This window comes from Actinoplanes sp. NPDC051475, assembly GCF_040689425.1.
Classification (GTDB): domain Bacteria; phylum Actinomycetota; class Actinomycetes; order Mycobacteriales; family Micromonosporaceae; genus Actinoplanes.
The window spans coordinates 456,754-513,694 of sequence record NZ_JBFAZZ010000002.1; the positions used below are offsets into that span (position 1 = coordinate 456,754).

Below are 56,941 nucleotides of genomic sequence, written 5' to 3' on the forward strand. Positions count from 1 at the left end.
GAGGCTGTCCTTGATCAGCTCCACGAACCCGGTGTCGGTGATGACCGCAAGTGCCGTCTGTGACTTGTCGGTCGAAGCTCGTTTCAGCATGCCGCGAAGGGGTGAGCGCTCGTCGGTGTTGATGACGTCGCACAACTCCGACGGCGCTCGACGGATGGCCAGGCGCGGTGGCAGGGGGCTGTCTACGGCGGGGAGTAGTTCCGTGACCAGACCGCGGGGCAGCGGCCGGGTGTTGTTGATGCGCAGGAACTGGTCGCGTTGGACCTTGACGGTGTCGGCGACGAACGCAGTGACCGGGACTGGGAAGTCCCTGCGACGCATGCGGGACAGCGCCAGTGCCCGTTGCTGCCCGTCGACGATCCAGGCCGGTTTGGGTCGCCCGTTCTCCGCCATAGGGATGGTGAGGGTGCCAGTGATGCCGAGTTCGTCTCCGGGTAGCCGGTCGCCGCGGATCTTCTTGAAGTGCACTCGGGACGACAAGGCCATGATGATCGGGTTGGGAAAGACAGCGGCGTCGGTGTTGAGGTACTCAACGATTTCCTGGATGTGTTTGCGCACCTCAGGCCGTTGGTAGCCGATGAGCTTGCCGGTCTGGTCGCGACTGACGCGGGAGATGTCCCCGACGTTCAGGATCTCCTCTGCCTTGAGGGTGAAGACGTAGAGGGGGTATTCGCTCGTCTGTGCGATGCACAGTGCCCGTCGGACGAGGCTGGTGGGGGGTGCCGAGGCGGGCATCAGCGGCCTGCCGCGGTTGCGGCGATCTCGGCGAACATTTGGCCGAAGCGGCCTTGTTCGCAGGAGCGCCCGGACTGGCGTAGACGCCGCAGCAGGCTTGTGGCGCTGACTCCGGGCTCCTCGACGTGGGCGCCGATGAAGGCCCGGACTTCTTCGTCGGTCATGCGCTGCCCGGCTGCACGTACGGCCCGCGCCGGCGCTGAGACCGTCGATTGTTCGACGCGGGCACGCAGCCGCTGACGGCGCAAGTCTTGATCGTCCTCGGCAGAGGACAGCAGCAGCGCCGCAACACGCGCGTTGAGCGCCAGCAGACTCCCGCCCAGCAGCGGCTGCAGGCGGGCAGTGACCGGCACGATGACGTCCGCAAGCTCTGTGGTGGCGGGCCCGATCACGGACATCTGCTCGCCGTCGCCAAGCAACTGGGTCGCGGCCATGATGTCGGCTGCGCAGGCCCGCTGGTATGCCTCGGAGAGTACGGCGATGATTGTGGCGTTCGGGTCACGTCGAGCGAGGTCGACAAACGACCGTGGTTCTCCCCTGGCCGGCCCTGGCCACTGCGTCAGCCTGGTCCACCATTCTCTCGCCGAGGTTCTGTCCTCGCCCACGGAGTCGAGTCCTCCGCCGGCGAATGTCGCGGCGTAGGGCTGGATCGGTGTGTGGGCAGCAATGAGTCCGTAGCCGGCTGAGCAGACCCACAACGTGGCGGGTCGAGGGGCGATCTGGAGGGGCAGCGTTCGGGCGATCTGCCAGTGTTCGCCGGCGTAGAGGTCGATGGCCGGACGATCGGGGTCGGTGCTCGTGGACAGCCGCTGCGTCCAGTCCGTGAACCGTCGCCCCGTGGTGTGGCCCCGCAGGTCGGCCATCCTCAGACGGTCAGGCACGACGTCACTTTTTCGATTGCTGCAGGTGACGATGATGTGGACCGGTGACTGGGCGGCGGGATCCAGCTTAGTCATCGCCGGCTTCCGCAACCGTTGCGGCGGCGGCTGTCCACGGGATCTGGGCGTAAGCGGCGTGGTTGTGAATGCTTTCGTCGTTGACCACGCGGACCCGGTAGGCGGCGATGCGCGGGTCGCCGTGCAGCGCTCCAGCCACCGTGCGGATCATGTCTTCGACGAAGACGGGATTGTCGTATCCGGCCATGGTCACGTGCCGCTCGTCGGGCCGCTTGAGCAGTGCGTATACCGGCGAAGAGCCGGCGGATTCGGCGACGTCGATGAGGTCGTCGAACCACAAGCCCGTAGCAGGGGTGCGAGGCTTAGCGTCGATGGTGATCCAGCCGCGTTGATTATGCGCGCCGCGGTCGCTGATGGCCTTGCTGCACGGGCACACGCTGGTGACTGGCACCTTGACCCCCAGGTTCAACTCCTCGCCGAGGTCGTTGGCGGCTGCGGTCAGGGTGCAGGTGTAGTCCATGAATGAGGCGATGCCGGTGACTGGTGCGTGGCGTTCCAGAAAGTACGGGAACGTCAACGTGACACGAGCTGTCGCGCTGCCCATGCGCTGGCGCAGGTCATCAGCCATCAAGGTGACGGCCTGACTGCCGAGTTGATCTCGCCAGGCGTGCAGTACGTCGATGAACCGGCTGAGGTGAGCCCCTTTGACGTGATCGGCCAAGCTGACCGACATGGTCACCGTGGCGACAGTTTCACGCTTGTTGCCCAACGCGTCGGAGATGAGGAGGGGGTAACGCACGCCTTCGACGCCGACCTCGTCGAGAGCGATTCCCCGGGTGTCGGGCAGTCCCTGGACGTCCTGCAGGGTGTCTCGGCTGATCTCACTGATTGTCATGCTTCGCCCCGATAGATGCAGCCCGAGGTGCAGGTCTCACGGACCGCGATCTCCGACAGCGGTAGTTGGTCGATCAATCGGTCCCAGATCCAGCGGGCCAGGTTCTCGCTCGTGGGGTTGTCCAGGCCAGCCACGTCGTTGAGGTAGTAGTGATCCAGTTGGTCGTTCAAGGGGCGGAACGCCTTCTTGATCTCCGCGAAGTCCATGACCATTCCAGTGGTCGGGTCGACGTCGCCGCGAACCTGGACCTGCACCCGGTAGGAGTGGCCGTGAAGCCGGGCGCACTTGTGTCCCTCGGGCACTCGAGGTAGCCGGTGGGCGGCCTCGAAAGTGAACTCGCGGTAGATCTCCATCAGGCGATTCCTAGGTACTTGTGGGTCTGCAGGCTGAGTTGCCACTGCGGGTGAGCGAGACAGTAGGCCACCGCCGCGCGAGTGTTGGACTCCTGGTCCGGGCCGTCCATCGGTTGCAGCCGCATGGAGGTGAACGCCATGTCCTCAAAAAGTTCAGGCGGTGCGTCTGGTTGGGGAAACACGAGTTTGAGCTCGTCGCCAGAGGTCAGGACGAGTTCCGCCCCGGCCTTGGGGCTCACGCAGATCCAGTCGAGGCCCGCTGGTGCTGGACGGGTGCCGTTGGTCTCGACAGCTACTTCGAAGCCTTCGGCATGTAGCGCCATGACGGCCGCGTGGTCGAGTTGCAGCAACGGTTCGCCGCCGGTGCACACCACGTATGGCCGACTGCGAGAGTGCGGGAGTCCCTGCCATGCCTTGGCAACGGCCGCTGCCAGGTCCGCGGCGGTGGCGAAGCGGCCGCCACCGGGGCCGTCGGTGCCGACGAAATCTGTGTCACAGAATTGGCAGATCGCGCGGTGCCGATCAGTCTCTCGTCCGGTCCAGAGATTGCATGAGGCGAACCTGCAGAAGACCGCGGGGCGGCCGGCATAAGTGCCCTCACCCTGCAGGGTGTAGAAAATTTCCTTCACCTTGTACATGCGGCTGTCAGCCTCGTGTAGCGCTCAGAGCCGGATCGGTCATCCCCAGCTCCGCGAAGCCGCGGTTGCGGAGCAGGCACGAGTCACAGGTGCCGCATGCCTTACCGTCAACCGGGTCGTAGCAGCTGTGGGTGAGTGAGTAGTCCACGCCCAACTCGAGCCCGCGCCGAATGGTGTCCGCCTTGCTCAGCTGAATCAGTGGAGTATGGATTTTCAACCGCTGACGACCCTCCACGCCCGCTTTGGTGGCAAGGTTCGCCATCGCCTCGTATGCCTGGATGTACTCCGGGCGGCAGTCTGGGTAGCCGCTGTAATCCAAGGCGCTGACGCCGATGAACACATCCGAGGCATCCAGCGTCTCGGCCCACGCCAGCGCGAACGACAAGAAGATCGTGTTGCGGGCGGGCACGTAGGTGACCGGGATGTTCGGGACCAGCTCATCCGCGCTGTCGTGATGAGGCACCGCGATACTGTCGTCGGTCAGCGCAGACCCCCCGAAGACGCGAAGGTCGATGTCGGCTACGACATGCCGCACTGCCCCCAAGGCGCCAGCGACTCGATCGGCAGCTTGCAACTCCACTGTGTGGCGCTGTCCGTACCGAAAGCTCAGCGCGTAGGGCGCGTACCCCTCGTGCCGGGCGATCGCCAGCACCGTCGCAGAGTCCAATCCCCCGCTCAGCAGGACTACCGCCTTGCGCTGCGCCATGTTGCGACCCCCGACCTTCCACTCTTCGAAACTGCAGTTCGGAGTCGAACCACATACGTGTAGTTTCCGCCGCCTACGTTACCGAACTAATGGCAATTGATCGAGTCCGCACGCCGAGGGGCATCCAAACCGCCTGGATGTCTACGCGGAGCGACGTATCGACCACAGACGGCTAGCCATCAGCGGAACCGGGACCGGGCGTGCAAAGTGGAGAAACTGCTAATGGCCACTCGAGCATGAAGGCGTAGTTCCGGTCGGAGCCATGCGATCGCGCTGGTCATGACGATGCTGCTAGCGGCAGAGGCCGTCCAAGGAGAAGCTGCGACTGACTCCCCGTCCGCACCGAGCCGGCCAACCGTTGATGCACCTGGCAGGCCTCCACCAATGAGGCGAGGCGAGGATTCCTCGCTTGGCAGCAGCAACCACGCTTGGATGCGAGGTGCTAGCAGGCTCGAGTCGCTGTGGCGGTTGTTGCCGCGGGAGCCACAACGGTGAGCAGCGACGCGGAGCCGACCGCATCGATCGCGACAACGCTCCGGCCACGTCTTACGCAGCGACCAGCGGTGCACCGCAGGATTCGACCAGGACCGTACATCGCGACTGCTCATCCACTAGCGTCTGACCGGTGGTGCGGGAAAGTGGATTGCGTGGATACCTTCTTGAAGAGGCCCTGGCCTGGCTGATGCGGCACAGCGGCTACGAGTTGCTCGTTGCTGCCGAGCAGGACCCGGACGAACTCGTGTCCCACGGTGGTGACCTACGGGTTCGCGGTCGAGGGACCAGCCACCAGGTCGACGTGCTGGGTGAGTTCGCGTTCACCCCGGCGTTCTCCCTGCCCGTCCGGCTCTTCCTGGAGGCCAAGTTCTACAGGACCAAATGCAAACTTCAGGTAGTCCGAAACGCCCACGGCACCCTCGCCGACGTGAACCAGAACTTCGTGGCCCGGCCCGGATCGCGCCCACGCCGCCGGTTCCAGTACTGCTACGCCCTCTTCTCCGCCAACGGCTTCTCCGCCGAGGCGGAGGCATACGCGCTCGCCCATCAAATATCTCTGATTGATCTCTCCATCCCCGGCTTCGCGTGGCTGCTGAAAGTCGTGGCCGACGGCGCCCGGCGTCTCCACGCCGCCGCAACCCTGCACGGCGTCACCACGTTCCCAGTCGGCGTGATGCGCTCACGGCTGCGCCTGCTGCTTGGGACCGCATCGACACCACCGCCCCTTCAACCAGAGGTCCAGCCGCCTCAGTTCGCGCAAGACTTTGATGCGAGCATCGATGGGTTTGTAGCTCGGCTGCAACAACATGCCGACGCTGAACTGCTACTCGGATTCCCGCCAGCCCCGTTCGTTCTGCCCCTCGCCATCGAGCACCGCGACACCTTCATCAGTTACGCCCTCGCCCATCCCTCGCACTCCGTATTGCTGAAGCCCGCGCGGAGCATGAGTGCCGAATGGGAAGCGCGGCCAACCGGGGAGCCCGACCGCTATCGGCTCACGTTCAGCCTGCCTCGAGGCATCGAGACCTGGATCATGGAGAACGAGGACCGCAGACGCGGACGTGTTCGCTCGGTCAAGAACAACTTTCTTTCCACGATCACGGTCTACTACGAGTACGACAGCGACTTGCGCGTCTGTCACCTCCGCTATCAGCCCGGAGAGTTGGCCCGTTGAGCCCCAAAGGCTCAGGGCCCTGGTATCTCGGCAACCTCCTCCCAACTGGCGACCACCGGGAACGCAGCCGCTAGCTACTTCGACCTGAAGAAGTAGTGGCGGCCGTGCTGGGTGGATTCGGGTGGTGGGGTCCAGAGGCGCGACGGTGCCTTGCGGTGGTGGTTATCCGCTGAGGGCGCTGATCTTGGTGAGGTTGTGAGCGAAGACGCCGTGTCCGCACCAGATCCGGGCGCCGGTGAGCCCGTCGAGCATGGTGCGGTCCCAGCCGGATCGGCGTTTGAGGTGGGCGATGCGGCCTTCGCATCCGGTGCGCCATTTCACCAGGTCACGGAAGGGCCGGCGGTGTTCGGTAGCGCGGCGGGCCGGGCCTGGTGACCCCTTTCGGGGGATCGCGACGGTGCGGACGCCGAGTTCATGCAGCGCGGCCTCGACGCGGGCTTCACCGTAGCCGCGGTCGGCGGTCACGGCGCGAGGTGGCCGGCCGGCCCGGCGGGTGATGCGGGCGATCGCCGGGGCGAGTTGCGGCGCGTCGGCGGGGTTACCTGCCTCGATGGTGTGGTCGACGATCACGCCGTCGTCGTTATCGACGACCTGGGCTTTGTAGCCGAACTCGGTGGGGTGCCCGAGCCGGCCTCGGCGGATCGGCCTGGCGTCGGGGTCGTGCAGACTGACCACGCGAGTGGCGGAATCGGGCATGACCCCCGCCAGCCGCGACCGGGTCTGGGCGATCACGGTGGTAGTGCACTGCAGTGTGATGGCGAGTTCGTTGACGGCGCGGCGCAGCTGCCCGGCGCGGCGACCGGTGGTCTTCGCCAAGGCCCGCCGGGCGTTGCGCAGCACCGGGATGGCGTCACGGGCGGCTTGCGCGGCCAGGTCAGCCAACTCGCCGGTGATCCGGAGCACGGCCGCCTGGTTCTCTTCGCGGTTCTGCGCCTGACGTAGCCGCAGCCGGGAATTGATCTGCCGGGCCCGGCGACCGGCCGCTCTGGTGCGGTCACGCCACGGGGTGCGCGCAGCCGCACCAGCCGTCTTGATCCGGCCGATCTGCCGGTTCATGGCGCCGATCGCCTTCGCCAGCAGGCCGGAGTCGGTCGGGCGTTGCACATCGGCCGCCACCACAGTGGTGTCAGCGCGGACCCGTCCGGTGCGCAGCACCTTGTCTTCGGCCGCCTTGGCCAGCAACGCCTCGTTGAGTTGATCGATCACTTCGCTACCGCACCGAGTTGTGATCTTCATCAGGGTGCTCGGATGCGGAACCCGTCCGTCGATCCCGATCCGGCAGAACAACCGCCACCCGATCGAGTTGGTCACCTCCGCGCACAGCGATTCATAACCCAGCCGGTAACGGACCTTCAAGGACATCAGCCGCAGATACGTCTCCACCGGGATCGACAGCCGCCCGAACCTCGCGTCGAAGTAAGCCCGGAACGGAGCGAAGAACCGCTCGTCATCCAGCAAGGCATCCACCCGGGCCAGCTCCGCCGGCATCCGAAGAACCTCGGGCGGCAAGACCGACTCCCACAACGTCAGCTGGTCATTGCGTGTGCGCAGCATCCGGGCACCAATCCCTTACAGGGCAGCGATTCCCGTCGATTCTCCCAGGTCAGTCCGACCACAGGCAGCAGCCACGCCGATTGATACGACCTCCCCGGATCCCGCCAGTTGATCTTAGTTTTTCAGGTCAAAGTAGCTAGCCACCAGTGCCGGAGTCGAGGCCATCAATCGAAACGCGTACAGCTTCCGATCGTCCCGAGATAAGGCAGCGGCGGTGGCCCGCGACCCCACCTACCGGGCGTGCGCGGCCAGCGGCTTCGGCACCACGCCAATCCGCCGCCGCTTCCGGCCTGGTTGACGATCTATTCCCGACTCGAGCGTTCTCGGCACCAGTCCATACCGGCTCCTTGAGGACATCAGCACTCGGGCGGAAGCCGGCGCGTCGACAACTGGCGACTTGGCGTATATAGACGTTTTTCGATGATCGTGACGAGGCTCACGCTCTGTTACCGGCCGGACAGTGATAGGTCCGTCTACACCGAGTGATGTCACGGCCAGAGAAGGCCCAACCGCTGTGACCCCTGAGGCGGACGTCCGGTTCCTGCCGATCATCCGACGCGTACTCCTCCGTTTGTCCGACCGTCATGTTGAACACTCTCCGTAAGGCTTGTGGTGGTCCATTTGTGGACAAAGTCGCTTGTCTAGAGTTATGGACGGTACTGATCGTGAGGACGAAGATCTCGGCGCTTGCCGTTGGCGTGATGGCGACGGTCGCGTTGCCGTTGCTCGGTGCGTGCGCGGACGGCTCCGACGAGCAGGCTTTCACGCCGGTTGCGTCGTCACCGAGTGTGTCGGCGAGCGGTTCATCGGGAGCGGCTGAGACGCCGCAAGCGCGGGCGGGCAGCGAGGCAGTCGCGGCGTACCGGCAGTTCATGGCGGCCTGGGTGGACGCGGCGAAGGTCGCGGATCCGGACGCGAAGGCGTTGCGTACCTACGGCCAGGGCGATGCCTTGAAGACGGTCGTGTCGGCGATGTTCGCCAACCGGATGGAGAAGAAGGTCGTTCTGGGCGAGCCGGTTCTCGACCCCAAGCCGGTAAAGGTCGAGCCGACACGGGCACCGACGCGGGTGACGCTGTTGGACTGCATGGACGACACCAAGTGGCTGGAGTACAAGGCTTCGGGTGAGTTGTGGGACGACGTGCCGGGAGGCCGGCGCAAGGTCTACATCATGGTGGTGAAGTCCGGTGACGGCTGGAAGGTCGACATCCTGGGCGCCGATGTGATGGGTTCATGCTGATGCCCCGCTGGATCCTCGTCGGCGCCGTCATCACCTGCGCCGTGCTGGGAACGGCGAACACCGCAGTCGCCGGTTCGGGAAGCAACTCGACGAAAGCCTGCCCCGGCGGGGTGTGCGTGGAGGTCGGCACCCCGAGCAGGCCCGGCAGCTCGGGCAACGGTGAGCCCGGGGGAAATAACGGCGGCAGTAACGACCCCGGCAGCAGTGATCCGGATACGACGGTGTGCTCGTACACGCCGGTGACGCCGTCGGCGGACACGCTCGCTGGAATGGGCGGTCAGCCCGAGGGTGAGGGTGGCTGGTACTTCAAGGCGTGCTCCTACGGCGACGGGTCGACGGGTTTCAACACCGGCGGTCTGGTGTGGTTGGGGCAGCCGCCGCCACCGCCGGATCCGGCGGTGCTGGCACGCCAGGCCCGGTCGAGGTTGACGTTCCCGCCGGTGGTGATCGCGGTGAACCCGCAGACGGAGACGTGGGTGCATCTTCCGGTGTGGCTGGCCATTCCCAACGGGTGGCAGCCGCAGTCGGCGACCGCGAGTGTGCCGGGCATGTCGGTGACCGCGACCGCGCGGCCGGAGAAGGTCACGTTCGACATGGGTGACGGCACCAGCGTGGTGTGTACCGGGCCGGGCACGGTGTATCGGCCGGGAGTGCACGACCCCGAGTCGTCGTCACCGGACTGCGGTACGACGTACCGCACCCCGGCGGAGAGCTACCGGATCACGGCGACGGTGTCGTGGTCGGTGACCTGGGCCGGTGGAGGCGAGTCCGGCACCCTCGAAGGTCTGAGCAGTTCCGGCTCGACCACGATGCGCGTCGCCGAATCTCAGGCCGTCATCACCGGCTGACCGCAGCTCGGCAATTCACCCGCTGGCCCACAGGTCGGCAGTCTCACGCTGACCGCAGGTCGGCCTCATATGCAGCTTCTTTGTGTTCTACGAAGGGATCACGGACTCATGTCACCACGGGGGCTCGCGGCAGTGACGCCTGCGCCGAGTAAGGCCGGCAAGGTGCGACTGCCGATGGCAGGGGCGCGTAAGCGCAGCACGTTGCCGCTTTTGGGCGTCGGGGTGTTGCTGATCTTGTTGTCGGTGGCCGTGTACGGCGTGATCACCAGCCGCCTCGACAAGCGCGACCCGGTGCTGGTGCTGCGCCAGCGCGTCGAGGCCGGTCAGGTCATCGACGCGGCGGACGTGCAGGCCGTGCCGATGTCCGGAGTCGCCGGGATGGGCGTGTTCGCGGCCGCGGACAGCGCCCGGGTGATCGGGCAGACCGTCGTGGCGCCACTGCCGGCAGGCACGCTGCTGACCGAGTCGATGCTGGGCGCGCAGGCGGCGTTCCCGCCTGCCGGCCAGCGCCTGGTGTCGCTGAGCTTGAAGGCCGGCCAGTACCCGCAGCGGCTGATGGCCGGCGCCAAGGTCGAGGTCTACCTCGGTGTGGCCGCACCCGCGACCGGCCAGGGCGGTAAGGACGGTCAGCCTGCCCCGGACGCGTCGGGCGTGCCGGTCAAGATCACCGCGTCGGTGCATGAGGTGGACACGGCAGCAGTAGCCGCGGACGGGCAGTCCGGCGCGATCGTCAGCCTGCTGCTCGACGACGACGCGGCAGCCCGGCTGGCCGCCTCGGCGGACGCGGTGCTGTTGATGCAGATGCCGGTGGGTGCCTGATGGGGACCATCGTCTACATGCGTGTGGGCAGCGGCGCCTGGGCCACCACGACAACTGCTGCGATCGCGGCGCTGTGGCCCGAGACCGACCCCCGGACCCCGATGCTGGTGGAGGCCGACGCGAGCGGCGGTGACCTGGCGGCGCGGCTGCGGCTGCCGGTCGACCCCGGCCTGGTGCAGGTCGCGGCGGACGCCCGCCACGGCGCCCCGGCAGATGTGTTGCACCGCCACGCCCAGCAGGCACAGGTCGCGGGTCGGCAACTGCCGGTCGTGGTGGCCCCGCCCGGCCCCGCGCAGGCCCGGGTGGCACTGCCCACCCTGGTACGCAGCGGCGCCCTGCGCGGTCCGGCCGACACCGTGCTGCACATCGACGCGGGACGCATCGCCCCGCACGACCCGGCGTGGCCGCTTCTCGCCCAGGCCGACGCCGTCGTGGCCGTGGTCCGCGCGCACACCGACGCCCTGGCACACCTGGCCGCGATCAACACCGACCTGCAACGCGCCGCCGGGCCCCGGCTCGTGATCCTGCTGGCCGACGGGGTGTACCCGCCGCAAGAAGTCGCGACCGCCTTCGACGTGGCGGTGCTCCCGATGAGCGTGCCCACCGACGCGCAGGCCGCAGCGATCCTGTCCGGGCAGCTCGACGCCGGACGCCGGTGGCGACGGCTGCCACTGTTCTGCGCCGCCGCTGATATCGCGGCCAGCCTGAGCGAGGGCATCGATGTGTCCTTGAGCGACGAACAGAGTGTGGAGGTGACGGTATGAGCGCGCCCGTGATCACGGCGACGACCGAAGACGGCGACGACCGCGCCGGCCTGGCCGAACTCATCGACCGGTTGCGCGAGCAGGTCGGGCAGCGCCTGGCTGCTGAGACCCGCCGCCTGGAGGAGGTCGACGGTGTTCCTCTGTCGCCGCAGGACCAGCAGGTGTTGGTGCAGCGGCTGGTCCGCGAGGCGCTGGACGCGCACGCCACTGCGTGTCTGCACGCCGGTGTGGAACTGCTGCTGCCGCAGCAGGAGAGCGAGGTGGCTCGGGCGGTCCGCGACGCGGTCACCGGCTTCGGGGCTCTTGAGCCGTTGATGCGTGACGGCGACGGCCACCCCAAGGGCCAGCCGGAGGACATCGCTTACGTCAACGGTCTCACCTTCTGCAAGTGGGAGGGTGACACGGACTGGACGCAGGTGCAGACGATCGCGCGTTCCGACGCCGAGGCGATCGACATCGTGCGCCGCATCGCGACCAGCGGCATGGAGGAACGTCGCTTCGACCGCTCGTCGCCGGTGTTGTCGTGCGAGCTGCCCGACGGCTCCCGGCTGCACGCCACGCAGTCGGTGTCCGACGGTGTCACGCTGACGATCCGGATCAACCGGTTCCCGGACGTCACCCTCGACGACCTGGTCGCTTTCGGGATGCTCGACACCGGCTTGCGGGAGTTCTTCACCAGCGCGATCCGCTCCTCCCGCAACATCGTGATCACCGCGGAGACCGGTGGCGGCAAGACCACGATGCTGCGCGCCCTGTGCTCCCTGCTGCCGCCCACCGAACGACTGATCACCCTGGAAGACACCCGCGAGCTCGGCCTGCACCGCATCGGACGGCACCCGAACACGGTGTCGATGCAGGCCCGCGACGCCAACCTCGAGGGTCAGGGTCGGATGACGGTGGCCGACCTGTTCCCCAGCGCGCTGCGCATGCGCCCGGACCGGGTGATCGTCGGTGAGGTCCGCGGCCAGGAGATCATCACCATGCTCAACGCGATGAACAACGGCAACGACGGCTCGCTGTCGACCATTCACGCCAGCTCCACCTCCCAGGCGTTCGAGAAGATGGCCACCTACGCCCTGCAGGCACAAGAGCGGCTGCCCGTCGAGGTGACCGCCCGGCTGGTCGCCTCCGCCGTGCACCTGGTGGTGCACCTGGGCCGCGACGTAAGCGGCAAGCGGGTGGTGTCGTCGGTCCGCGAGGTCACCGGCTGCGACGGCATGCAGGTCGCCTCCAACGAGATCTTCGCCCCCGACGAGAACGGCCGCGCCGTGCCGGCCTCACCCATGAGCCACGCCCTCGCGTCACGGCTGGAGGCACACGGTTTCGACCGGTACCTGCTGCAGCGCCCGCAGGGCTGGTGGGAGGCCACCCCATGACCTCTGAACAACTGCTGCTGGCCTGCGCCGCACTGGGAATCACCACCGGCGCGGGCCTGCTCCTGATCGCCACCGCCGTCTTCGGCCGGCCCGGCACCACCGACCCCGACACCGACGCACCGCCGTCCTCCTCGCCGTCGAGCCTGACGACGCGACTCGCGGTGTGGCGCCAGCCCGGCGGCGGACGGCGCCTCGCGGCGGCCATCGCCGCGGCCCTGGCCGTCGGCGGGCTCACCGGCTGGCCGGTCGGCGGCATCCTCGCCGCCGTCCTCGCCTGGTGGCTGCCGCAGCTCGTGGGCCCCGATCATGCGCACACCCGCGAACTGGCGCGCATCGAGGCGATCGCGACGTGGACCGAGTCGCTGCGCGACACCCTGTCCGGCGCCGCCGGCCTCGAGCAGGCAGTGCTGGCCACCGCCCGCCGCGCCCCGGCCGCGATCCGCGATGAGGTCACCCGCCTCGCCACCCGCATCGAACGCGGCACCAGGCTGCCCGACGCCCTGACGGCGTTCGCCCGCGATCTGGAAGACCCGACCGGTGACCTGGTCGTCGCCGCCCTGGTGATGGCCGCCGAGCGCAGCGCCCGCCAACTCACCGACCTGCTCGGTCTGCTGTCGGCCACCGCCCGCGAGCAGGCGTCGCTGCGGCTACGCGTCGCCGCCGGCCGCGCCCGGGTCCGCACCGCCGTGCGGGTCATCGTCACCGTCACCATGGCCATGGCGGCCGGCCTGGCCTACCTCAACCGCGACTACCTCACCCCATACGACAGCATGCTCGGCCAGCTGATGCTGCTGGTCGTCGGCGGTGTGTTCGCCGGCTCGTTCGCGTGGCTGCGCCGCATGTCAGCCATCGAGTCCGCCCCGAGAGTGCTGTCCGGACTGGACGTCCTGACCATGCGCCGGGCGGGGGTGCAGCCGTGATCATCCTGTCGTGGACGGTGATCGCCGTCGGTGTCCTCGCCGGCGCCGGAATATGGCTACTGCTGCTGGCTCTGTTCCCGCCCCGGCCCCGCCTGCAGGACGAGCTGGCGGCGCTGCGACCGCGCCCGGTCGACGAGTTCGCCGTCGACTACCCCGCCGCCGAGGCGCTCGACACTGCGCCCGGCTGGGTGACCCGACTAGGCCGGCCCGCCGTGCGGTGGTTGAGCAGCGCCGGGCTGCCCCCGAAGTCGGTGCGTACCGACCTGGCCGTGCTGGGCCGCTCGGCCGAAGCGCTGCTGGCCGAGTCGGCGGCGGCCGGGCTGATCGGCCTGCTGCTGCCCTTCGCCGTGACCCTGGTGTTCGCCGCCGTCGGGATCGGCGTCAACCTCACCGTGCCGGTCCTGGCCGCCCTCGCGATGGCCGGGGTCATGTTCGCCGCGCCGATGCTGTCGGTGCGCACCGCCGCGGCCAAACACCGCGCCGAGTTCCGCCAAGCCCTGTCCGCGTTCTTCGACCTGGTCGTCGTGGCGCTGGCCGGTGGCTCCGGGGTGGAAGAGGCGATGAACGACGCCGCCGCTGTCGGGACGGGCGCCGCGTTCGCCGACCTGCGCCACGCCCTGGCCGAGGCGTACCTGACCGGCACACCGCCGTGGACCGCCCTGGGGCGCCTCGGTCGCCGTGCCGGCATCGACGAGCTGGAGGAACTGGCCAACGCCATCGGCCTGGCCGGCACCGAAGGCGCCCGCGTCCGCGCTTCCCTGCAGAGCCGCGCCATGGCCTTGCGGGGCAAGCAACTGGCCGAGGCCGAAGCCGCCGCCTCGTCGGCCACCGAACGTATGGGCATCCCGATCGTGGCCATGTCGACCGGATTCCTCATGTTCATCGGATTCCCCGCCGCGTACGGCGTCATGGCCACCCTCTGACCACCCCAGGACCGATGCAAGGAGCACGCCCCTCATGGAACGCCTGCTGACCAAATACCCGATTTTGATCAAGTATCCGCTGCTGCCGTTGTGGCCCATCACGGCCATTTGGCTCGCCATCGAAATCAGGGGCGTCTTCAGCTAACCCCCACCCTCGTCCGTCATCTGGTCCGGGTGCGCCCTGCCGCGCGCCCTATCGGTGGCGATCCACACCTTTCCGGCATCTCTGCCGGGCACTGCACACCACCCCCTCTGAAGGAGATTCGTCATGCCCGAGTTCACCGTGCTGCACCAGATGCTGTCCGCCATGGTCCGCGACCGCATCGAACGATTCCGTGCCTCCGGCGACGAGGGCAACGTGGAGAACATCATCTGGATAGCGCTCGGTGCCGCCCTGGCGGTAGCAGTGCTCGGCATCATCACCGCGAAGGTGATGGCCAAGGCCAACTCCATCGAGCTCGGCTGACATGCACGTCGCCACTGCCCGCCCCGCACCCGGCGATGAAGGGGGCCCTGCCGCTGACGTGACACTGCGCTCCGGGCGTCACCGGCGTCTCCGGCGTCTCCGGCGGCATGACGATGTCGGGTCCGCCGCGGTCGAGCAGGTCCTGTCTTTGACCGGCCTGCTTCTGATCCTCGGGCTCATCGTCGCGGGTGGGCAGTACTGGCACGCCCGCCACATCGCCCAAAGCGCCGCGAGCCGGGCGCTGGAAGCCGCCCGCGCCGATCAGGCCACCACCGCCGACGGCGAGCGGCAAGGCCAGGCCAGCCTCGATGCGCTCGGCGGTCGGCTGCTGACCGACCGCCGGGTACAGGTCACCCGCACCGGCACCGAGGTGCGGGTCCAGATCACCGCCACCGCGGCCGGGCTCATCCCGCTGCCGGTCAGCGTCGTGCGGACCGGGCCGGTGGACCGATGGGTGACGGGCACCCGATGAGACTCACCGCAGCCCCACGCCGCGCCTGGCGCCGCCGCAGCACCTTGGCTCCGGGCGACGACGCCGGGGCGTCCACGGTCGAGCTGGTCCTCAGCGTCCCGGCGCTGCTCCTCATCGCCTTGTTCCTGATGATGTGCGGGCGACTGGTCAGCATCCAGCTAGATGTGGACGCCGCCGTGCACGCCGCAGCCCGCGCCGCCACCCTCGCGCGGACTCCCGCCCTCGCCCGACAGGACGCTCTGGCCGCGGCGCAGACCACCCTCGCGGGCAGAACCTCCTGCCCGCAGCCCGCCGTCACCGTGGACACCAGCGCGTTTCGCCCCGGCGGCACCGTCACCGTCGTCGTGACCTGCCAGGTGCCGCTGCGCGACCTGGCAGGTGTCGGGGTGGGCGGCAGCAAACGCGTCACCGCCCGCACCACCTCCCCCCTGGACGTCTACCGCGGAGCCTCCTGACATGCCCACCCGCCGCGCACACAAGCGCACCGAACCCTCCACCGGCAAACCCTCCACCGGCGACGAAGGACAGATCAGCCTGTTCACCGTGCTGATCACCGCCGCGCTGATGCTGGTCACCGGCCTCGTCCTCGACGCCGGCCTGGCGCTGTCGTCCAAGACCCAAGCCCTCGACGTCGCCCAGTCCGCCGCCCGCGCCGGCGCGCAGCACCTCGACATCGCCGCGTACCGCGCCGACGGCACGGTGCGCCTGAACCGCGCCGACGCCGAAGGCGCCGCACGCAGGTGGCTCGCCAGCGCCGGCATGACCGGACAGGTCACCGCCACCGCCACCGAGGTGTCGGTGACCGCGCGCACCAGCCGACGCACCCAACTGCTGTCACTGATCGGCGTCAGCTCGCTGTCGGTGTCCGCCAGCGCCACCGCCACCGCCCAACACGGCGTCACCACCCCCGACCGGTAAGGACTGATTGCGTTGCGTGCGATCACGACCGTGAGTCGTCTGCTCGGCCGGCTGCTACACGCCGCCGCCGGCGCCGCCCTGCTCGGCGCCCTGCTGTGCGGCACGCCGTGGTTCCTGCTGCGCTACCTCGACAACCCGCTGCCCGCCCAGTGGCCCAGCCCCGCCGAGCTGGGCGAGCTGCTGCTGCACGGCTACGACACCGACTTCTTCACCGCCGCCCTCACCCTGGCGATCTGGCTGTTCTGGGCCCGGTTCGCGATCCTGCTCTGCATCGAGCTGGCCCGCACCGTGCACGACGTCATCCACTACCGCGAACCCCGCCAGATCGCCCGCACCGGCCTGCGCGCGGTCGCGGCGTTCGTCGTCACCGCCCTGGTCGGCGCGGTGCTGTTCGACCTCGCCCGGGCCATGACCGCCCACACCGGCACCACCACCGGCGGTGTGGCACCCGCCCCGCTGGCGGCCATCGCCACCGCCCACCAGCAGCAGCCGCACCACCTCGCTGCCGCCGTATACGAGCTGCCCGCCTCCGCGCAGACCACGCCGATCCCCGGGGCCGGGCACGGCACGCTCACGGCGGTGCCGGTCGCCCTGCACGCCGTCGGCGTCGAACCGTCCTGGGTCAGCACCGCCCGCGATGAGGGCCACGGCATCCACAAGGTCAAGCGCGGCGACAGCCTGTGGAGCGTCGCCGAGGACCGCCTCGGCGACGGCCACCGCTGGCGCCAGATCTACGTCGCCACCCGCGACCTGCTCCAGCCCACCGGGCAGGTCCTCACCGACCCCAGCGACATCCGCGCCGGCTGGTACCTGATCCTTCCCGACGCCGCGGACGCGACCGACGGCACCGATGGCGCCCCTGGTAGCGCCGAAGACGCGCCATCCGATGCCGCTGCCGACCCCACGGACGACGGCGTCACCCCCGACGCCACCGAGACGGCGCCCGGCACCGACGACGCCGCACCGCGCGACGCGCCCGCCGAGACCGACCCGCCCGCAGACCAGCATGCCGACCACACCGGGCACCACACCGTCGCCGGAGTGTCACTGCCCCGCGGCGGCTGGATCGACGCCGGGCTCGCCGCCGCACTCATCGCCGCAGTCGCCCTCATCTGGGCCCAACGCCGCCGCCGGCTGACCCGCACGGCACCCGCCGACGATCCCGGCGCCCAGCCCATGCCCCAGATCGTGTCCCACGTGCGGCGCGGACTGCGCCACACCGCACCGATCAGCCACGGCGAACGCAACGAACTGCACGCCTACAAGGGCTTCTTCGACGCCCTGCACGCCGCAGCAGCAGCAGACACCGCCGCCGACGCGCGGCACGCCGCCGCTGAGGCTGCTCGACAGCCCGTCCTCGGCGCCGACAGCCCGGTCACCTGGGCACCGCACCGCACCCTCGACATCCCCGCCGGCCACCCCGGAGATGACCAGGACCTCGACTCTGCGGCGCCGCAGCCCGAAAGCGAGCAGTCCCACGACTGGCACGACAACCGCGACGGCGACGAAGACGACGGCTGGGACGCATACGGCGACGACCCCGACGATGCGCCGTACGAGCAGACGTACCTCCCGACGCCGGCCACCCCCGCCCTCGGCGGACGCTTCGACACCATGTGGCCCGCCCCCGGGCTCGGCCTCACCGGCCCCGCCGCGCACGCCGCCGCCCGCGGCTTCCTGATCTCCGCGCTCGCCGCCGGCCCCGAGGACTACAACGCCCGCGCCACCGTCGTCATCGCCTCCGGCACCCTGGCCACCCTGCTCGGCGCCGCCGCCGTCTCCATCCCCCGCACCCCGCGACTCATCACCACGATCGCGCTGTCCGACGCCCTCGACCTGCTCGAAGAGGAGATGCTGCGCCGGACCCGCGTCGTCTACGAGTACGACGCCGAAGACGTACCCGCAGTCCGCGCCAGCGACCCCTACGTCGAAGCCATGCCACCCATGGTGCTCATCGCCGACACCACCACCCACGCCGACCGCGCCCGCATCGCGGCCATCCTGACCCAGGCCCAGCGCCTCGACATCCACGGCATCCTGCTCGGCGAATGGACCGCCGGAGACACCGTCCACGTCGCACCTGATGGCGCCACCCACCGCGCGGAACAGCACAGCCGCCACGGCGCTCACCCCGCCGACATCAGCCGGCTCACCGTCATCGACGCCGACGAAGCCGCCGACCTGCTGCGCCTGCTCGGCGAAGCCCACACCGGTGACACCCCGCCACCGGCCGCGGACCTCGCCGTCTACGCCACGGCACGCGCCGACACCCACCCAGGGCACACCGCCGGAGACAGCGTGGCGGCACCCTCATGGTCGGGCGGGACTCTCACCCTCTGGCCCGAGGCCGACCCCGGCGGCGTCGCCGGTCAGGACGTCAACGCGCCGATCCACGACGACAGCCTCCTGCAAGGGCAGGGCGGGCACGACGCATCCACCACGGATCTCGCGCTCGCGCCTCCCGCCGAACTACACGACGACATGCTTGAGATGCCCGTGCCCAGCGACGCCGCCACGCCTCTGGCCGACGCCATCGCCGCAGCCCTGGTCCCCGCGGACACCGACACCCATGCCGGCGCCGGCAGCCCGGACGACACCATCCGCGACGAGCACCCTGCCGACGACCGCGACGACACCGCCGTACTCGACGACGGCAATCTCGCAGACAGCGACACCGTCGCAGACAGCGACGGCACCCCGGCAGGCGATACCCCGGACACCCTCGCAGACTCAGACGCTGCCACTGATGCCGCGCAGCAGAGCCCCGAACCGAATCCCGAACCCGGCGACCACCCGAGCGCAGAAGATGCCACGCCCGACGCCCCACCTACCGTCCGAGCAGTCCTGCTCGGCACACCGCGCATCCTGGACGTGCCCGCCGGAGAGAAGATCCGCAAGCAGGCCATCGAACTGCTGGTCTACCTCGCCGTCCGCGGCGGCTCCGCCAGCCGCGACGACATCCTGGACGACCTGCTGCCCGACGCACCCATGGCCAAGGCCCCCACCCGGCTGCACACCATGGTGTACAGCCTGCGCCGGCTAATGAAACTCGCCGCCGGCGACGCCGAGTACCTCGACAACCCCGCCCAGCGCTACGTGCTCAACCCGCACACCCTCGACTGCGACGTGTGGCGCATGCGCGCCGCCCTGGCCGAAGCCGACGCCGCCACCACCAGCGAGCAGCGCATCACCGCGCTGCGCGCCGCCGTCGACGCCTACACCGGGCCCCTCGCCGACGGCTGCGCCTACGACTGGGTCGAGCCCTACCGCTACGCCGTCGCCCAAGAAGCCGCCGGTGCGGCGCTGCGCCTCGCACAGGAATTCACCGACCAACCGGAACAGGCCCGCACGATCCTGGCCGCGGCGATCGAGCATCACCCGCACACCGAGGAGCTGTACCAGGCCGCGATGCGCGTCGCCGCCATGCGCGGCGACGTCGACGCCGTGCGTGCCCTCAAGAAGCAGGTGACCCACCGCATCGACGAACTGGACTGCGAACCCACCAGCGAAACCCTCACCATCGCCGCCGACTCGATCGCCGCCGCCACCCGCCACGCCCGCAAACGTCCCGGAAGCACCCGATGACCACCACTTCGCAAGCACCGGCCGAAATCCTGAAGGGCCTGCACCGCGTCCGCTGGGCCGTGCGCGGCACCTTGTTGCTCGGCGTCGCCGCCAGCATCGCCGCGAACGTCCTGCACGCCGACCCGCACCCGGTCAGCCAGGGCATCGCCGCGTGGCCACCGCTCGCCCTGCTGGTGACCGTCGAGCTCATCGCCCGCGTGCCCGTACACCGCCAACTGCTCGCGATCATCCGCATCGCCGTCACCGCCGGCATCGCGGGCATCGCCGCGTGGGTGTCCTATTTCCACATGGCCGATGTCGTGCGCCGCTACGGCGAGACCTCGACCGCCGCTCACCTGCTACCACTGTCGGTCGACGGGCTGATCGTCGTCGCCAGCATCTGCCTCATCGAGATCGCCGGGCGTATCCGCGCCCACGAACACACCTCGACGGATCCGGCGCCTGCCGCTGATTCCATCGCGGATATCACCGCGCCATCGCGGACGCCGCACGCCGAACCCCGGCCACAACGAGAAAAGCGCGCCGATTCACCGCTGGTGACGCTGAGTTCGGCCGCCTCCCGCAGCCCCTCCTTGACCACTCCCGCAGACCCACCGCCAGTAGACGCCTCGGGAACCGCCGCGCTGACACCGCAGCCCCGCATGCCGGCCACACCAGAGCCCGACGCCGATGCCGCGCGCCCCCAGGCCGATACAGCCGCCACGACCACGACAGCCCCCACGACGACCGTGTCGCCGGTCCAGCACCAACCGCCCGACACGGGCCCGGCGCTCGCAGACGACAGCGACACCGTTCCGGAAGCCACCAAGGACGCGGTCGCGTACTGGTCCGGCAGGGATCCCCACCTGCATCCCAGCGAGATCGGGCGGCTCATCGGCAAGTCCGAGCGCACCGTACGCCGCTACCTGCCTGAGGGGACCCCCGTATCGAAGGAAACCCTCTCGAAGCGGTGACCGCACCGAGGCTCGTCCGCCGCCCGCCGGGGCTACGCAGCACAGAAGTATTTCGGCGCGCTACGGACGTCGTCGAGGCTTGTCGTCGGCTCCGGCAGTCATCCACGGGCGACGGGGGTGCTATTGGGCACCCGGTCAGTGCGGTGGTGGACGACTCACATAGCGCGGCGGCAGGCCTGGTCATCAGGCCTTCCAGGTTCTGCTACGCATCCCATAGCCCCACGGCCGAGAAAGCGAAAAGGATTCCGCCCCCGGGCGCGCCGGGAAATGACCCGACAGCCGGGAGGCGGTTTCCCTGCCGCTGGGGTTAACCGGTTTCGCGGCAAGCGTCGTCGATCAGCGGGAACACCCCGATCGACATATCCGGTTGGTGAAGCCGCTCACGAGCCGTCGCCCACCATAGATGCGCGGCGTACGTGTCAGCGAAGGCACCGACCGCCACCGCCAGCCGATATGCGGGGACCGCAAGCAGCAGCACCGCACGCAGATGCAGCTCTGCCTGCGGCGGCTGCGTCCCGGCGGTGAACGCGGCGGCCACGGCCGGCTCAAGGCTGACCGTGGCCCGTGCCACGCTCAGCGCATCACCGCACGCAGGGTCGCACAGCGGCACGGTCACATGCGCGCTGTCCTGCGGTTGCACCCGGGCGGGGGCGCCGTCCGGGCTCTCGAACGCCCAGCCGCCCCCAGCTCCGTCCGCGAGCAACGTGACGTAGCTCGACACGGGTCACGCCGCCGGTGCCGCAGTGGGTGCCGGTCCGCCGGGATCGTTGTCCGCCGGTACCAGAATGGTGTGGTGGCGCGCGGCGTCGAGCAGTTCCCGCACTTGCGCCAGCAGGTCCGCCGCCCGGTTCGTCCGCGCACCTGCCTCCGCCCAGTAGTCGCCCACGTAGCGGGCGGACATGCGCGCCACCTCGTACATCGCTGCCGTAGTGTCGGCCAGCACGGCTACCGGCAGTTCCGGCGGGTAGCAGTTGTTGCGGGCGACGGCCCCGCAGGCGTAGCGGGCGGCGGTGCGCAGATGCCCCAAGGCCTGCGGGACGACGGTCTCGTCCTCCGCCGGCACCGTCGACGGGTCGATCAGATTGCAGGCCATGACGGGCGGGTTCTCGCCCGTCGAGGACGCGTCGGGGTCCATTCGTACTCCTCAGTGGTCATGCGGTCGGCATTGTGCGCCGCTCGGTGCCGCGGTGCGGCGATGACCATGAACGCTTCGGCCTGCCCAATGAGCAAGTCGACGGCGGCGAACGGTGCAGCGCGCGCATGAGAAGGTGCCGACGGCTCGCCGGCGATGCGGGCGTATCCGGTGACGGTGTCGTTGGGGAAGAACGTTCGTCCGAGACCTCCGAGAGGGTGTCGGGGGCTGCGACCCAGGGCACCCCGGGACGCAGCGGGTTCCCGAAGGAGGCATGCGGCCGACACACAGGCACGGCGTCGCGGTGCGCGAATGCCGGATCCTGTGAACCCCCGTCGAGCCCCCCGCACGCGCCTGGCGTGCTGGCGGGACCCCGGTTCGTCGTCGGCCGGCAAGAGCGTGGTGGGTCGCGACATAGCCCGTTGGCGGCGAGGGAAGCGCGGAGAGAGCCCGCCTGCCTGGGTGCGCCCAGGCAGGCGGGGCAGGTCAGGCGGGATCGGCGGGCAGGTGTTCGGGGCGGGGTGTCACGTCGTTCCAGCGACTCGCGTTGGCGTCCCAGATCTGCCACCACGCGAGGGCGTCGGGGGCGAGGTCCGGTTCCCGCTGCAGCCGAGTGCGGAGCCGGTCCGGATTGGCGGCCGTCGCGGGCGGCACTGCGAAGAAGGCGGCCCCGCTGGGCCATCCCATCGGGCCGTCGTCGAGCTCGTGGTCCTGCATCATGCGCAGCGTGACGTGTCCGCGTTTGGCGGCGCGGGCGATGTGGCGGCTGGTCTCGTACTCGGTGACCAGGTCGCCGAGTACCAGTTCGAGGTCCGGTGTCTCTCCCTGAGCGTCGGTGCATGCGGCGGCGAACGCTTCCAGCGCGGGCGTCGTCGTTCGGTGGCCGTCAGCGGTGCTCGGGTAGAACTGGTCCGGTCCGCCGTTGCCGTCGTTCTCGATGGTGCCGATGACCTTGTTGTTAAGGCGCACGGTGGCGGTGAAGGCGACACCGTCGTGGGTCTCGTGGTGCCGGTAGGAGGTCACGGTGTAGCCGGTATGCGGGACGGTGAGCCCGCTGTGTGGCAGCCGGACGGGTGTGATGGACACGAGTGGGGTTCTCCTTGCATCGGGGTTGTTGGTGCCGGGTCGAGTTGTGGCGATGAAAGTGGCCCCTCCCCGGGCATTGCCGGGGCGAGGCCGTGGATGGTTGAAGGGACGCGAAGCGCGGCGATCGGTCCTGTTCGGATTAGGACTGGTGGGCTGCGTGGAAGGCGGCTTTCACCTGGTGCGGGATCTGGCCACGTTCTTGGAATGCGTGCAGTGCGAGGGCATCGGGATTGGTGGCCCACCAGCGGCGGATCGTGCTGGGCTTCGGGTCGGCGGTGCGGTTGTCGGCCTTGCGGGTTGTGCTCTTCGGTAGGCGGCGGGCCGCGGCGAGGTACGGGCGCAGCGCGGCGGCGAGTGTGGCGAAGTTGTGGTCGGCGAGGTCGTCGACGACGACGTACTGGACTCGGGTTGCCATGTATTTCTGTTCCTCTCGGCTGAACGGGATGGGGATGTGACCGCCGGGCGACGACAGCAGTCGCGCCGGGCGGTCAGGAGGCGCCGGAAGGTCGACGCCGGCGGCCCGCGCCGCACTGATGCGGTGGCGTGGTGGGCTGCTGCTTCCCGCGTGGAGCAGCGGTGCCACGGAAGGGGTCGGGACGTCCCGGCCTGGTGATCTGCCGACCGGGCTGGGAAGAATTCCGGCCCGGTGAGGGAAGGGGATCGGCCGCTGAAAGTCGCCCTCGTAGCGAGCCTGAATCGGACGTCGCGCCGAAGCGCGCGTCGCCCAAGGCCTGCGGTGGTGTCAGCTGTTTTCGAGGGCGGTGACGGCGGCGTCGGCGATCTGGGTGACCGCGTCGACGGGGTCGGTGACGGTGATCGTGGTGGTGTCGGCGAAGGTGTGCGCGGCGAGTCCGGCCGGATGCAGCCACAGCACGGCGCAGCCGGAGCGGTGCAGCGTCGTGATGAGTTTCTGCGCGGCCCGCTCGTCGGCCAGCAGGCCGTCGGAGACGACGGCGCACAGGCGCAGGGTGCGGCCGTGGCGCAGGTCGAGTTGCTGGTCGGCGAGTTTCACCGCGTCGCAGAAGGTGAGGGTGCCGCCGCCGGCCTGCATGTGCAGAACCTGGGCGGGTTTGGTGCCGGGGGCGACCAGCAGGGTGGTGGCGTCGCCGAAGCCGATGGTGGTGGTGACAGCCTGTCCACGTTGGGCGGCGTGCGCGAAGATCCACGCCGCGGACGACAGTTCGGTCGCATACGAGTGCATTGAGCCGGACAGGTCCACCAGGATCGCCAGGTGCAGGGTCGGCTTCGGCGGTGGGAGCTGGGTGCGCTGGTGCCACGGTTCGGCGGTGGGCCGCTGCCCTGCGGCGATCTGGGCGTCGGCGGTGAGCGCGGTGCGGGCCCGCAGCCTGCCGGGTGGCAGCAGCGAGCCGCGGACACCCGGTTCGGGATTGCGGGTCCGCGCCCGTTGGATCCGTGCCGCGAGATGCCTCGCGGCGGCCTGCTGCTGCGGGGTCGGGGCAGCGCGCGGCCAATGCTCCGGGGGGCTGTGCCTGCGGGTGAGGATCTGCGCCCGGTAGTCGGTCGGGGTCAGCCCGACGGTGGCGGCGAGGAACTCGGTCAACGCCTGGTCCAGACGGCCCGGGAAGTCACCCGGGTCGGCGGCCGGCACCTGGCGATGCCGTCGGGGGTCGATGCCCAGGACCCGGCACCACCGCCGCGCCAATTTGATCATGGTGGTGGCGTCGGTGTCGTCGACGGTGTGGGCCTGCTGCCAGATCTCGCGCAGCTGCCGCAGCCGGGGCCGGCCCAGCACCGCGGCGACCGCGGTCCGGACGGTACGGACGTCTTTGCTGGTAAGGATGCGCGCGTCGACGCGGGCCAGCAGCAGCGCGGCCAGCACGCCGGCGTGCCAGAGGTCGTCGACGGGTGCGGTCCCGGGGTGCACCAGGGCGTTGCTCACGTGGCGCAGCCACCGCCGGTCGCCACGGCGGCGGGCGCGTTGGCGCCCTTCGGCGCGGGATTCCTCGAGCAGGTCGGCGACCTCGGCGAGGATCGGTGCCGTGCCCGGCGGGGCCTGCCACCGGCTGTGCGCGGCGTGAGCGGCGCCGTGCACGAGCAGCCCGTAGCCGACGGGGACGAGCTTCTTGTGGCCGGCTTTGCGCGGGTCGGCGATCGACGGGGTGCCGGCGATGTAGGTGGCGTCGACCTCGATGCGGCGCAGGTCCGGGTAGAAGCATTCAGGGGCGCCGCCGCCCGCGCCCGGGGCGACGTGTACGTGCAGGTCGGTGCGGCCGGTCAGCACGGGCACGTGCCGGGTCCAGGCGTCGGACCAGGGCTGCCAGTCCGGGTCCGCAGTCGCGGAAGTGATGGGGGTGCCGGGTTTGCGGTGGGTGCGGTTGGGTTGAGACATCGCAGGGGTGATCCTTTCTTCCAGGGGTGAGGGGTCAGCGTTTGCCGAGGGTGAGCGCGGTGATCTGCTGACCGGTGTGGCGCGTCAGCGCGGCGGTGACCTCAGTGCGGCAGTCCTCAGGGGCGATACCGGCGAGGTTGGCCAGGGCGGCGGCTTGGCCGAGGGTGTCGCGGACCTTGACGAAGCCGAGCAGCTCGCGCAGGTTCGGCGCCCAGCCGACCCGGCCTGCGGCCAGGTCGGTGTTGAGGTCGATCGCCGCGTTGACGACCTTGGCGGGCACGCCGAGCTGCCGAGCCAGCGACCAGTCGGTGGTGACTTCGACCTGCACGGTGAAACGGCTGGCGAGGGCCTCGGTCAGGACCGCGCCGTGCACGCCGGGGTTGTGCCCGCCGCACACGTAGAAGCCGTCGGCGGCATCCACGCCTTCGGTGCCGTTCGGGGTGGTGACGGTGATCGTGCCGCGGCCGTCCATCACCGGGTAAAGCACTGCGAGAACTCGCGGTGGGATGAGGGTGGCGTCGTCGACCAACAACGCGCGGCCTTCGCGCATCGCGGTCACGAGGGGCCCGTAGTTGAAGTCGTAGCCGCCGCCGGGCAGCGGCGCGTAGGAGCCGAGGAAGTCGTCGACGATGGTGTCGCCGGTGCCGGCGATGGTGACAAGGTCCGGAAACGCGGCTTCGAGCATGGCGGTCTTGCCGGTGCCGGGCGGCCCGTAGAGCAGCACCGGCACCTGCTGCTCGCGGAGCTTGCGCAGGACCTCGATGTCCCACCCGCCGGCGAGTTGCCGCGGGAAGTACTTCTGGCCGCTGGGCCGCACCACCGGTTCCGGGCGACCCGGCCGGCTGCGCGAGCCGCCGCCGCGGCTTGCGGCAGGCAGGGGCGGGAGGGCGCCGGCAGCGTCGATGCCTGCCTGGGTGATCTGGAATCGGTGCGGGCCGGTGTGGTGGGTGGCGTGCCCGGCGGCGGCCATCTTCTTGCCCACTTCGAACACGGCGCCGGTCGACGGGGCGCCGATGGCGCGGGTGATCTCACCGACTTTGAGCAGCGCGTCGGGGTGATCGCGCAGGTAGAGGGCGACTTTGCGGTAGAGGTATCCCGAGCCGCCTTTGGTGGCGGCGTTGGGGTTTGGGTCCGGGGTGGATGCGGTCATGGTGACCTTTCGGGGAAAGGACAGGCCTGCGCTCCCGTCTCCGGGGGCGCAGGCCTGTCGGCTGCACATGCGGAGACGGGATCGACCGTCCTCACGCCGCGATCCCGCTCAGGGGGATCGCTGGTCAGGGACGCCGCACCCGAGGTGCTGCCGTTCGTGGAGGTGGTTCGGTGGCCTGCTACCCGCTCAGGGCAGGTGCCCGCGGAGACGCGCTCACGAGGTCACCCCGAAATCCCCGAGGGACAGGCGCTGGCGTTCCAGCGCGATCAGCGCCCGTGCGGGGGTGTGCCAGCTGTGATCGGTGATCGTGCTGGCGGCACGGCCGTCGCGCAGGGCCTGCAGCGCGGGGACCTGGTCGGCATACGCACCGCCGAGCGCCTGCAGGTCGGCGCAGGCACGGTCGACGGCCTCGCGCATCGTCTTCGCCCACGGCCCAGTCTTGTTCCAGTACTGGCGGGTGCGGCCGTGGATGGGGCCTTCGCACAGGTGGTAGCCGAGCCACACCACGGGCGGGTGTACCCCGGCGGCTTCGGCGAGCAGGGCGACCTTGTCGTAGTCCCAGGCCCGACCCCCGCGCATCTGACGGTGCCCGACCGACTTGGGTTGGGTGAGGGTGCGCCAGTAGTCCGGGTGCACCGCGGTGGAGGCCACCATGTCCTTGGCGTCGCGGAAGCCGCCGGTTTTCACCGCGTGGGGTGTCTGGTCGAGCAGCAGGTGCGCCAACTCGCGGCGTACCGCGGCAATAGCGGGGTCGTCCGCGGCTTGGAGGCGTTTCTGCTTCATGTGTGGTGGCGGGTTTTCGGGCAGCGCTTCAGGTTCGGGCAGGCCGGCGCCGGCGAGGTGACCGAGCAGGGTGGCGGCGAAGTCGCTCAGGGATGTTTTCGAAGCCGCGGCTGCGGTCGTGGTAGTCGGGGATCGCCGCCCGTCGTGGTCCGCCGCCGCGGTGTCCGACCCGGTGGGCGGCCTCGTGCAGCAGCACGAGCAGGGTGCGGTGCCGGTCGGCGAGCACGTCGCGGTGGATGGCGACGTCGCCGGTGGTCGGGCTGTAGAAGCCGTCCGCGCAGGGCGAGCTTTCGCTCTCGCTGTACACCCGGACCCGGTCCAGGGCGTACGGGCCGATCGCCCGGCAGACCAGGTCGCAGCCGTCGGCGAGCACCGTCCGCTCGGCAGCGGTCAGCGCCTTGGCGGCAACCCACGTCGTCTTGCCGCGGGTGCGGTCATGGTGGCGGACGATTTGGGCCTTGGCGAACTCGACACCGAGCAGGGTCATGAGCACCTGCTGCTGGTAGTTCGACAGGCCCGTGGCCGTGGCCTCGGTGTAACCGCGGTCGACCAGCAGCAGGGCGGACTCTTCGGCACCGGAGCCCGAGTAGAACGTCTTCTCCGACAGGTTGGCGCGAGCCCAGGTGCGCCAGGCCGCGCGGGCGCGCGGCGCAGTGACGCGGTCGAAGTACTGCTCGGGCTCGCGTAGCCTGCCGCCGTCGAGGGCATGGCGGGCGAAGCGGTCGATGACCTGGAGGTCTTCGCTGGCGGCGAGGATGGCGCGGACCGCGTCGGCGAGAGCGCCGGCTTCAATGACGGTGCGGTCGCGGTTCTGCAGGGCCTCGTCGTCCAGCGGCAGGTCGTAGGAGGCCAGCAGGCCCGGGATGGTGTTGACCAGGACTCCGCCGATCCACACCCGTCCCGGTTCACCGTCCAGGACGCACTCACCGGGAGCCGCCGGTGGTGTGTAGCCGGGTTCGGTCAGGGTCCGGAACCGGCCGATGGCCTCCTGCGCGACCGCCTGCTCGCAGGCGACGGTGATGACGGTGCCGTTGGTCCGGCCGGTACGGTGCAGGTGGTAGACCAACATCTCCGCGCCTCGACCTGAGCGGGACGGGATCATCCCGTTGAGCAGGCGGTGCCGCTCGACCGTCGGGGTGAAGGAGTACCCGACCGTGTCGCAGCTCAGCTCGCCGACCTCGGCGCTGCGGGCCAGCACCAGGAAGGCGAGCTTCTTGCCCTCACCGAACTGGCCGATCTGCTGACTCGTCTTGGTGGAGTAGCCCAGGACCAGACCTTCTTCGGGGATACCGGGGCCGTCGTCGGCGATGGTCAGCACCCCGTCGGCCCAACTGATCCGGGCGTGTGGGTCCTCGTCGAGGGCGTTGGCGACGAGTTCGCAAATCGCCCTCACCGCAGTCCAGCTCTTCACGTAGTCGGGGGAAATCGGGTAGGCGAGGGTGTCCACCGACGCCGGCTGCGCGGCAGGCGCGGGCATGGTGCTCAGTCCTGTGCTGGGCGGGTGATGCCCGGAGGGCGTGTTCATGCGTGCGTGGGCGTCCACGGAGGATTTCCTTTCGAGGGGGTGTTTTCGGGCGCGCGGAAGCACGGCACCGAGCAAAGGGATTGGTGGTTGAGCAAGCTCGCGGCGCCGCGAGCTGCGCGGCGGCACGGGCTGTCCCCGGCGGCAGGGAGCCGCGGTATTGGTGCTGCCTGCCGTGGGTGGTGCCGGGTTTAGGTGGTGGGGCCGTCCGTGCGGCAGCTGACGTCGAGGTCGGCGCCGTCGACGGTGATCACGAACCACGGGTAGTGGGCGGCGGTGGCGTGGCGCAGCATCTGCAACAGCGGGTCGCCGTCGGCGCCGGTCAGGTGCAGGTGTTTGCAGAAGTCGTTGTCGCCGACGTCGGTGCGAGCCAGGGCGCGACGGTCGCTGTCGCGACCCCAGCCGTGCGCGTAGACGGCGTGCCCGGTGGTGTCGTCGTGAGGGTCCGGCAACAACCTTGGCCTGCCGTTGGACGTCAGGTATGTGCCCCGGTCAGTGACCCATTCGAGTGCTGCTCCGGGGCAGGCCGTGCCGGTGAGGGTTTCCTCGTACGTGCGCCGGTGCCGGCGGGAGGCGACCGCGTGTTCGGCCAGCCGTAGGACGTCGGGTAGGGAGAAGTGCAGGTCGGTAGCCATGGGAAGGGGCGTCGTCCTTTGCGTTCGATCGCAGGGGTGCGGCGCGAAGGGAGAACCGGATTCGGGTTTTGTGCCGTGGTGAGTTCCCCCTTCGCGCCGGGTGAGGTGAAGGCACTGTGCCCCCGTGCTGTTAGGCGGCTTCGTAGGTAGAGCGTTTGCCGTCGATGTGGTGGCGGATCTGGCCGTCTCCGGCGGCCGTGGTCAGGGCGTTGGTAACGGCGCCGGGGGAAGCTTTCGCGTAGCCTTTGTCGGCGTCCGCGAGGTTGATGGCCTTGGCCACCTGCCCGGCGGTGAACGTCTCGCCGGGGTGGTCTCGCAGGAATTGGACGGCGGACTTGCCCAGGCTTCCGGCGGGGCGCCGCTGTGGTGTCGGCTCCAAGACCGCCTCCGCAGTGTCAGTGGTGTCCGGATCGGTATCGCCCGCCGCAGGCGTAGTCGCGGCGTCGCCGCTGTCCGTGTCAGGGGCGGTCGCCGGTTCCGCTGCCGGTTGATCGGCCGGAACCTCATCGACATGGGCCGGTTCAGGGGCGGCCGGCTCCTCGTTCACCGGCACGCCCTCGGCACCCTTGTCGTCCGGATGCTCGGTGTGCGGCGACGCCGGGTCGGGTGTGCTCTGTCCGCCGGGTGTGTCGACGTCGGGTGCCTGGAGATCGGGCACAGGGGCGTCGCCGCCGGGGGTGTCGACCGGTTGATCGGCGGGTGCGGTCTGTCCGGCGGCGACCGCGGCGGCCAGGATTCCGGCCGGGGTGGGACGCCACAGCGCTTGGCCGTCGCGGGTGCCGTCGCGTTCGGCCAGCTTCTGCCCGTCGAGCTCGCGCAGTTTCGGGGTCACCGTCGAGTAGCCGAGCCCCGCGTGCGTGGCGATGTCCTTAGCGGTGGCGGTGTGCAGAACCGCGAGCGCGGCCAGGATCCGGTTCAGCGTGGGGGTGGGTGGTTGCGGTTCGGACATGGTGGTATCTCCTTCTTTTCGGGTCGCCGCCCCAGCGGCGGCGTCAGGAGTGGAGAGGTCGGGGCTCTGGTCGCAGGCCGTCAGCCGCTGCATGCGCAGACGTCGGCGCTCTCGTCGCGACTGCGGTGCCGCAGTGCTGGGCGGCCGTTCAGCGCGGTACACGGCTACCGACGTAGCGGTGGTCAGGGTCTGCACCACGTCCGGCAGCCCTGCCAGGACGGCGGCTATCGGCTCCGGCCGCTGGTGCGGGTGCAGGGTCACGTCGGTGCGGACCGCGCGGCTCAAACCGGTACCGGCAACGGCCGGACGTGAGGTCACGGTCCGCACCATTTCGGTGAGGCCGGCCGCCGTGAGCGCTTGCCGGACGGCGCGGGTGGCGTGCGCCGGCGTCAACGCTGCGGTCATCGCGGAGCAGACACTCCTTTCCGGGGCTGGCCCGTCGGTGCGTGGCGCCGCGGGTCGGTGTCGGGGGATGCCATGCACGCTTCGATCCGCGCGCCGAGTCAAGTCGCCGACCACAGGCGCATCCCCGCGGTGATCGGTTGCGGCAGGCCCCCAGGCTTGCGCGGATCGCAATGCCAGGTCAGCCACTTGTGTGTTCCGGCTCGGCGTCGCGGGGAACCGCGGTCAGTTGCTGGCAGGCGACGTGCGGGTCCGTCGGCGGGTGCTCGCAGCGGCCGGCTCGCTGGCAGTCCGCCAGGGTCGGGGCATCGCCTCCGGCCCGGGTCTTGGCGGCCTGCCGCTGGATTTGGGCGAGGTGGGCGCGCAGCGCGGCGGCCCAGTCGTCGCTGCGGCCGGTGAGCGCCCGGTTGATGTCGTGCACGGCGCTGAGCCACACCACCCGCTCGGCGTCCTTGGCCTCGACGAGCCGGGAGAACCAGTACGCCTGATGCTGTTCGTAGCGCAGGTCAGGGCCGTGTTCGGCGCAGTCCTCGGCGCGGGCGATCGCGGCGCGGACACTGCGGTCGCGGTCCACCTGAACCGCGGCGACCTGGGCTTGCAGCCGATGGATCTCGCGGGCGAGCCGGTGCAGGGCCATGTGGACCGCGGTGAGGTTCCAGGAGTCGCGGCGCGCGGCGTGCAGCAGGGCGATGGCCGGCTCGCGCACAGCCGACGGCAGTGCCCGCAGGCTGATGTCGGGACCGTCATACAGGCGGTGGGTCGGGTCGAGATGCACGCCACCCGGGTGGGTGGCTTCGCCGGCGCAGGTACTGCGCTGGCAGGCATCGAGGGGTCCGGTCACGGGACTCTTCTCCTGTTCAGGAAAGGACAGGAGGGGGTCACGCCGCCGACGTGACCCCCTCCCCGGGGGATGCAGAACGTGCTGCAAGGTCGCGGATCTTCGCCGCGGGGTTGTGGTGTGCGGACGGCGGTCAGTGCGGGATGGTGACCGCGGTGGCGGTGGTGGGCAGGGTTTGCCGGTGCCGGCCGGTCCAGATCTGCCAGCGGGTCCCGTCCGAGCCGGTGCTGTCGGCGGTGACGCGGTCGCCGACCTTGATGAGCTGCTGCCAGCCGCGCGGGGCGGGGGTGCATGCGCTCACTTCGCGGGTGTAGCCGTGGTCGTCGATCAGCCGCAGCACCGCCGCGTCGGCCGCCGCGGCTCGGGTGAGGGCATCGTCGAGTTCGGTCTCGGTGACCAGGGCGATCAGCAGCCTGCTCTGCTCGACGGGCGCGCCCTGATGCCAGGCGCCGGCCAGGTAGTCGGCCATGCCCTGCCACTCGGGCTGGCCGTCGAGGCTGGTGAGCGTGGTCGCGCCCCCGTTGCCGGGGTTCGTGATAGTGGCGACCGGCGTGCCGTCGAGGGTGAGGATCGCGGTGAACCCGGCTCCGTCGTCGGTGACGTGGCGCTGCACGTCGGTGGCGCGCAGCCGATCGTGGGGCACCTGCATGCCGGGGGTGTGGCGCAGCAGCACGTACTGCTGCTCGTCGCCGGGTTCGGGCAGGTCTCCGACGATGCGTTCGCAGTCGAGAGGGTCGACGGCGTCCCAGCACCAGTTCCAGCCCATCACCACGTACCGGCCGTCGGCGTCCGGCATGATGCGGTCGATGGCCTCGGGGTCGTCGTACATCTGCCGCTGGTCGGCGACGATGACGTCGCCGTCGAAGTACAGGTTCGCCCACATCTGGTCGACGAGGCTTTCCAGGTCGGCGCCTTGCTTGCCCTGGTGTCGCTGTTCGTTGCGGTACTGCTCGCGGACGGTTTGTTGCTCGGCGACGATCGCCTCGGCGACCTTGCGGGTGCAGGAGAACACCGCCCAGCCGTTCCACCGGTCGATCAGAGTTCCGGCGTAGCCGACCCGGTAGCGGCCGGGACCGTCATCGCTGGTCCAGGACCAGTCGCCGGAGAACACCCCGGCCCGGCCGATACGGATGCCGTCGGGGTGCAGGTGCGACATGTCCCGGCCGTCACCGCGCGGGCTGATCGCGATGCGGCACAGCTCGGCGACACGGTCGAGCATCGCCTCGGTGTACCCGTCGATGAAGGTGTCCTCGGCGTGCCGGTCGTCGCGCAGTTGCGCCGCCACGGCGGGCGGCAGGTCCGCTGCGTCGGGATCCGCCTCGCCGGGCCTGCTGGCGGCCAGTGCGGAGAGCGCGTGGGGCAGTTCGTCGAGCACGGCGGGGTCGCCGCTGTCGACGCCGGCCAGGACGTGCCGGGCGCGGTCGGTGAGGTCACCGGTGGCGCGGGCACCGATGGTGTCCTGCGCCCACCAGTCGGCGGCGTTACGACCGCAGGCGGCAGCGGCGGCCCGGACCTCGGCGAATACGTGCGCTGAGGCGGGGTCGGCCTGACGGGCACGGTGTGCTGCCGGTGTGGGCTGCGAATCGGGGTGAGACATGTGAGCCTGCCTTTCGGAAGAAGACGGGAAGGTCCGCGACCGGCGGTCGCGGACCTGAGAACACGCGGGGGTGATGTGTGGGATGGCTTGCTGCTACGCGAGGCCGTCCTCGGGGCTGAAGCGGTAGGGCGGCGTGTCGGGCGGTACCGGTTGCAGCCACACCCGCGCCGGGTCGACCTCGCACAGGGCGTGGCCGGGGGTGGCGGGCCCGTAGTCGCCGAGGCGCACCGTCACATAGGACTCGGGGCGGTTCATGTCGTCGCTGACCACGTACAGCTGGTCGGCGCAGGTGTCCTTCTCGACGTGCTCGGGGTCGGTGATGAGCACGACCGACCCGATCACCAGGTCGTCCTCGCGGTCCTCGGCGCTGGTGGTGCGGGCCTCGACCACGGCGACCTGCCACGCGCCCGGGTCGAACGGGGCCCCGCTGGGATCCGGCAGGCGCGTGCCGTCACGCAGCCGTTCGAAGATCGTGGCCAGGGCTGGAGGTAAGTCGCCGGGGTGTTCGGCGACGTCGAGCCACCTCGTGCCGCGCACCGACGGGTCCGCCCACAGCACCGGTGTGGCGGTGCGCTCACCAGAGCGGCCGGCGAGGAACTGCCAGTCCGGGTCGAGCAGCCGTGCCAGCGGGACGAGGTCACCGGGGTGAGCGGCCCACTGGTCGCTGGGGGCCAGCACCGTGCCGGCGAAGCGGCCCTCGTGCACGGCGGTGGCGCAGTCGGGACAGGCATCACCGGCGACCAGGCCGGTGGTGCGGCAGGGGCGGCAGGGCCGCCAGTTCGCCGGCTCGGTGCGCGGCTGGTAGTCCGGGTCCCACGCGGCGGTGAACCGCCCGCCGAGCCGGTACCGGTCGATGACCGACGGCACGACCGTCTGCAGCGGCGCGGCGAGATGCGCGGCGATGGTGTCGAGGGTGGCGGTGGCAGGGACGAGCACCGCCACCAAGATCGTCTTCTGGGGCATGGAGGGTCTTCCTTTTCTCGTTGTTGTCGGATGCCGGGCCGCCGGAGGGCCGATCCGTTGACCGCCGTCCGGCGGCAGATCAGGGGCTTGGCGGGAACGCATGCTGGTCGCGCCATGCGGTGCCGATGACGCCATGCCGCACGTTGAGCTCGTCGCGGCGCAGGAACTGCGGATCGGCGCCATGATGTGCGGCGTGTTGCTGCCAGGCCCGCATGAGGCTGTCGCGGGCCTCGTCCTCGGACAGGCCCGTGCCGTACCAGTCGAAGTGGCGGGTGGACACGTCGGCGATGTAGACGGTCACGGGTCTGGTGAGGGCTGCGCGGGCCACGTCGGGCCAGCGGTGCGGGCCGGTGCCGTCGGTGCCGTTGCCGCACAGCCCGGCCGTTTCGACCTCGTCGAAGGTGGGCGGGTCGAACTGTGCGAGCAGGGCGTGGCCGAGTGCGGCGAAGCCGGCGGCGGTGTCGACGACGACTCTGCCGTCGGACAGTTCGATACCGTGCCGGCCTGCGGGCAGGGTCGCGCGGTCGAATCGGTCGCCGGGGCTGAGGAAGCGGCTGATCCAGGCGCTGCCGGTCTCCTCGACAGGCGGTTGCGGTGCTAATGCCGGTTCGGGCTCTGCTGGTGGGGTGTGCCAGGCGAAGCCGCGCAGCAGGTACCGTCCGTCGGGGTCGGGCAGTAGCCGCCGCCACACGCCCTGGTGGTTCAGGGTGGCGAAGCCGCCTGGGGTGCGGCGCAGCACCGGGGTGCCGGGTTCGGGCGCCGTGTCCTGGTGCAGGCGGGCGAGTACGTCGACGACGATGTGGCCGGCTCTGACCAGCGGCCATGGTGCTGCCGCGTCCTGGGGTACCTGCACGGCCACCGGATCGAGTCGGGCAGGGGTGATCAGGTCGATGCCGCGCCACTGCCGTCCATCCGGGGTCAGCAGCCCTTCGTCGCTGAGCGGCTGGCAGGCGGCGATGAACGCGTGATGCGCCTCGTCGAGGGCCGCGCTCACCGTGGCATGCAGAGCAAGCAGGCCGCCCAGCGCTTCGACGAAGAGTTCGATGTCGTCGTTGTTCAGGCCGGAGTTGGGTGCCATTTCGGCGCGCATGCCGGCGATCTGCCGCTGCAACATCTGCAGCTGGTAGTCGGCTGAGGCGTACTGGCCGGCCGCCGATAGCCAGGCGAGTAGCGCGTCCGGGGCGGTGGCCGCGACGTAGTTGAAGGGTTGGCCGTCGATGCGGTAGCCGGCGTGTTCGGTCAGTTCCTGTACGACGTGATCGATGGCGAGTGCGGCAGGCAATGGCCGGGAGTCATGTTCAGGCACGTAGGTCTTCCTTTCTCGGAAACGGAAAAGTCCGCGACCGGTCGGTCGCGGACTTTCGGGATGAGGTGGGATGCGCGGAGGCCGGCGCCCGCCTCCTCTCAGGTCTGGGCGGGGGCATCGTCGCGCGGTGGTACGGGATCTCGCCGCGACAAAGGCCGGCGATCGGGGCGCTCAGGATGCGGCAGGACATCGCCCGCGGGCGACGAAGGCGAGGCGTCCACAGCGACGACGAGGGTCGGTGCCTGCGTCAGGCATGCGGCGCGGTTCAGGCAATGCTCTACCGGCTTCCCGCCGCCTCTTGGCTTCCCTCCGGGGGTATTTCAGCGGTCGGTGCGTAGCTCGTGGACGCTATGGCGCAGCCAGCGGTCATGAACCGTGGCCTCGTACACGGTGATGACGCTGGAGTCCGGCGCGATGACATACAGCCATCCGAGGTAAGCGGAGATGGGTCCGGCAAGCGGGATACGGGCCGGCTTAGGGCTGGTTCCGCCGGGAGACGGGCAACCGACTCCCGGTACGAAGTTGATGTAGGGGCCGCTCTGGTCGGTGCTGAGGTAGGACCAGTCCTCGGCGAGCAGTGCCGTACACAGGCGATGGCTGTCGCGCTGTAGGCCGTCCCAGATGGCGCGTAGCTTCGGGACCAGGATTTCCGGCTCGTCAGCGCCGTGCAGGTATCGGGCCGTGACGACGCCATCCTTTTCCATGCCGATGTAGCCGCGATCTGACATGCTCTGTGACCTTTCATAGTGGTCGGCGCGTGACCGACGCTGAATGGGGTGGAGAGGAATTGAGTTGCCACCGGTTCGTGGTGCTCGCGCTACGGCCGGGGCGAGGGCACAAGCGCGCCGCTGGTTTCAGCCGAGGGGTGCGCCGTGTTCGCGCATCCAGTCCTGCGGCGCGATCGCGCCCGTGCTGCCGGCGTCGCCGTTGCGGTGCACCTCGAAGTGCAGGTGCGGGCCGGAGGAGTTGCCGCTGCTGCCGACCACGCCGAGCTGCTGCCCCGCGACGACGGTTTGGCCCTCGCGCACGAGGGGGCGGGTGAGCATGTGGCAGTAGCGGGTGATCACCCCTGCGGGGTGGGTGATGTCGACGTACCAGCCGCACCCGCCGAGGCCGGGATGGCCGTCGACGTCGCAGGAACCGGCGCCGACGTTGCACCGCACCCGGGAGACGGTGCCGGCGGACGCGGCGACGATGCGGGTGCCGCGGGCGGCGCCGAGGTCGACACCGTCATGGCCGGGACGTTGCCCGGTCCGGAAACCGGACACGATGGGCGCGTCCACGGGTTTGACCCAGCCCTGGCCGCCGATCGCGACGGCGGTGCACGGCTGCGGCACGCCGGCAGTGCCGGCGAGGCGAGTGACGAGCATCGTCGCGTCGGCCTCCCACTTCGCGTACGCGGTGGGCAGGCCCGAGCGTTGCACGGCCTGCGCCGCCTGCGTGACCCGCATGGCCTGCCAGCCGTCGACCTTGAGCAGCCGCCGGTAGAAGGCGGTCGCCGCGTACTGAGGGTCGGTGACCTGCGCGCGGCTGCCCCAGCCCTGACTCGGGCGCTGCTGGAACAGCCCGAGGCTGTCGCGGTCGCCGTGGTCGAGGTTGTGCAGATTGCTCTCCTGCATAGCCGTGGCGAGAGCCACCACCAGGCCGCGTTGCGGCACGTTGAGGCGCTGTCCGACGGCGATGATGGTGGCCGCGTTAGCGACCTGGGTCGCATCCCAGCGGCCGATGGCCGGGTAGCGGCCGTCGACGGCAGGCGTCACCGACACCCGTACGGAAGGCGTCGGGGCGGGGCTGCTCGACGCGGGAGCGCTGGCGGCCAGCTCCGGAGTGCAGGCGAGGCCCGTGTCGGCCGCGCCCCCGGTCAGCACACCGGCACCGGCCGCGCACAACAGGATGAAGCCGATGACGGCCGCCGCGATCCACAGCAGAAGCCGGCTACTCATCGCCCGCTCCGGCCCGGCGAGCGGTATGGGCGGGCAGGAGACGTCGGCCGGGGGCAGATGGTGATGGCGGGCATCGTGGCGGCTCCTTGGCGAGAGACGGCGGAGGAACACGAGAGCGCCACACCCGGCGGCGGGGTGTGGGGCTCGCGTGCGGGCTCGGGGCTGTTAGTCGGCGTGCCGCGTCACCTCTGGTGCGGGTGGCGGCGTGCGGGTGACGGTGAAGTGCGGGTCGGTGATCTCGGCGGATCGACAGCCGCCGCAGGTGGCGACCGACCGTTCGCCCTCCGGGCCGGCAGGCTCGCTGCCGAGCCGGAAACGGACGCTGAACTTGACCTGATCGGTGGTGCCGCAGTGGGTGCAGGTCCAGACGGTGCCGGTGTCTCGGCGGGTCAGCGTGAAGAGGTCATCGGTGGACTCGGCGAGGCGATGGCGGCTGTACAGCGCCCAGTGCGCACCGCGGAGCCGGTCCCACTGCCCTCTTGGCAGCCTGTTGGCGTAGACGTTGATGCCGGCGTGATCGGGGTCCAGCAGGGTGAGCTGCACCAGGTCGACGTCGGGGTGCTCGTCGAGACGGCCGCGGACCAGGTGGCGGCGGGCCACGCGGCCGATCATGGCTTCGGCTAGCGCGGCGGTGTCTTGCTGATGCGTGCCACGCCCTTCGTGGCGTAGCTCGGCGAGCAGGTCGGGGATGTCGGTCGCCCATTGGCTGTAGACGGCCAGGTATCGGCGTCGGTTGGCGGGAATCAGGATCCCGGTGAGGGTGCGTTCGCCCATGGCGGGAGGCCTCCAATTTCGGTAGTGAGGAATGGGAATCGGCAGGCCGGGCTCCGCGGTCTGTGGAGGGCTGCGGCGCCCGGCTTGCGAAACTGGCTGTGGGTATGAAGAAGCCCCGCGAGCCGGAGGTCGGCGGCGGGGCGAAGGTGTCCGAGTCTGGTGCGGGGTTCAGGCGGGCGGGGACTGGTCGTCTGCCGCAGGGACTGGGCTGAACGCGATCCGCTGATCGGGCATCCGGGCTGCGACGATCTGTCCGCTGCGCAGGAGCTCGACCAGGGCGGCGTCGAGTTCGAGGGTGCCGGGGGCGGCCTCGCCGTGGTCGCCGGTGATCAGCGCCTCGACGGCCTCGTCGGCGGTAAGCAGCCGTGAACCAGGCGGAAGGGCAGGCATGTAGTCGTGTGTCTCCACTACTCAAGATGGGGGGATCGGGGAAGGGACGTCAGGGTCGGTGCATCAGCGCAGCGAGCGCTTCACGCTCTCTGGACCCGACTCGGCTCGACCGCGCGAGCGGGCCCCTGGTGCCGAGGAGCCGCTTGCCGGCGTCGGCGCAGTGCCGCCGTCCAGGGCCACCGGCGGTAGTGGCGGGACTCAGCGATCTGCCAGGGCCACAGGTAGGCGCCGATGGCGTACCGGCCCTCGTCGTCCGGCACGATCCGCTCGATCTCTCGGTAGGCGACCGTGCGGCCGGCCTCGTATTCCTCCAGGACCACCAGCGTTTCAGCGTCCACGCGCAGCAGCGGATACTCGCCGGGCCTTGCGCCCGGGTGGTGATGCAACCGGGACAGGTCGTCGATCATCCGCGCAGTGGTGGTCTGGTCGAAACGGGCGAGCACGGCACCGTCGGCGGTGCGGTAGGCGGCGGCGACCCACGCCGGGTAGGCAACGCCGCCCACGGTTGGGCTGGTGACGGCGTCGAGGTGCCAGCGGGCGCCGTCGGGGGCGAGCTGGTCTCGGTGCCCGGCGGTCTTGACGCGGTCGGCGGCGATGAGGTGGTCGTCGGCGGGGTCGATGTCGATAGTGACCCAGTGCTGCCGGCCGCTGTCGCGGGCATCGCGCAGCCTCTCCAGGACGCTGCGGTGCCCGTCGGAAGCGAGCAGGGGCAGGTGCGCGTGGTGGTAGGTGTCGCGCCAGGCGGTGCCGTACCGGCCGGTGCGGTGCCGCCAGGTGTGCGCCTCGGCGTGATGTTCGGTGCCGTCCGGGCGGCGCCAGCTCGGCACGCCGGTGGAGGTGAGCAGGTCGGGGCCGCCGGTGGTGCTCCAGGTCAGCGCCGGAGCTTCCAGGGCATGGGCACGTTGCCGTACGCCGGTGCGGGCTTGGGTGGGGCAGACCATGGCGTGTTCGGCCAGGGGCAGCACGTCTTCGAGGCGCCACCACAGTCGGGTGAGGACAGCCGTCATCAACAACTCCAGTCAATAGGTTGGGTGTTCGCAGGAGGAAGAGGGAAAGCGCGGCCGTTGCGCTGGCCGAGCTTGCGCTGTTGGCCCTGCCGTCGGGGCCGAGGCTGCAGGGTCAGATCAGCCAGGGGCTGATGGTGAGGTGCCACGGCTGGGTGTCGCTGGGATCCTCGTCGGGTTCTGCGTCGTAGCCCTCTTCGACGGTGACGCTCTCGATCGTGAGGTCCCCGCCGGGGAAGCTGATGCGTACCGGGGCGTCGAGCATTTCGGCGAGCTTGTCGGCGGGTACGTGGCGCAGCTGCTCGGTCATCTCGATCAGCAGGCCGCGGTAGGTCAGGCTGGGGTGTCTCAAATTGCGCTGATGTCCTTCGAGGATGTTGTGGGGGCAAGGTCAGACGGTGACGGCGAGCAGCCGCTGCCGTGGGGGCAGGTTGTGCAGGTAGCGGCCGGCGTGTTCGAGGTAGGTGATGCGGTCGGCGGCGGTGTCGCTGGCCGGGGCCAGCAGGGCCCCGTCGTGGGTGAATACGGCGTCGCCGGTGACGGCGCTGGCGGCGCTGTAGTGCTGGTAAGCGGCCGGGCCGGCCTGGTACATCTCCACCTCGGCGAGGTCGAGGTGTCCGGCGGGGCCGGGCTGTGCGGCGTTGTGCATGCGCATCGCCACCACGCGGGGCTGCTTGCCGAAGTCAGCTTCCGCGCGGTCGCGGGGGTAGCGCTGTGGGTCGGTGAGGTGGCGGTTGAGGTAGGCCGGCCAACTGGTGGCCGGCCGGGTGCCGTGCACGACCTGTTTCCACATGCGGTGACGGATGCCGGCGGCAAGCGCCGCGCCGTGGCGCATGCCGTCGAGGTCGAGCAGCCGGACCGGGCCGCCGGCGCAGTAGGCCGGGCGTCCGGGGCGTAGTCCGAACAGCAGGCGGCGGTGCCAGGGGTAGCGGGCGGGGCTGGCCCAGAACCGTGCGGTCAGGGTGCCTCGCACGGCGAGGTGTTCGTCGAGGTAGCCGCCGGCGAGCACATCGTGGGGGACCGCCTCGGGCACGCAGACGGTCATGACGCGCACCGTCGCGGTCGCCGGTGGCGCCGCCTGCCGGTCCTGTTCCGGCTTGCCGCCGGGGCGGGCCGAGGCGCCGGGCCGCCCGGCAGCGGTGGGGGTCGGGGTGGGCATGCGGCTGCCGTAGCGGGTCAGCGGAGTACCGAATTGTCGGGTCATACAGGCTTCTCCTTCGTTGGCGTGAAAGGTGATGCGCTGGGCGCGAGGGTCAGTCGGAGTCGCTGGGGCTGGGTTCGGCGGGTCGGGCTACGGCGAACTGCGCATGGTGCTCCCAGGCCCATTCGTGCCAGTCGTCGCGGCCGGCGTTCATGGCCGCGCGGGCAGCCCTCTGCCAGGCGGCGTAGTGGTACAGCTCGTCCGGCCCGTACCGGTCCTGCACACCTTGCGGGTGGTCCTGTAGGTAGGCGGCGGCTTCGTGGACGCTGGCCTCGTCGTGCCAGTCGGTGGTGCGGTGCGCCAGCTCCCAGCGGGCGGAAGCTGTGCCTCGTCCCAGCCGCCGTCGGCGGTGAAGCCGCTATACGCGATGCGTCCTTGCGGATGGACGACCTGCTGTTGGAATTGGCTTCGGGTGTCGGTGTCGGTGTCGCTGACGCCGAGGTCGGCGCTCAACACGGCGACGTGTCCGCGAAACGCGAACACCTTCGGCGCCTGGTAGTGGCCGAGGAACTGCTGCAGCCCTGCGGTGAGGGCGGCGAGGGCGTCTTTCTCGGTGCGGCCTTCGGCGCGCCAGCGCCCGGCCTCGACGGTCCAGGACCGACCGCGCTTGGTGGGGCGGGTGACAGTTGCGTCGAGGTGAACGCGTAGGTCGCGTTCGCGGGTGGGCTCCGGGCTGAGGTCATGGGCCATGCAGGTGTTCTCCTTCGGCAAGTGGTGCGCAGAGCGCGCGTCAGTGACCGGTCTGCCGGACAGGCAGGTCGGTGCTGGGATCGGGGTGTCGTGGTGCGATCGACCGTGTGGTCGTAGGGGTGGTGCGGTCGTACGAGGTGATGCTGGCCTTGCAGGAAACTGCGGTGGTGCGGTGGTGGGTGCGACCGTCGGGGTCGCCGCGGGCTTCCCGGCGCTGACCGGCCCTTGAAGGCGGGTGAGCGAGGCGGGTGCCGTGGTGCGGCGAGGGTCCGAGGTGGGACCGACCGGGGGTGGTTCTGTTCGTGTTATGTGGTGGCCGTGGACGGTACCGGCATGACCTGACACCTTCGGCCAGCAAGCCCTGCTGTGCATGCCGGGAAAGGGCACTTGACCTGCGGTGTCAGGCATCTCAGACCACGGCGCAGGCGCCGGGCGGTGTCAGATTTTCAAGGCCTGACCCCATGCGCTTCGACCGAGGTGTCAGATACGGTGCGTATCTGACACCTCCCCCTGAGTGGTCAGTCGGTGGCGCTGTCGGAGCCGGGTAGTTCATGCAGGTGCAGGCGCGGGCCGGGGTCTCCGGGCAGCGCCCAGACGGGCCCGGCGGGGTCGTTGCTGTGCACGGCCGTGGCCACCGGCAGGGGCAGCTGGAACGGCGCCAGCGAGCGCAGCAGGTGGGCTTCGCGGCGCCGATCCGGTAGCCACAACAGCAGCGGGAACCGCACGTCGCGTTCGTGGGCGAGCCGCTCGTACTGGGTCAGCTTCTTCACCACGCGCGGCAGGTCCTCGGTGCCGGTGTCGTGCTCAAGGAAGAACCCGACGCTGGTGGTGCCGTGGCGCCAGATGCCGTGCCCGTCCGGCCGGATCTGACTGGTGGCGGAGCGGAACACAGTGGTGGCGTGTTGCTCGGACCACCACCGCACCAGCTCCGCCTGTCCGCCGCTGCGCCGCGCGGCGGCGTACAGGTCGATGAAGAACTGGTTGGTCCCGGACAGGTGGTTCAGCCGCGGGCTGCGGATGATCCTCGCCCGGCGTTCCAGGTGGGTTTTCGGCGGTCGGGCGCCGGGGTGGTCGGGGTCGGTGTAGGCGTCCGGGTGCAGCTGTACCCCGAGCGGGCCGAGGGTGTAGCGGTAGGCGCCGGAGTCGGTCTCGGTACGCGCGAACGCGAACCGGGACACGGCACCGATGCGGTGCAGCTCGGTGAGCCTGCTTTGGGCGGCGCGCCGGGTGGGGAACAGTGCGGCGGCGATCTGGTCGGTGGACAGGACGTAGTGCTCGGCCAGCCAGGACAGCACGAGGCGGTCACGGCCGGTGAGACGCCGCACGGCATCCAGCGAATCTGGGCGGGGGTTGAGGCTGTTCGCACTCATGGGTAAGGAATCTCCTGGGGTAATGGGAAACGACCCTCCAGTGAGGAGGGAGTCTTCGAGACGACGCGACCTGGCTGGGGACCTGTCACCGGCCGTGTGCGGGCATAACGCCGCAGGCCACTTGGGCCGAGGGGTCGACGTCGAGGGACAGGGCAACGTCGGGGTTGACGTCGCCCTGAACGTGCTACCGAACGCACCGGGTTGAACGGTTTTCGCCAGGTTCGGGGCGGTGCAGGATCGGCTATCGCCGGGGCTGTGTGCCCTTGGGCCGGCGCTGTCGCCGGTCGGCGTCTCCGTGTTCCGATCGGTCCTCGCGGTCGTCGGAGGCAGGCGAACTGTCACGGGATCGCCGGGCGGCGAGTTTGCGAACGACCTGGTCGACGACGGAGGCGTCCTGCACCGGGGTGCGCTCAGCGACCCTGTCCCGGATCTGCTGAGCGAACCCGAGCACGTCGCGGGGAGGGCGGGTCTTCATGGTGAAAGTGGCGGTCTGCCGGCCGCAGGCCATCAGCCGGGCCGCGGCGGTGTAGGCGTCGAGGTGCGACAGGTCGTGCTCGTCGAGCTCGGGCAGGGTGTGTCGGGCCAGGACCCGGGCGTCCTCCGGCGCCACACTGAAGAAGATCTTGTTGCGGGCGTTCGCCGACGCCGCGGCGAGCAGCTCCCGGGGGAACTGGGCCAGGTCCTGGTGCGCCAGGATCATCCGCAGCCGGTACTTGCGGGCCTCGGCCAGCATCGTGTCCAGCGACGAAGCCAGGGTGAGGAAATTCTGCGCTTCGTCGAGGTAGATCGAACAGTCCTTGCGCTGCTCCACTGGTGTGTTGGCGCGGGCGGCGGCGGCCTGCCACACCCGGGCCAGGATCAGCGAACCGAGCAGGCGGGCGGTGTCCTCACCGAGCACCCCCTTGGGGATGCGCACGAGCAGGATGCCGCCGTCGAGGACCTTGCCCATGTCGAAGCTCGACCGCGGTGAGCGCATCGTGCGCTTGACGAAGTCGCGCAGCAGGAACGCGCGCAGCCGGGCCAGGACGGGGCCGATGACCTGGGCGCGGACGCCGTCGGACATCGAGTCGTACCACTGCCAGAATCCGGCGAGGCCGTCCGGGTCGTCCAACCCGACGACCATCTCCGAACGGAACTGCGCGGAGTTCAACAAGGGCGGAATGTGTTGCAGGGTCACGTTCGGATGCCGCAGCAGGGTCAGGCAGGACACCCGCATGACGTCGTCCATCCGCGGCCCCCACGCCTTGGTGAAGATCGACGAGAAGATCGACACCAGGTTGTCCACCACCAGATCCGGATCGTCACCCTCCAGAGGGTTCAGGGTCGGCGGGTTTTCCTGGTCGGGGTCGAACAACACGATCCGCTCCGCCGCCGACTCCGGGATGCGGTCGAGGACGTCGAGGATCAGGTCGCCGTGCGGGTCGAGCACGACGGTGCCGCGGCCGGCTTTGATGTCGTCGATGATCATGTTTGCCAGGAGGGTTGTCTTGCCGGAGCCGGTCTGTCCGACCATGTGCGTGTGGTAGCGGGCGTCCTCGACCGAAATGCCGACGGAGTGGCCGCCGACTTCGGCGTCGCCGAGGACCTGGACCCCGCGCCCGCCGGAGGGCACGCCGACGGGGACGGGCATGGACTTGGCGCGGGCTCGGTCCAGGCCCGGCACGGCCAGGTCGCGCGGCAGCGCGGCCAGGGCCGCGAGCTCGCTGGCGCCGGTGAGGAATCCGGCGCCCAGACGTCGAGCCGCGAGGACGGTGACGGCGCGGGGCATGCGCTGGCGGCGGCCGAGCCGGTTGCGGCCGGTATAGACGGCGAAGGAGGACGCGATCGCGTCGGCGACGTTACGGACACGCCCTTCGGCCGGCGTGGCGGCTCGGCCGCCGGTCTTGGCCACGGCGTAACGGATACCGGTCTGCCACAACGGCTGCGCCGTCTTCTCCAGGATCAAGCGCACGTCGCGGGCGATCCCCGGGTCGCGGCTGGCGGCGGTGGCGGCGCTGCGGCTGGCGCCGGTGCGGGTACCGCCGGGAAGGAACACGCTGAGTAGCTCGCCGACCAGCGCGCCCGGATTCAGGCCCGCGCTGCGCCCGGTGCGGAGCTGGCCGGCGGCGCGGCGGGCCCGGCGGATGCGCTTCGGGACGGCGGGGCGGGTGAGGATCTGCACGGTCGCGTACTCGTCGGCCTTGAGCTGGGCGCCGGCGGACATCAACGCGCGCAGCGGATCGTCGGCGTGGTCGGCTTCCAGGGGCAGCCATTCCGGGTCGGACAGCGCCAGGTGCCCGCCGACGGCGGACGCGACGTCGTCGGGGATCGGCGCGGTGACCGGCTGCGTGGTGGTGGCCGCGCCGGGCCACGCGGCGCGTACCGCGGCTTCGACTCCGCCCGCGGGAACCGTGCCGGGTACCCACACGCTGATCTGCAAGTGCCGGCCGGTCCACGAGTACTGCCACACCAGGTGCGGTGTGCCGTAGATCAGCCGTTTGCGCCGCGAGGGTGTCAGTAGGCCGTGCAGGTTAGCCCACAGCGCGCCCGCGCCGCCCGCTTCAACCTGCGGCGGGGCGGCGATGGTGACCTGCCGGGCGTGCCGGGCGTGGTGCTGGTGGCGCCAGTCGCCGATCAGGTTCCGCAGCGCTGCCCATCCGGCGAGGGCGGCGGCGATCATCGCGGCGGCCACGGCCAGCAGCCACGGCCGGTGCGAGATCGTCTGGACGACCTCGAGGATCCAGTCGGTGTCGAACGTGGGCGGGGTGATCGGGGCGGGGGTGGCGTCGGTGAGCGGTACGACTCGCGAGGAGGGCGTGTTCACGGGGGTGGTCCTTCGATTGACAAGCGGGCGGAAACAGCCAGCGGCGCCCCGCCCCGGGTGAGGCAGGACGCCGCTGTGGGCGTGGCGGTGGTGAAGGCGTCAGAGGTCGTCGACGTGGTCCAGCAGCTCGACCGGTGTCGTGTTCGCCAATTCGTGCTCGGTGGTGGACGCGACGACCTCGAATCGGGTCCTGCTGGTACCGCAGATCAGCAGGCCGTGGCCGCGACGGGCTGCCAGCAACAGCCGCCGTTCCCCGGCGGTCAGGGTGAACGCGTCGCCGACGGCGTCAATCGCCTGGGGCGCCTGCCGGAGCAGGATTTGGGTGGCGGCGTTGGCGACTACGGCGCGGCCCAGGTCGGTGGCGAGTACGTCGGCAGCGTCCTGGGTGATGACGGTCAGGCCGGTGTTGCGTTTGCGACCGGCCTTGGCGAGCCGGAACAGGAACTTGGCGCCTTCGCCGTCGCGCATGAGCAGCCACGCCTCGTCGACGATCACGAGACGCCGCGGTGTGCTGCCGTCCGCGTTGGGGGTGTCGACCTGGCGCCAGATCGCATCGAGGGCGAGCAGCGTGCCGATGGTGCGCAGTTCGTCGGGTAGTTGCCGCAGCGACCACACCACGAGGTGCCCGTCGGTGCGGGTGGTAGACGCCCCGTCGAACAGCTGGGAGAACGAACCGCTCACCCAGGGGGCGAGGCGGGCGGCGAGCTGCGCGGCGGCCTTGTCGCTGTCCGCGGCGAGCACGGCGGCGAGGTCCTTGAGCAGCGGCGCCCGACGCCGGTGGGTGGCCGGGTCGGCGGTGATCCCCGCTTTGCGGTAGACCTCGACGATGGCCCGGTCCAGGGCGGCTTTCTCCGCCGGTGGTGGCGCCTGGCCGAGCAGGACCGCGATCACGGTGTGCAGGAACAGTCCGCGGCGGGTCAGTGCCCCGGGCCGGGTGTCCGCGACCGGTAGTTCGAACGGGTTGACCCGCACCCCTTGCGCGCCGAGGCGCACGACGGTCCCGCCGACGGCGTCGGCCAGGCGCAGGTATTCGTCTTCCGGGTCGATGATCGACACCTGCACGCCCTGGTACAGGTGCCGCAGCGCTTCGAGTTTGACGAAGTAGCTTTTGCCCGCCCCGCTTCTCGCCAAGACGACCGAGTTGTAGTTGTCCTGGGCGAAGCGGTTCCACCAGACGATGCCGGTGGAGTCGGGGTTGACCCCGTACAGCACGCCACCGGTGGTGGCAGGCTCGCCGGGCAGGGGGGCGGGTAGGTCCGGGCTGGCGAACGGGAACGACGCGGCGAGGGCCTGGGTGTCCATGATTCGTGGCAGGCGCAGCCCGTCTGTGGCGAGGGGCAGGGTGGATGACCAGCCGGCCAGGTGGCGCCAGGTCGCGGGCTGCACATCGAGCAGGGTGCTTGCCGCGGCGGCTTTGACCTGCGCGCAGGCGGTGGCGAGTTCCAGTTCGGTGCGGGCGTGCACCGTCGCGTACACGGCGACGCGGAACAATTTGGCCTGCCCGCGGGCGAGGCGCTCGGCCAGATTTGCGGCGTCGTCGGCGGCGGCGTCGGCGTACGGGTCGGACAATGCTGCCCGTGCGGCTCCGGCGCGGCGGGTGGATTCCAGACGGGCGCGTTGCTTGCGCAGTTGCGTCGCCGCGAGGGGGGCAGGCAGCGGATCAATGTGCAACGCCAGGTCGAGCCGGCCGGGCCAGGACAGCAACGGTTCGAGCCAGGCCGGGCCGACCTCGGCCGGGTAGCCGGTCACGATCAGCGTGGCGGTATAACCGTCGCCGACACGCAGAAACCGGGGAGTCACCTCTACCGACGCCGGAGCGATGGTGGCCGCTACCGCGCCCGAGACGTCGGTGGCGTCGGTGCGAGATCGGGTGGAGGAACGAAACGTCATCGTCGATGCCTTCCGGCGGGAGGGCCGCCTCGGCTGGCAGGCGGCGGAGGATCTGGTCGGTGCGGCGGGGGCGGTCCCGTGATCACGGAGTCGGCGGCGACGAGCCCGCCAGGGCGCGGCGGCCGGTAGGGGTCGGCGGCGGCGGCCAGCGCGGCGCTGGCGGCCGGACCGTCAAGGGCACGGGCGATGACGCCGAGCCCGGACAACTGCCGCACGGTGTCCTCGGCCCGGCGCCGGGCGACCGGCCCGGACTCGCCCGCCGCGGTGCGGGTGACCACCAGTACCTGCCGGCGCAGCGGGTCACGACGTTCGGCGAGCTCGCCCAGGAAGCGGGCGTGGTCGTCGCACGCGGCGGCCAGCGCGGGGTGGGGTTGACGGTTAGCGGCTTCGGCGACGGTGGTGGCGTGCGAGGCCAGGTCGACCGGCTGGGCGGCCACGACGATCTGCGTCGGCGTGCTGAGGCTGTTGAGCCAGCGCCCGAACCCGTCGACCAGAGCGGCCTGTTCGCCGCCGGTCCGCAGTTGCAGATTGACCGTGCTGGCGCCGACCAGCGCGGCGTGTCCGTCGCCAAGCTCGATGTCCCCGTCGTCGCTGATCGCCTGAGCAGGTAGGCGCAGCGGCGCCGGTAGCGACGTCCGCTTCGCCTTCGCCGGGGTGTCGACCCAGCTCGGGGGGCGGGCGGCGGCGACATCTGCCGGCGACAGCGCAGCGGGGGTGCGGGAGTGCCGCACGGCGTGTAGCAGCCACGCATCGAGGGGGAGGCCGTCGCGGCGGCCCAGCGCCAGGCCGAGCGTGAGTCCGGCCGCCACGACGCCGAACCCGATCAGCACGGGAAGCGGGACGAGGCGGTGCAACCCTTGGTAGGCGGTGTAGAACAGGGCGCCGGCGCCAGCAAGGATCGCCAACTGCCGGAACGTCAACCCATAGGCAATCTTGTCCGGCGCGTCGACGTCCACCGGCATTCGATGCCGCGCCCGGTATTCGGGTTCGGCACTCATCGGCCACCCCCGACCAGGCGGGCGGGGATGCCGACGGCGCGGGCGCCCTGGTTGACCACGACGGTGCGTACGACGGCGGCGGCGAGGTTGTGCGGCGGTGCCCCGCGGACCAGGTATTGCTTGACCAGCTTGGGCACCTTGACGGTGACGTAGAGCAGCATGATGACCACCAGAAGGTTGATGAGCGACACGGGGCCGGCGGCGGCGCCACCGAACGGCACCGTGTGTGAGGGGTCGAGCAGCATCCACGTCCCGGCCTGCAGGCAGAACGCCTGCAACGCCGGAGTGACCAGGCAACCCAGCAGGGTTTGCCACCACAGCCGGGCAATACCGTCGGTCTGCGGCAGCGCATGCAACGCCAGGGCGATCGGCGCGACCGTGGCCAGCACCAGCAGGATCGCGATCCGGGTCAACAAGCCGAACGCGGTCGAGGCCAACAGGACCGCGATGACCGCGACCAGCAGTACCGCCAGCAACGGCGACGACGGTTCCGTGCCGGCCGCGCGGACCTGACGCGAAATGGCGTCGAGCGCCCCGGAATCGTCGAGCTGTTCACTGCTGAACGCGCCGACGAGCGCATTGGTCACCGCGATCGTCTGTGAGATGACCACCGGTGAGAAGTGCGCGGCGATGAAACCGACGACCGCCCGCGGAATGAGGTCTTTGACTTCGTAGCGGGCGCGTTCGTTGCTGCCGGAGGTCATGGTGATCGCCGCAGCGGCGGTGAACACCAGAACGAATGCGACGTCGACCACCCACACCGAGCGATCCGATAAGGCGCGGACCTGCGGCAGGGTGGTGACGTCCGGGGTGTGTAGCAGCCCGGTCTCGATGATCTGCAGGATCGTCGTGAAGCTGTCGACGATGAATTTGAGCAGCCAGGCGACGATCTGATCCATCACGAAGCCCATGCCGATCACCCGCCGACGATGCCTTGCAGCACCGTGAGCAGTACCGGGGCGAGCACGGCCAGGCCGTAGCCGATCAGCGCGTTACGGAAACACGTCTTGGCTTTCTCGACCTGGGTGGTGTCGCCGCCGGCGCTGGTCCAGTACACCCCGGCCAGCACCAGGAACAGGGTGGCGATGGCGGCGAGGATGCTCATCAGCCAGCCCCGCAGATTGCCGACGACGGTAGGCAGATCGTTCGGGGCGGCCAGGACTGCCTCGCGGGCGGCGAGCACGATGTCCGGGCTCGGGCCTGCGGCGGGTTCGGCGAGTACCACCGCGAGCGGTACGGACAGCAGCAGCGCGGCGGTGGCCAGGTGTGCGGCGCCGTGGACGGCGCGGCGGGGGACACGGTGACGGCGGGCGAATGCCCGGAAACGGGATGACATGAGATTGCGGCACCTCCCGCCCCACGCGAAGAAGGCCGCACACGGCGATGCCTGCGGCGCGGGGCGAATCAGAAAAGAGACGGGCGGACGAAGCCGCCGCCGGACGGCGCCTGAGAGAAGACCCGCGCCCGGCCCGGGAGGAGCTGGGCCTCCCTTACAGGGGTGATGGCAGGTTTTCGATGAGGTGTCAGCGCACCGAAAGCGCGGCACCCAGGTCGGGCGCGGGCATTCTCGATAGCGCCGTCCGGCGGCGGCGGACACCCCTCGTGGCCGGCTGGCCTTCTCTGAGGTGTCCTTCGTCCTTCAAGGGGCTCTGGTCAGCTCCGGCGAACAGCAGCCGAATCTGACACCTGCCCGGTCCGACCTGACACCGCAGGTCAGAGCGTTTCCGAACGCCCGCCTGCGCCGTGCCGATCGGCGAGTCGCGGAGCCCGGTCAGGTCGTTGGTGTCAGACGGAGCGGTCTGACACCCTCTTGACAAACCGCCGCAGTGACCCCCCGGAAGCCCCCCACGGTCGTAGCGGGTGGCCAGCGCTGCAGAGGGCCTTCGTTCGCTGACGAGGTGTACGACACGCTCCCGAGATCAACGCGCTCCCGAGATCGACGCAGCGCTGGGCGCTTTCCGGGGCCGGAGACAAGACAGCGGGCAGATGCTCGGCGGAATCCGCCGGGCACCTGCCCGCTGTGCGAAGAGAGAGGCTGTCGGGTCTAGGCGGCGTCGACGAGCACCGCCGCGGTGGCCGGGGCTGCCGGTCGGGGCGAGTGCAGCGCGGTGACCGTGGCGTGGGCGCGATGCCGGCGGTGGGCGTCCTGCTGGATCCGGGCCTGCTCCGCCGGGGAGACGACACCGTCGTCGAGCACTCCACTGCGCAGCGCGTCTGCCAGGCGGCGGTCGGTGCGGGTCAGCCGCATCCGCAGCGCGTCCCTGCCGACACCCAGCCGGGCGGCGATGACATCCGGATCACGGCGGCCGAGCCGCACCGCGATCCACGACTGAGCGTCACGCCCGTCGACCAGGCCCAGGCTGACGGCCCGTTGCACGAGCAGGTCCTCATGCTCGTACGGCAACCGCGGCGCACGGGGCCCGGCGACCCCACACTGCAGCGGCGCCTCCTCATCGACGACCGGCGTCTCGTAGGCCACCGTGCCGATCAGCCGGTGCCCGGCATCCGTGGCGGCGCTGACCAACGCGCCGAACACCCCGGGGGCGTCGCGGTCCACGCGGTGCACGCCCGCCAAAAACCCGGCGAGGATCTCGGCGTCCAAGTCGTCGCGGTCACCGCGGAAGCGAGGCGCGAGCCGACAGGCGATGCCGTTCAGCGCCGGCATGGCCATGCCGGCGGCGGCGACCACCCAGTCCGGGCCCTGGATGCGGGCCCGCCGGACAAGCTCGCGCCACACCACGTCCTGCGCGGCGGCGGCGGTACCGGGCTGCATCAGCCAGGCCTGCAACGCCGGCAACGGCACCACCCCCGGCGGCAGCCGCACCCCCTCGGTCTCGGCCAGCGCCCGACAGTCCAACGACATGGGGGCCGGCTCACAGGTCAGCGCGGCGAACGCCGCCGCGGCGGCGCGCAGCGCCGAGGTAGGCCAGAGAGGCGACGAAGTCGCGGTCATGAAAAGCTCCCAGTTCCTGGATCGAGCCGGCGGACATCGCCGCGCACCCGCCCTGACGGGTGGCACCCGCGCATTGCCGGCGTGGTGAAGAGCGGCCAGTACCGCACACCGATCTGACCAGGACCTGACACCGCAGGTCAGACGCGGTCTGACACCACGGCGAGGTCGGCCTGACACCCGCCCACGGCGCGGCTGACACCCGGCCCGGCGCGTCTGACCCTTCGGTCTGCGCGTCTGACACCCGCCTCGGGCTTCTCCGCCGGCGCGGCGCACCTGGGCGGTTGTCACCTCGATCGGCACGTCCGGCGACCCTCACCTCGGCATCGATTGGCATCGTTGACATTGGCAGTCCAGTGCCGCCGCGCCGGACACCGCGCCGCCCGACACCGGACAGTGTCAGACAGTCCGCGCAACGTCTCGATGTCATCGACCGCAGCGGATGACACGGCTGCCGGTGACAGCGCCTGACGCCACCTTGTACCGCAGGCTTGCGCTGTACTGACAGCTCACCGCTCGTGTCTGACACACCGATTGCCGGCGCTCTTCGCGGATCCGTCCGCAGCCTGGCGGCGAACCGGACACACCAGCAGTGTCAGGCCGTGTCAGGCGCCGAACGGACGCGCGCCGTCTTGGCGCCCGCCGATGCAAAGCGAGCTGCCCCTGCGGCCAGTTCCGCGAGGCCGAGCGCCGATACTCGGACCGACGGCGGCGGGCGTCCGACCCTTGTACCGCAGGCTTGCGCTGTACTGACAGCTCACCGCTCGTGTCTGACACACCGATTGCCGGCGCTCTTCGCGGATCCGTCCGTAGCGCGGCGGCGAACCGGACACACCGGCAGTGTCACGTGGTGTCAGGCCGTGTCAGGCACCGAACGGACGCGCCGTCTTGGCGCCTGCCGGGGCAAGCGAGCTGCCTCCGCGGCCTAGCTCCGCGAAGGGCGACGCCGATGCCAGGACCGTCGGCGGCAGCGTCTGACCCCCCTACGCGGCGGGCTTGCGCTGTAACTGACACTTCACCGCTCGTGTCTGACACCTGGCCGGAACTTGTAGAGGTATCTGACACCTTACTGTTCGTGTCTGACACCGGTTAACGGTGTTCACCATGCCGCGCCCGGCTCGCCAGGCCCGGAAAATGCGACAGACCGGTGGTGTCAGGCAGCGAATCACGGTGTCAGATCGTCTCGCTGTTCGCTGGAGCTGACCAGAACACCTTTGCAAATGTCAGCGCACCACGGCGCGGCGCGGAGCTCACCGCTCATGCGACGCCACAAGCACACCTTCACATCCCCTTCCACCACGACCGGCAGCGGCGACCCGCTGCGGTCTCGACTCACTGTCGATGTCGTTCCCGGCGAGCCGCCGGTACCTATCAGCCTCTGGCGCACTGCCCGCACCGGCCAGGACCGGCCCGATGTCATCGGTGCCCGGCTGGCCGAGCACATCGTGGCCTTCTACTCCCAGCCGGGCGAGGCCGTCATCGACCTTACCGCCGGGCACGGCCTGACCCAGGCATGCGCCGTCGGCTACCGGCTGCACCACCAGGCGTGGTTCACCGACGCGGCATTGACCGTCGCGCCGGCCACCGAGAACCCGCCGGCGGACACCCCGCCGGCCGGTGCCGGCATCCCCGCCGTCAACGACGGCACGTCCGACGGCGACGGCATGTCCGACGGCGATGACGACGCCGTCGACCCAGCGGACTGGTTCGGCAATGACCTGACCGACACGGACCTGCCCGGCGGCGACACCGCCGGCGCGGCGCCGCACGCCGGTGTCCGCGCCGGGCGGGTCAGCCTGATCGTGGCGACCTGGCCGCTGTCCCACGACGACGGCGCTGCCGGCAACCGGGTCCGGCTGGCGTTCCTGCTCGCCGCTGCCCGCCGGCTGCTGCGTCCGCGCGGCTGCCTGGTCCTGGTCATCGCGGACGCCGACGACACCCTGGCCGCCGCCGGGGACTTCACCCCGATGGTCAACGCCGCGGCGGTCGCCGGTCTCGACTACCAGCAGCACATCGTCGCGATCACCGCCGACACCGACCGCGACGAGTTCCGCTACCACGCCGCCCCGGAGGAGATCACCGCGCTCATCGAGGCGCAGCAGGCCGTGCCCTGGCGGCTGCACGTGCGGGTGCACAACGACCTGCTCGTCTTCCTCTCCCGATCCAACCCCACCAGCGACGGCGCCAGCGGCGCCGCTGCCGGCACCGAGACCGCCAGAGGTGAGGCACGTGTGTGAGCAGCCGGATATCACCAACTGCCCGTCGCACACCCCACCCACCGCGTCGGCGGGTGGGCGGCACCGCGACGACGGCCCCGCAGGCCGGCACCACGCCGAGCCGCAGACAGGCGACGGCTACACCGGTCGGCACCGGCCCTCGGCGCACGAACTGTCGGTGTGGCTCACCAGCCAGCGCACCCAGCCCGTGCAACGCCGCGGCCGATACGAGGCGAAGTCCGTCGCGCATCCGGCGCGGATGGTGCCCGACATCGCCGCCGGGCTGATCGGCGCGTTCACCGAACCCGGCGATCTCGTGATCGACCCGATGTGCGGGATCGGCACCACGATGGTCGAGGCGATGCACGCCGGCCGCGACGGTCTCGGCATCGAGTACGAGTCGCAGTGGGCCGACCTCGCCGACGCGAACATCGCCCTCGCCCTGTCGCAAGGCGCGGCGGGGCGCGGGTCGGTGATCCGCGGTGACGCGACCCGGATGACGTCGCTGCTACCCGCGGCGCTGCACGGCCAGGCCGCGCTGGTCATCACCAGTCCGCCGTACGGGCCGAACGTGCACGGCAAGGTCCGCCCCGACGAGGACGGCGTGCACAAATCGGATGCCAAGTACGGAACGGACAAGGGCAACCTGGCCTACCGGCCCGGCGGGCTGGCCGCGCTGATCGACGGTTTCACCACCATCCTGGCCGGCTGCCAAAGCCTGCTGCGCCCGGGCGGGATCATCGCGGTCACCGTGCGGCCCTACCGGATCGGCGACGTCCTGATCGACCTGCCCTCCGCGGTCGTCGGCGCCGGGGTGAGCCTCGGACTGACCTCGGTAGCTCGGCTCGAATGCTCCATGGCGGGCCTGCGAGACGGGCGGTTCATCGCCCGCCCGTCGTTCTTCCAGCTCCGGGCGACGCGCCGGGCGATCAGCAACGGCACCCCCGCCCTACTGCCGGCCCACGAGGACCTCATCATCCTCGGCAAGCCGCTGCACTCCGAGATCGGCGACGCTCACCCCGACGACGGTGCCGGACCGAAGGTGGGCCGGTGACAGCACCCAAGTATCGATTCCTGTCACTCGGCGCAGGGGTTCAGTCGACCACGGTACTTCTGCTGGCCGCCGCCGGGAAGATCCCGGCCTTCGATGCGGCGATCTTCGCCGACACCGGCTGGGAGCCACCCGAAGTCCGCGAACACCTCGACCGCCTCGAGGGCGTCGCCGCCGAGGCCGGGTTCCCGATCCGCAGGGTATCGGCCGGCAACATCCGCGCCGACGCCCTGGATCCAACCCACCGGTTCGCGTCCATGCCCCTGTTCACCCTCGGACCGAACGGCGAGAAAGGAATGGCCCCACGTCAATGCTGAGTTATCTGCACCGATGAGCCCTCATAGGTTTCCGGTGCTATCGATGATGACTCAGGGAGCCAGGCGTGGATCTGCGTGTTCTGTTGGTGGAAGGGCGAGGCACTGTGCCCTCGGTCGGGTCAGTGGTCGATACCGGCCTGCTACATCCGCCGTTCATCGTTCATGACGAGCAGGGAGCTGAGATCGAGCCGGTAACCGGCTACCTGCGCCAGCTCGCTCTCAGCGACTGCAGCCGGCTCACCTGCCGCAGCTACGCGTTCGGGATGCTGCGCTGGTTCCGACTGTTGTGGCTGTTGCAGATCGACTGGAACCGTGCGACCGAGGCCGAGGTCGCCGTGATGGTGGGCTGGCTACGGTCGGCAAACAACCCACAGCGCCGCCGCTCGGACCCCAAGACACAGCCCGCTGGCTCAGTGAACGCGCAGACGGGCAAGCCCGCTCTGCGGGCTGGCTACGCACCCTCGACGATCAACCATGCGCTGTCGGTAGTCAGCGGGTTCTACCACTTCCAGGCCCATGAGGACCGCGGCCCAGTGCGCAATCCAGTCCCGGTCGCGGCACAGCGCCGCCGTGTGCTGGCGCATCGCAGCCCATTGGAGACGCCGGCGCGCTTCGGGCGGGCACGGCTGCGGCAGCGGGTCACCGATCCGATCCCGCGTTCAATCCCGGACAAGCTCTGGGATGAGATGTTCACGGCGATGCAATGTGACCGCGACCGGGCGCTGCTGGAGTTCTTCGTCTCCAGCGGTGCCCGGGCCGCGGAACTGCTGGGTTTGACGGTCGAGGACCTGGACTGGGCCGGCCAGCGGATCTGGGTGATCTCGAAGGGCACGCGCGCACGGCAGATGGTGCCGGCCTCACCGCAGGCGTTCGTCTATCTGGCCCGCTATCTCGACGACGCCGGCATCCCGGCTGCAGGCGAGCAGATCTGGCGTACCCGCCGGGGTGACCCCCGGCCGCTGGCCTACTGGGCGCTGCGGCGAATCCTGCAACGGGCCAACGCGAGGCTGGGCACCAACTGGACGCTGCACGACCTGCGGCACACCGCGGCGACGCGCATGGTCAACGGCGGCAAGCTGACGTTGGCGGAGGTCCAGGCGATCCTGCGGCACGCCGACATCCGAGTCACCGGCCGCTATCTCACGGCTCGAGTCGAGGACCTGGTCGAGAAACTGGCCGAGCACTACAGCAAGCCACGCCCGCGAGTGACGTACGCCGCCGGCTACGACGCGGCCGACATCGCGGCGGTGTTCGGTGCCTAAATCCGCGTCGACAACCACAACCGGTCTGACCCGTCGTCATCATCGTATCGGCCCGGTCCTGGAGGAACTCGGCTTCCCGAGCCGGTTCGTCTCCGGCCGTATCCCCGCGCAACCGGCGACCGCAGCGGTGCCTCCACGCCCGTTCGGAGACCTCGCCACGGCAACGGCCGGACACCTCGGCGAGGTCGCTATGACGGCCTGGGACGGCGCCACGCGTGAACGCCTTCAGCGCCGCACCCAGATCCTGGCAGCCCTGCAATACCTGCAGGCCCTCCCCGGATCGTCGTGGCAGCAGCGATGGGACACCAGTCCGCTGGGCGCCGGAACGCTTCCGGCCAGCAGCATCCTGTCCGAGCTTGAGCCGAGCCAGACGATCAGCCCGGGCATCAAAATGCTGTTCTGCCTGCGAGTCGTTCAGCCGTCACTGATGGCTTTTCGACGCAACAGGTTCCGGGACTTCCCGTCCCCGTTCGTCGCCGCCCAGTCCGATCCGCTGCTGGACAAGTACGTCGCCTACGTCGACGGGCACGAGGCCAGCTGGGTCCACCGGCGCCGAACTCTGTTCGACGCAAGCTGCCTGCTCACCGTTCAAGGCGTCACTCTCACCGACGTCACCCCGGCCGCGATCCTGCACTACGCCC

General features: G+C 70.3%; 55 protein-coding genes and 1 pseudogene (2 of these 56 running past the window's edge). 20 read left to right on the forward strand and 36 right to left on the reverse strand.

Translation table 11 applies throughout. The annotated features are described in order from the left end of the window. The 6 genes and pseudogenes from dbpB to queC form a co-directional block, all read right to left on the reverse strand. On the reverse strand, positions 1–735 hold the 5' portion of the coding sequence (gene dbpB / locus AB0368_RS06545) for a DGQHR domain-containing protein DpdB (protein ID WP_366152754.1). 411 nt of this gene lie to the left of the window's left edge; only the first 735 of its 1,146 coding nucleotides appear in the window; it begins with the start codon at positions 733–735; its stop codon lies off the left edge, out of view. Further along, on the reverse strand, positions 735–1,691 hold the full coding sequence (locus tag AB0368_RS06550) for a hypothetical protein (protein WP_366152755.1): 957 nt from the start codon (positions 1,689–1,691) through the stop codon (positions 735–737). The genes dbpB and AB0368_RS06550 overlap by 1 nt, the downstream gene beginning before the upstream one ends. Then, positions 1,684–2,526, reverse strand: a complete 843-nt coding sequence (folE2, locus tag AB0368_RS06555; RefSeq protein ID WP_366152756.1) for a GTP cyclohydrolase FolE2 — start codon at positions 2,524–2,526, stop codon at positions 1,684–1,686. Before folE2 ends, AB0368_RS06550 begins: the two co-directional genes overlap by 8 nt. Further along, on the reverse strand, positions 2,523–2,879 hold the full coding sequence (gene queD, locus AB0368_RS06560; protein ID WP_366152757.1) for a 6-carboxytetrahydropterin synthase QueD: 357 nt from the start codon (positions 2,877–2,879) through the stop codon (positions 2,523–2,525). The genes folE2 and queD overlap by 4 nt, the downstream gene beginning before the upstream one ends. Beyond that, the gene (gene queE, locus AB0368_RS06565; protein WP_366152758.1) at positions 2,879–3,517 is read right to left on the reverse strand and encodes a 7-carboxy-7-deazaguanine synthase; all 639 of its coding nucleotides are present in this window, start codon (positions 3,515–3,517) and stop codon (positions 2,879–2,881) included. Before queE ends, queD begins: the two co-directional genes overlap by 1 nt. Before the next feature lie 7 nt (positions 3,518–3,524). Beyond that, a pseudogene (queC, locus tag AB0368_RS06570) lies at positions 3,525–4,226 on the reverse strand (7-cyano-7-deazaguanine synthase QueC); the annotation flags it as partial. A gap of 622 nt (positions 4,227–4,848) precedes the next feature. On the opposite strand from queC, the gene AB0368_RS06575 reads away from it, so the two are divergent. Beyond that, complete coding sequence (locus tag AB0368_RS06575; protein ID WP_366152759.1) at positions 4,849–5,892, forward strand: hypothetical protein; 1,044 nt, start codon at positions 4,849–4,851, stop codon at positions 5,890–5,892. A gap of 162 nt (positions 5,893–6,054) precedes the next feature. Here the strand turns inward: AB0368_RS06575 and AB0368_RS06580 are convergent, their stop codons facing one another. Further along, a complete protein-coding gene (locus tag AB0368_RS06580) occupies positions 6,055–7,446 on the reverse strand; it encodes an ISNCY family transposase (protein ID WP_366152760.1) in 1,392 nt (463 codons plus the stop codon). A gap of 623 nt (positions 7,447–8,069) precedes the next feature. Here AB0368_RS06580 and AB0368_RS06585 point away from each other — a divergent pair. The 13 genes from AB0368_RS06585 (at position 8,070) to AB0368_RS06645 (ending at position 20,728) form a co-directional block, all read left to right on the forward strand. Continuing rightward, complete coding sequence (locus AB0368_RS06585) at positions 8,070–8,684, forward strand: hypothetical protein (RefSeq protein WP_366152761.1); 615 nt, start codon at positions 8,070–8,072, stop codon at positions 8,682–8,684. Then, positions 8,678–9,532, forward strand: a complete 855-nt coding sequence (locus AB0368_RS06590) for a hypothetical protein (RefSeq protein WP_366152762.1) — start codon at positions 8,678–8,680, stop codon at positions 9,530–9,532. Before AB0368_RS06585 ends, AB0368_RS06590 begins: the two co-directional genes overlap by 7 nt. Before the next feature lie 174 nt (positions 9,533–9,706). Further along, a complete protein-coding gene (locus AB0368_RS06595) occupies positions 9,707–10,351 on the forward strand; it encodes an SAF domain-containing protein (RefSeq protein WP_366152763.1) in 645 nt (214 codons plus the stop codon). 17 nt (positions 10,352–10,368) lie between these two features. Continuing rightward, positions 10,369–11,115, forward strand: a complete 747-nt coding sequence (locus AB0368_RS06600; protein ID WP_366152764.1) for a hypothetical protein — start codon at positions 10,369–10,371, stop codon at positions 11,113–11,115. After that, complete coding sequence (locus AB0368_RS06605) at positions 11,112–12,491, forward strand: ATPase, T2SS/T4P/T4SS family (RefSeq protein WP_366152765.1); 1,380 nt, start codon at positions 11,112–11,114, stop codon at positions 12,489–12,491. The genes AB0368_RS06600 and AB0368_RS06605 overlap by 4 nt, the downstream gene beginning before the upstream one ends. After that, a complete protein-coding gene (locus tag AB0368_RS06610) occupies positions 12,488–13,411 on the forward strand; it encodes a type II secretion system F family protein (RefSeq protein WP_366152766.1) in 924 nt (307 codons plus the stop codon). Before AB0368_RS06605 ends, AB0368_RS06610 begins: the two co-directional genes overlap by 4 nt. Next, on the forward strand, positions 13,408–14,334 hold the full coding sequence (locus AB0368_RS06615; RefSeq protein ID WP_366152767.1) for a type II secretion system F family protein: 927 nt from the start codon (positions 13,408–13,410) through the stop codon (positions 14,332–14,334). The genes AB0368_RS06610 and AB0368_RS06615 overlap by 4 nt, the downstream gene beginning before the upstream one ends. Before the next feature lie 268 nt (positions 14,335–14,602). Then, complete coding sequence (locus AB0368_RS06620) at positions 14,603–14,800, forward strand: hypothetical protein (RefSeq protein ID WP_366152768.1); 198 nt, start codon at positions 14,603–14,605, stop codon at positions 14,798–14,800. A 1-nt stretch (position 14,801) separates the two neighbouring features. Beyond that, positions 14,802–15,272 (forward strand): TadE/TadG family type IV pilus assembly protein, encoded by a 471-nt coding sequence (locus tag AB0368_RS06625; RefSeq protein WP_366152769.1) that lies wholly within the window; start codon positions 14,802–14,804, stop codon positions 15,270–15,272. Further along, positions 15,269–15,727, forward strand: a complete 459-nt coding sequence (locus AB0368_RS06630) for a TadE/TadG family type IV pilus assembly protein (protein WP_366152770.1) — start codon at positions 15,269–15,271, stop codon at positions 15,725–15,727. The genes AB0368_RS06625 and AB0368_RS06630 overlap by 4 nt, the downstream gene beginning before the upstream one ends. A gap of 1 nt (position 15,728) precedes the next feature. Beyond that, the gene (locus AB0368_RS06635; RefSeq protein WP_366152771.1) at positions 15,729–16,190 is read left to right on the forward strand and encodes a Tad domain-containing protein; all 462 of its coding nucleotides are present in this window, start codon (positions 15,729–15,731) and stop codon (positions 16,188–16,190) included. 30 nt (positions 16,191–16,220) lie between these two features. Beyond that, on the forward strand, positions 16,221–19,775 hold the full coding sequence (locus AB0368_RS06640) for a hypothetical protein (RefSeq protein ID WP_366152772.1): 3,555 nt from the start codon (positions 16,221–16,223) through the stop codon (positions 19,773–19,775). Further along, positions 19,772–20,728, forward strand: coding sequence for a DUF2637 domain-containing protein (locus AB0368_RS06645; protein ID WP_366152773.1), 957 nt, complete (start codon positions 19,772–19,774; stop codon positions 20,726–20,728). Before AB0368_RS06640 ends, AB0368_RS06645 begins: the two co-directional genes overlap by 4 nt. A 307-nt stretch (positions 20,729–21,035) precedes the next feature. On the opposite strand, the gene AB0368_RS06650 is transcribed toward AB0368_RS06645, so the two are convergent. From AB0368_RS06650 to AB0368_RS06755, 22 genes are all read right to left on the reverse strand, one after another. Continuing rightward, the gene (locus AB0368_RS06650; RefSeq protein ID WP_366152774.1) at positions 21,036–21,449 is read right to left on the reverse strand and encodes a hypothetical protein; all 414 of its coding nucleotides are present in this window, start codon (positions 21,447–21,449) and stop codon (positions 21,036–21,038) included. 3 nt (positions 21,450–21,452) lie between these two features. Further along, complete coding sequence (locus AB0368_RS06655; RefSeq protein ID WP_366152775.1) at positions 21,453–21,863, reverse strand: hypothetical protein; 411 nt, start codon at positions 21,861–21,863, stop codon at positions 21,453–21,455. 483 nt (positions 21,864–22,346) lie between these two features. Further along, on the reverse strand, positions 22,347–22,946 hold the full coding sequence (locus AB0368_RS06660) for a hypothetical protein (protein ID WP_366152776.1): 600 nt from the start codon (positions 22,944–22,946) through the stop codon (positions 22,347–22,349). 139 nt (positions 22,947–23,085) lie between these two features. After that, on the reverse strand, positions 23,086–23,361 hold the full coding sequence (locus tag AB0368_RS06665) for a histone-like nucleoid-structuring protein Lsr2 (RefSeq protein WP_366152777.1): 276 nt from the start codon (positions 23,359–23,361) through the stop codon (positions 23,086–23,088). A gap of 327 nt (positions 23,362–23,688) precedes the next feature. Further along, complete coding sequence (locus AB0368_RS06670) at positions 23,689–25,296, reverse strand: VWA domain-containing protein (RefSeq protein WP_366152778.1); 1,608 nt, start codon at positions 25,294–25,296, stop codon at positions 23,689–23,691. Between the two features lie 34 nt (positions 25,297–25,330). Then, complete coding sequence (locus tag AB0368_RS06675; RefSeq protein ID WP_366152779.1) at positions 25,331–26,446, reverse strand: AAA family ATPase; 1,116 nt, start codon at positions 26,444–26,446, stop codon at positions 25,331–25,333. A gap of 213 nt (positions 26,447–26,659) precedes the next feature. Continuing rightward, entirely contained in the window at positions 26,660–27,229 is a 570-nt protein-coding gene (locus tag AB0368_RS06680; protein ID WP_366152780.1) for a hypothetical protein, read from the reverse strand. Positions 27,230–27,257: 28 nt separating this feature from the next. After that, positions 27,258–28,772, reverse strand: coding sequence for a hypothetical protein (locus AB0368_RS06685; protein WP_366152781.1), 1,515 nt, complete (start codon positions 28,770–28,772; stop codon positions 27,258–27,260). 170 nt (positions 28,773–28,942) lie between these two features. Continuing rightward, positions 28,943–29,386: a hypothetical protein gene (locus AB0368_RS06690; protein WP_366152782.1), complete on the reverse strand. Its 444-nt coding sequence runs from the start codon at positions 29,384–29,386 to the stop codon at positions 28,943–28,945. A 130-nt stretch (positions 29,387–29,516) separates the two neighbouring features. Then, positions 29,517–30,926: a hypothetical protein gene (locus AB0368_RS06695; RefSeq protein WP_366152783.1), complete on the reverse strand. Its 1,410-nt coding sequence runs from the start codon at positions 30,924–30,926 to the stop codon at positions 29,517–29,519. Beyond that, a complete protein-coding gene (locus AB0368_RS06700; protein WP_366152784.1) occupies positions 30,919–31,578 on the reverse strand; it encodes a hypothetical protein in 660 nt (219 codons plus the stop codon). Before AB0368_RS06700 ends, AB0368_RS06695 begins: the two co-directional genes overlap by 8 nt. Before the next feature lie 130 nt (positions 31,579–31,708). After that, complete coding sequence (locus AB0368_RS06705) at positions 31,709–33,172, reverse strand: hypothetical protein (protein ID WP_366152785.1); 1,464 nt, start codon at positions 33,170–33,172, stop codon at positions 31,709–31,711. A 93-nt stretch (positions 33,173–33,265) separates the two neighbouring features. After that, positions 33,266–34,135, reverse strand: a complete 870-nt coding sequence (locus AB0368_RS06710) for a hypothetical protein (protein ID WP_366152786.1) — start codon at positions 34,133–34,135, stop codon at positions 33,266–33,268. A 79-nt stretch (positions 34,136–34,214) separates the two neighbouring features. Further along, positions 34,215–35,441 carry a hypothetical protein gene (locus tag AB0368_RS06715; protein WP_366152787.1) on the reverse strand — a complete coding sequence of 409 codons (1,227 nt, stop codon included), beginning with the start codon at positions 35,439–35,441 and terminating at the stop codon, positions 34,215–34,217. Positions 35,442–35,761: 320 nt separating this feature from the next. Further along, positions 35,762–36,169 (reverse strand): hypothetical protein, encoded by a 408-nt coding sequence (locus tag AB0368_RS06720; protein WP_366152788.1) that lies wholly within the window; start codon positions 36,167–36,169, stop codon positions 35,762–35,764. Between the two features lie 126 nt (positions 36,170–36,295). Further along, positions 36,296–37,384 carry a M23 family metallopeptidase gene (locus AB0368_RS06725; RefSeq protein WP_366152790.1) on the reverse strand — a complete coding sequence of 363 codons (1,089 nt, stop codon included), beginning with the start codon at positions 37,382–37,384 and terminating at the stop codon, positions 36,296–36,298. Positions 37,385–37,549: 165 nt separating this feature from the next. After that, a complete protein-coding gene (locus AB0368_RS06730) occupies positions 37,550–38,158 on the reverse strand; it encodes a hypothetical protein (RefSeq protein WP_366152791.1) in 609 nt (202 codons plus the stop codon). Between the two features lie 168 nt (positions 38,159–38,326). Next, positions 38,327–38,548 carry a hypothetical protein gene (locus AB0368_RS06735; RefSeq protein WP_366152792.1) on the reverse strand — a complete coding sequence of 74 codons (222 nt, stop codon included), beginning with the start codon at positions 38,546–38,548 and terminating at the stop codon, positions 38,327–38,329. An 80-nt stretch (positions 38,549–38,628) separates the two neighbouring features. Further along, the gene (locus AB0368_RS06740) at positions 38,629–39,555 is read right to left on the reverse strand and encodes a hypothetical protein (protein ID WP_366152793.1); all 927 of its coding nucleotides are present in this window, start codon (positions 39,553–39,555) and stop codon (positions 38,629–38,631) included. Positions 39,556–39,667: 112 nt separating this feature from the next. Then, a complete protein-coding gene (locus AB0368_RS06745) occupies positions 39,668–39,904 on the reverse strand; it encodes a hypothetical protein (RefSeq protein ID WP_366152794.1) in 237 nt (78 codons plus the stop codon). 39 nt (positions 39,905–39,943) lie between these two features. Further along, the gene (locus AB0368_RS06750; RefSeq protein WP_366152795.1) at positions 39,944–40,756 is read right to left on the reverse strand and encodes a hypothetical protein; all 813 of its coding nucleotides are present in this window, start codon (positions 40,754–40,756) and stop codon (positions 39,944–39,946) included. A 49-nt stretch (positions 40,757–40,805) separates the two neighbouring features. After that, complete coding sequence (locus AB0368_RS06755) at positions 40,806–40,976, reverse strand: hypothetical protein (protein ID WP_366152796.1); 171 nt, start codon at positions 40,974–40,976, stop codon at positions 40,806–40,808. Between the two features lie 158 nt (positions 40,977–41,134). On the opposite strand from AB0368_RS06755, the gene AB0368_RS06760 reads away from it, so the two are divergent. After that, on the forward strand, positions 41,135–41,401 hold the full coding sequence (locus AB0368_RS06760; protein ID WP_366152797.1) for a hypothetical protein: 267 nt from the start codon (positions 41,135–41,137) through the stop codon (positions 41,399–41,401). Positions 41,402–41,961: 560 nt separating this feature from the next. On the opposite strand, the gene AB0368_RS06765 is transcribed toward AB0368_RS06760, so the two are convergent. The 7 genes from AB0368_RS06765 to AB0368_RS06795 all read right to left on the reverse strand — a co-directional run bounded on the left by AB0368_RS06765 (position 41,962) and on the right by AB0368_RS06795 (position 51,457). Further along, positions 41,962–42,813 carry a replication-relaxation family protein gene (locus tag AB0368_RS06765; RefSeq protein ID WP_366152798.1) on the reverse strand — a complete coding sequence of 284 codons (852 nt, stop codon included), beginning with the start codon at positions 42,811–42,813 and terminating at the stop codon, positions 41,962–41,964. A 241-nt stretch (positions 42,814–43,054) separates the two neighbouring features. After that, complete coding sequence (locus AB0368_RS06770) at positions 43,055–45,472, reverse strand: type IV secretion system DNA-binding domain-containing protein (protein ID WP_366152925.1); 2,418 nt, start codon at positions 45,470–45,472, stop codon at positions 43,055–43,057. Between the two features lie 243 nt (positions 45,473–45,715). Continuing rightward, complete coding sequence (locus tag AB0368_RS06775; protein WP_366152799.1) at positions 45,716–47,506, reverse strand: DUF87 domain-containing protein; 1,791 nt, start codon at positions 47,504–47,506, stop codon at positions 45,716–45,718. Then, a complete protein-coding gene (locus AB0368_RS06780) occupies positions 47,503–48,504 on the reverse strand; it encodes a PrgI family protein (protein WP_366152801.1) in 1,002 nt (333 codons plus the stop codon). Before AB0368_RS06780 ends, AB0368_RS06775 begins: the two co-directional genes overlap by 4 nt. After that, the gene (locus AB0368_RS06785) at positions 48,501–49,415 is read right to left on the reverse strand and encodes a conjugal transfer protein TrbL family protein (protein WP_366152927.1); all 915 of its coding nucleotides are present in this window, start codon (positions 49,413–49,415) and stop codon (positions 48,501–48,503) included. The genes AB0368_RS06780 and AB0368_RS06785 overlap by 4 nt, the downstream gene beginning before the upstream one ends. A 5-nt stretch (positions 49,416–49,420) precedes the next feature. Next, on the reverse strand, positions 49,421–49,840 hold the full coding sequence (locus AB0368_RS06790) for a pilin (RefSeq protein WP_366152802.1): 420 nt from the start codon (positions 49,838–49,840) through the stop codon (positions 49,421–49,423). Between the two features lie 708 nt (positions 49,841–50,548). After that, positions 50,549–51,457, reverse strand: a complete 909-nt coding sequence (locus AB0368_RS06795; RefSeq protein ID WP_366152803.1) for a hypothetical protein — start codon at positions 51,455–51,457, stop codon at positions 50,549–50,551. A 1,256-nt stretch (positions 51,458–52,713) separates the two neighbouring features. On the opposite strand from AB0368_RS06795, the gene AB0368_RS06800 reads away from it, so the two are divergent. The 5 genes from AB0368_RS06800 to AB0368_RS06820 all read left to right on the forward strand — a co-directional run. Next, a complete protein-coding gene (locus AB0368_RS06800) occupies positions 52,714–53,691 on the forward strand; it encodes a hypothetical protein (RefSeq protein WP_366152804.1) in 978 nt (325 codons plus the stop codon). After that, positions 53,684–54,724 carry a DNA methyltransferase gene (locus AB0368_RS06805; protein ID WP_366152805.1) on the forward strand — a complete coding sequence of 347 codons (1,041 nt, stop codon included), beginning with the start codon at positions 53,684–53,686 and terminating at the stop codon, positions 54,722–54,724. The genes AB0368_RS06800 and AB0368_RS06805 overlap by 8 nt, the downstream gene beginning before the upstream one ends. Next, positions 54,721–55,038, forward strand: a complete 318-nt coding sequence (locus AB0368_RS06810) for a hypothetical protein (protein WP_366152806.1) — start codon at positions 54,721–54,723, stop codon at positions 55,036–55,038. Before AB0368_RS06805 ends, AB0368_RS06810 begins: the two co-directional genes overlap by 4 nt. A 65-nt stretch (positions 55,039–55,103) precedes the next feature. Continuing rightward, entirely contained in the window at positions 55,104–56,300 is a 1,197-nt protein-coding gene (locus AB0368_RS06815; RefSeq protein WP_366152807.1) for a site-specific integrase, read from the forward strand. Beyond that, positions 56,293–56,941: the beginning of a site-specific integrase gene (locus AB0368_RS06820; protein WP_366152808.1), read on the forward strand. It continues 1,811 nt past the right edge of the window; only the first 649 of its 2,460 coding nucleotides appear in the window; it begins with the start codon at positions 56,293–56,295; its stop codon lies beyond the right edge, outside the window. Before AB0368_RS06815 ends, AB0368_RS06820 begins: the two co-directional genes overlap by 8 nt.

Bases quoted from the DNA above. Each gene is read 5' to 3' on its own strand.
- AB0368_RS06720 (WP_366152788.1), bottom strand. From the start codon at position 36,169: ATGTCAGATCGCGGCTACATCGGCATGGAAAAGGATGGCGTCGTCACG.
- AB0368_RS06750 (WP_366152795.1), bottom strand. From the start codon at position 40,756: ATGACCCGACAATTCGGTACTCCGCTGACCCGCTACGGCAGCCGCATG.
- AB0368_RS06770 (WP_366152925.1), bottom strand. From the start codon at position 45,472: ATGATCGCCGCCGCCCTCGCCGGATGGGCAGCGCTGCGGAACCTGATC.
- AB0368_RS06580 (WP_366152760.1), bottom strand. From the start codon at position 7,446: ATGCTGCGCACACGCAATGACCAGCTGACGTTGTGGGAGTCGGTCTTG.
- AB0368_RS06625 (WP_366152769.1), top strand. From the start codon at position 14,802: ATGCACGTCGCCACTGCCCGCCCCGCACCCGGCGATGAAGGGGGCCCT.
- AB0368_RS06760 (WP_366152797.1), top strand. From the start codon at position 41,135: ATGGACGACCTGCTGTTGGAATTGGCTTCGGGTGTCGGTGTCGGTGTC.
- AB0368_RS06550 (WP_366152755.1), bottom strand. From the start codon at position 1,691: ATGACTAAGCTGGATCCCGCCGCCCAGTCACCGGTCCACATCATCGTC.
- AB0368_RS06725 (WP_366152790.1), bottom strand. From the start codon at position 37,384: ATGAGTAGCCGGCTTCTGCTGTGGATCGCGGCGGCCGTCATCGGCTTC.
- AB0368_RS06780 (WP_366152801.1), bottom strand. From the start codon at position 48,504: ATGAGTGCCGAACCCGAATACCGGGCGCGGCATCGAATGCCGGTGGAC.
- AB0368_RS06635 (WP_366152771.1), top strand. From the start codon at position 15,729: ATGCCCACCCGCCGCGCACACAAGCGCACCGAACCCTCCACCGGCAAA.
- AB0368_RS06785 (WP_366152927.1), bottom strand. From the start codon at position 49,415: ATGGGCTTCGTGATGGATCAGATCGTCGCCTGGCTGCTCAAATTCATC.
- AB0368_RS06735 (WP_366152792.1), bottom strand. From the start codon at position 38,548: ATGCCTGCCCTTCCGCCTGGTTCACGGCTGCTTACCGCCGACGAGGCC.
- AB0368_RS06690 (WP_366152782.1), bottom strand. From the start codon at position 29,386: ATGGCTACCGACCTGCACTTCTCCCTACCCGACGTCCTACGGCTGGCC.
- AB0368_RS06675 (WP_366152779.1), bottom strand. From the start codon at position 26,446: ATGACCGCATCCACCCCGGACCCAAACCCCAACGCCGCCACCAAAGGC.
- AB0368_RS06605 (WP_366152765.1), top strand. From the start codon at position 11,112: ATGAGCGCGCCCGTGATCACGGCGACGACCGAAGACGGCGACGACCGC.
- AB0368_RS06790 (WP_366152802.1), bottom strand. From the start codon at position 49,840: ATGTCATCCCGTTTCCGGGCATTCGCCCGCCGTCACCGTGTCCCCCGC.
- AB0368_RS06630 (WP_366152770.1), top strand. From the start codon at position 15,269: ATGAGACTCACCGCAGCCCCACGCCGCGCCTGGCGCCGCCGCAGCACC.
- queE (WP_366152758.1), bottom strand. From the start codon at position 3,517: ATGTACAAGGTGAAGGAAATTTTCTACACCCTGCAGGGTGAGGGCACT.
- folE2 (WP_366152756.1), bottom strand. From the start codon at position 2,526: ATGACAATCAGTGAGATCAGCCGAGACACCCTGCAGGACGTCCAGGGA.
- AB0368_RS06775 (WP_366152799.1), bottom strand. From the start codon at position 47,506: ATGACGTTTCGTTCCTCCACCCGATCTCGCACCGACGCCACCGACGTC.
- queD (WP_366152757.1), bottom strand. From the start codon at position 2,879: ATGGAGATCTACCGCGAGTTCACTTTCGAGGCCGCCCACCGGCTACCT.
- AB0368_RS06740 (WP_366152793.1), bottom strand. From the start codon at position 39,555: ATGACGGCTGTCCTCACCCGACTGTGGTGGCGCCTCGAAGACGTGCTG.
- AB0368_RS06710 (WP_366152786.1), bottom strand. From the start codon at position 34,135: ATGCCCCAGAAGACGATCTTGGTGGCGGTGCTCGTCCCTGCCACCGCC.
- AB0368_RS06800 (WP_366152804.1), top strand. From the start codon at position 52,714: ATGCGACGCCACAAGCACACCTTCACATCCCCTTCCACCACGACCGGC.
- AB0368_RS06600 (WP_366152764.1), top strand. From the start codon at position 10,369: ATGCGTGTGGGCAGCGGCGCCTGGGCCACCACGACAACTGCTGCGATC.
- AB0368_RS06680 (WP_366152780.1), bottom strand. From the start codon at position 27,229: ATGAAGCAGAAACGCCTCCAAGCCGCGGACGACCCCGCTATTGCCGCG.
- AB0368_RS06795 (WP_366152803.1), bottom strand. From the start codon at position 51,457: ATGACCGCGACTTCGTCGCCTCTCTGGCCTACCTCGGCGCTGCGCGCC.
- AB0368_RS06610 (WP_366152766.1), top strand. From the start codon at position 12,488: ATGACCTCTGAACAACTGCTGCTGGCCTGCGCCGCACTGGGAATCACC.
- AB0368_RS06645 (WP_366152773.1), top strand. From the start codon at position 19,772: ATGACCACCACTTCGCAAGCACCGGCCGAAATCCTGAAGGGCCTGCAC.
- AB0368_RS06665 (WP_366152777.1), bottom strand. From the start codon at position 23,361: ATGGCAACCCGAGTCCAGTACGTCGTCGTCGACGACCTCGCCGACCAC.
- AB0368_RS06590 (WP_366152762.1), top strand. From the start codon at position 8,678: ATGCTGATGCCCCGCTGGATCCTCGTCGGCGCCGTCATCACCTGCGCC.
- AB0368_RS06765 (WP_366152798.1), bottom strand. From the start codon at position 42,813: ATGAGTGCGAACAGCCTCAACCCCCGCCCAGATTCGCTGGATGCCGTG.
- AB0368_RS06670 (WP_366152778.1), bottom strand. From the start codon at position 25,296: ATGTCTCAACCCAACCGCACCCACCGCAAACCCGGCACCCCCATCACT.
- AB0368_RS06595 (WP_366152763.1), top strand. From the start codon at position 9,707: ATGGCAGGGGCGCGTAAGCGCAGCACGTTGCCGCTTTTGGGCGTCGGG.
- AB0368_RS06705 (WP_366152785.1), bottom strand. From the start codon at position 33,172: ATGTCTCACCCCGATTCGCAGCCCACACCGGCAGCACACCGTGCCCGT.
- AB0368_RS06655 (WP_366152775.1), bottom strand. From the start codon at position 21,863: ATGGACCCCGACGCGTCCTCGACGGGCGAGAACCCGCCCGTCATGGCC.
- AB0368_RS06620 (WP_366152768.1), top strand. From the start codon at position 14,603: ATGCCCGAGTTCACCGTGCTGCACCAGATGCTGTCCGCCATGGTCCGC.
- AB0368_RS06730 (WP_366152791.1), bottom strand. From the start codon at position 38,158: ATGGGCGAACGCACCCTCACCGGGATCCTGATTCCCGCCAACCGACGC.